Below are 57671 nucleotides of genomic sequence, written 5' to 3'. Positions count from 1 at the left end.
TTCCATTTCAGCATGCAAAACGACACTTTCATTAGCGGCTGGCAACACTTTTCCACGTACATTGAGCACTTTCCCCATTTCACGGACAGCACGTACAAAATCGCCAGTGATCGACGTCATCGCTGCTAAAATTAGATTGCCAAGCGAATGACCTGATAACCCGTTTCCATTTTCAAATCGATGTTGAAACAATTCGATAATAAGCGGTTCTACGTCAGAAAGAGCAGCAAGCACATTACGAATATCTCCAGGTGGGGGCATATCAAGTTCATCGCGCAACCTTCCCGAACTTCCACCGTCATCTGCAACAGTAACAATCGCTGTTAAATCGACGTCGTATTGTTTGAGCCCCCGGAGCAATACAGGAAGACCCGTCCCCCCACCGATAACAACAATTTTTTTCATCGATGTATATCCTTTCTTTTTGCAATATCTCGATGTGATACGTGTGTGGTATACTCGTCAGCAAAATGGCGTCCAATATACTCTGCTAACGTAACAGAACGATGCTGTCCACCTGTGCATCCAATGGCAATGACAACTTGGCTTTTTCCTTCCCGTTTATAATGTGGAAGCATAAACGAAAGCAAATCTGTTACTTTTTCAATAAATTTTTGCGTTTCCGTCCACTTCAAAACGTAAGATGATACTTCCTCATCTAGCCCCGTTTTCGGACGCATATGCTCGATATAATGTGGGTTTGGTAAAAAACGAACATCAAAAACGAGATCCGCATCAATTGGCAGACCGTATTTAAAACCAAATGAAACGACATTGACAGAAAAAGTTGTCGTTGCAGGTGTAGCGAATGTTTGCACAATTTTTTCACGCAGTTCACGTGGTTTTAAGTTGGACGTATCAATAATCATTTGCGCGCGCCCTTTTAATTCTTCAAGTAACTGGCGCTCAAGCTTTATCCCTTCAAGCGGCAATCCGCTAGGGGCAAGGGGATGTGAGCGACGCGTTTCTTTATAACGACTCACAAGCGTTGTATCACTTGCATCTAAAAATAAAATTTGTGGGGTTACCCATGACGTTTCTGCTAAATCATCAAGTGCAGCAAAAAGACGGTCAAAAAAGTCACGGCTCCGCAAATCCATGACAAGCGCAATTTTATTCATTTTATTGCCCGATTCCCGAATTAATTCAAGAAACTTCGGTAACAACGTCGGCGGTAAATTATCGACACAAAAATAGCCTAAATCTTCAAAACTTTGAATGGCAACCGTTTTTCCTGCCCCTGACATCCCTGTAATAATAACCATTTGAACATGTGCTGAACCTGTGCTCATCGCTGTTTCCCCCTTTCTTTAACTCGGATCAAGTCGGTAAGACAACAACTCAAATTCCTCCGTATACGTAAACGTGCCATACATGATTCCCGTTCCCTTAATGACATAATCAATAATATGATAATCGCCTGGCGCCATCGGCAATGTTGGAATTTGTTCAATTGGATGCCAAGCGAGCTCCCCTTCTTCACATTGTAATACGTTTTCACCATCAAAATGTTCCGCAAAAAACGTAAACATCATCCATTCGGAAACGACTTCTTCCCCTCGTTTCATTACAAACGTAAATACGCCTTTTAATTGAGGTTTTTTCAAATAAACGCCTGTTTCTTCGCGATATTCTCGCACACAAGCTTCACGTATCGATTCTCCTTGTTCCATTTTCCCACCGGGCGCTACCCACCAACCACGCCGAGGTTTTTTTAATAAAAGAACGTGTCCGTCTTTCACTAATACACAGTTCGTCACTCGTTGCAACGTCCGTTCACCTCAATAATGAATATGTTTTCTCCATTATACTATTTCTTACAAAAGGTCACAAAGTATAAATTTTGAAACGTTTTCATGGCCATAAGCAAAAAAGAAAGCACGGGACGAAAGCCCGTGCCAACAAGTGTATATAAAAAGGGGGTCAATTACTTACTTTTATCATACTCTTTTATTATTTCAAACGTGTTACAGTTCAATTAAAGCGACATTACGTTTTCATTACTGAATGTTAAGCTTTTCCTTCAATTCTTCCACGTAATGTTGGGCGCTTTGTGCCGCAATGCTACCGTCACCTGTTGCTGTAACAATTTGGCGAAGCGACTTTTCACGGACATCCCCCGCGGCAAAAATGCCAGGCACTTTTGTTTCCATTAGTTCATTCGTTTCAATGTAGCCATTTTCATTCGTAATGCCAAGTGAAGCAAATGGCTTTGTCAACGGTACCATTCCGATGTAAATGAACACGCCATCACACGGGAATTCACGCTCTTCCCCTGTTTGTGTATGAACGAGTGTCACACTGCCAACACGGCCATCTTTCTCGTTAATTTGCTTGACTGTATGATTCCAAATAAAATCAATTTTCTCGTTCGCAAACGCTCGTTGCTGTAAAATTTTTTGCGCACGCAACTGGTCGCGACGGTGAACAATCGTCACTTTACTTGCAAAACGAGTTAAATATACACCTTCTTCAACGGCTGAATCTCCTCCGCCGACAACGACAAGTTCTTTGCCTTTAAAAAACGCTCCATCGCACACCGCACAATATGAAACACCACGTCCCCCTAATTCTTTCTCACCAGGAACACCAAGCTTTTTATACTCCGCTCCTGTTGCAATAATAATCGCACGCGCTTTATATTGTTGATTGCTCGTTACAACTGTTTTATATTCGTCGCCATCAATCACTTCTTTTACATCGCCGTATGCATATTCAGCACCAAATTTTTTCGCATGTTCAAACATTTTTGTTGCTAATTCAGGCCCAAGAATATGGTCATAACCTGGATAGTTTTCTACTTCTTCTGTATTTGCCATTTGACCGCCGGGAACCCCGCGTTCAAGCATGAGTGTCGACAAATTCGCCCGAGAAGTATATACTGCCGCCGTCATTCCTGCAGGTCCTGCACCGATAATAATGACGTCATAAATTTTTTCTTGTGACACGTCTCTTTCACCCTTTCTTTACGCATAGCTTTCTATTTTATCGTTTCCATATTTCTATCGTAATACAACAAAAGAAAAGGCGTCCATTAACTTGCTCATTCGTGCCACTTCTGTTTAATCACTTTTACATACTTTCCGATTGTTGCGACGGACACCCCATAACGTTCCGCAAGCATTCGCTGCGTTACACGCTCACCACGATGTTTCCGAAACATATATTCAAACGCCGCCGCCCACGCTTGATGATTAGAAAATGAATCGATTCCCTTCATCGCCTCGACAAAAAAAGAAAACCAAGCAATGTATAACGGCTCATATTCAAACCCATTATGTTGAATAAGCAACGTCACGATGTGATGGGCATCGACAATATATGGCGGCACTTGTTGTTCATGACCATATACGTAGTCGCTCCATTGCTGGAGAAGTGGATGAGACCATGACTGTTTTGGAAACGGACAATCGCTCGTCATAAACGATTTGCTGATTACATATAAAGCATATAAGGAAGAAGCGACATCTTGCTTTGCAAATAACGATTGAATGTGTTCGATCGTCTGCTCCCGATAACGCCACGGTTCACTCCCCTTTTTATCTGGATGAAGCGCAATGAATTTGTTCCACATCGACTCCGCCAACATGCGATATCCCATATGATATGCCGCATATGCGTACCAATAATAAAATGGGGCATCCCCTTCGAAACCACGGCGTTGTAATTGCCGCAACCATTGGAACGCTAAATCGTAGCGCCCGACAATTGCAAACGTCACCCCGAGCTTATACCGATGTTCAAATGAAATCGGATATACGCGCTGTAACGACTGAGTAAGTGAAAATAACCGCTCTTGTTCTTGCAAATAGTACGAAAACACCGCATCGTTGCAAAGAGCATGCAAATTGCCTGGATTTTGTTTCAAAATGTATTCGATCGTTTGTCTCGCTTTCCCGACGTTCCCTTGATAAAAATAGGCTAGTGCTAAGTTGTTGTAAGCTGCCCAATGCTCTGGATGTTGTTCAATCATTTCTTCAAACAAAGTAATCGCTTCTTGAAACTCACCTTTTTCAAGCAACGCACGAGCTTGTTCTTGCTTCATTAACATATCATCGTAATTCAGCCACTCATCATCGTCTTGCTCAATCGTTAAAATGTCTAATAGATCGAGCGTATACTCGGCAAACTCCCCATCCGGCTCGCGCTCCATATACTGTTCCGCATATTTCGTCGCCTCGCCAAACAATCCTAAATGGGCATAATTGTTAGCCAAAAAATAAAAACATTCCGTTAAATCATCATTATGTTCAATAATGCGCAATAGCCATTCGTTCGATTGCGCATATTCCCCCAATTCTGACAATACAATCGCCAGTTGGCAAGCAAATGTACTTTGTTCTGGCTCGAGTTGCACCGCACGTTGCAAATATGCTTTCGCTTTACGCAAATCGCGGCGGCGATAACATGTGACACCTTTATTAAAAAAGTACGTACCGTCTTGAATAAACGGGATGACTTTTCCGACACGTTTTTGCAAATGTTTTTCCATCGAACCCTCCATGTTGATTTCTTTCACCGAAAGAAAGTATACCACATTTTCGCTTCAGAACAACATGGATGGGTAAAAAAGCGTTACCGATGACGCTCAGCTAATACGGAAAGAACATCATCAAGCGACACGCGCTGTTCACGCAACAAAACGAGCAAATGATACAATAAATCCGCCGCTTCCCATCTCAGTTCTTCTTTTGAGCGATTTTTAGCTGCAATAATGACTTCAGCCGCTTCTTCTCCAACTTTTTTAGCAATTTTATCAATTCCTTTGTCAAATAAATATGTCGTATACGATCCTTCAGGACGTTTTGCCTCACGCTCCGCAATAACCGATTCTAACACATTTAGCACCGCAAAACGATCTCGTTTGACGACAGGCTTTTCATCTTCCAACCGATGATGAAAACAAGAGTACTCTCCTGTGTGGCATGCCGGTCCTTTCGGCTCAACAAGAATAAGGAGTGTGTCCGCATCGCAGTCGTAGCGAATATCAACAACTTTTTGGACGTTTCCTGATGTTTCCCCTTTATGCCATAACATTTGACGGGAGCGACTATAAAACCACGTTTCTTTTGTTTCCAACGTTTTTTGTAGCGATTGCTCGTTCATATATGCTAACATCAGCACTTCTTTACTGTGCGCATCTTGGACAATCGCTGGAACAAGTCCTTGTTCATTAAATCGAACCGCTTTTACATTCATCGAACGTTTACCCCCTGTTTACGCACGTACTGTTTCACTTGTTGGACAGACGTTTCTTTGTAATGAAAAATAGAGGCCGCCAACGCCGCATCCGCTTGAGCGACTTGAAACACATCAACAAAATGTTGCGCGCATCCTGCCCCTCCTGATGCAATGACAGGAACAGACACTGCTTCACTCACTTGTTTCGTTAATGCCAAATCAAAACCGTCTTTTCCACCATCGCGATCCATACTCGTTAATAAAATTTCTCCTGCTCCGCGCTTGACAACCTCTTTCGCCCACGCGACAACTTCCCAATCTGTCGGACGGCGGCCACCGTGCGTATACACGCGCCACGACTGCATCGTTGAATCATACTTCGCATCAATTGCCACGACGATACATTGCGAACCAAAAAAATTCGCTCCTTCTGTAATCAACTCTGGACGCAACAGTGCCGCGGTATTGACCGATACCTTGTCCGCTCCAGCACGCAAAATCGTTTTCATATCTTCTAACGTACTAATGCCACCGCCGACAGTAAACGGAATGGCAAGCTGCGCAGCAACACGCTGAACGACATCCACCATCGTTTTTCGACCTTCGTGTGACGCAGAAATATCTAAAAAAACAAGTTCGTCAGCTCCTTGTTCATCGTACACACGAGCAAGCTCTACCGGATCACCCGCATCACGCAACGAAACAAATTGCACACCTTTGACAACGCGTCCATCTTTCACGTCTAAACAAGGAATAATTCGCTTTGTGATCATTGCTCCACCGCCTTTAACGCCTCAGCAACTGTAAACTTACCTGTATATAGCGCTTTACCGACAATCGCTCCAGCCACTCCTTCGTTTTCGAATTGCTTTAAGGCACGTAAATCATCGAGCGAACGAATCCCTCCTGAAGCGATAACACGTTTATTCGTCGCTTTGGCTAACCGAACGACTGCCTCGATATTTGGTCCTGATAACATCCCATCTGTCGCAATATCTGTAAAAATAAATGTTTCTGCTCCAGCGTCCGCGAGCTGTTTGCCAAGTTCAACAGCTTCGATCGTCGATGTATGCGTCCACCCTTCTGTCGCAACAAACCCGTTTTTTGCATCAATACCTATCACAATTCGCTCACCATACGTGCGAAGCATCGCTTTCACAAATGAAGGATTCGAAATCGCAGCACTCCCTAAAATGACGCGTGCCACACCTTGTTCTAAATAATACGCCACATCTTCTTCTGTACGAATGCCGCCGCCAATTTGAACGTTCACCGCAAGCGTTTGTGCCACTTCAACGACAAACGCGTCATTTACACGCCTTCCTTCTTTCGCTCCATCTAAATCGACCATATGAATCCATGTCGCTCCTTGTGAAACAAACGAGCGAGCCATCTCTACTGGCGAGTGTCCATATACTGTTTCTTGATTGTAATCTCCTTGCACGAGGCGAACACATTTTCCATCGCGCATGTCGATCGCTGGATAAATCGTAAACATTAGCCCCTCTCCCTTTCTACAACCCTCGCATAATTTTGCAATAGACGCATCCCGAGTTTTCCGCTTTTCTCTGGGTGAAATTGTGTACCAAATATCGTTCCGCGTCCAACGACAGCAGGAACTTCTACATCATATTGGGCACTTGCTAACACAACAGTTGGGTCATCCGCTTGCACATAATACGAGTGCACGAAATATACGTGTCCTCGCTCAACGTGATCAAAAAGCGGAGATGGCTGATGGAAAACAAGTTCGTTCCATCCCATATGTGGCACTTTATATCGCTTCCCTTCTTTTGTCATCCCTGCAAAGCGGACGACGCGACCTGGGAGTAACTGCAATCCAGATGTCAAACCATTTTCTTCGCTTCCTTCAAACAACAATTGCATGCCTAAACAAATACCAAGAAGCGGTTTTCCTATTGCGACTTGTTCGTGAATGAAAGAGTCCAGCTTCGTTTCCGTTAAAATATGCATCGCATCTTTAAATGAGCCAACGCCTGGTAAAATGAAGCCATCTGCTTGGCGCAATTTGTCTTGATCGCTTTCAACGATGTACGGTACATTTAGTCGCTCTAGTGCTTTGCTGACGCTATATAAATTGCCCATGCCATAATCAATAATGCCGATCATTTACAACATTCCTTTCGTGGACGGTACAGATTTGACGCGTGGATCAATCATCGTGGCTTCATCTAGCGCGCGTGCAAGTGCTTTAAATACCGCTTCAATCATATGATGTGTATTGCGCCCATAATGAACGATGACATGCACATTCATTCGTGCTTCTAATGCTAGTTTCCATAAAAATTCATGCACGAGCTCGACATCAAACGTCCCTACTTTTTGGCTTGGAAACTCTCCACGAAACTCAAGATGCGGGCGATTGCTCACATCGATGACAACTTGTGCAAGCGCATCGTCCATCGGAACGAACGCGTTTCCGTATCGTCTAATTCCTTTTTTATCACCGAGTGCTTGGCGAATCGCTTGCCCTAAACAAATGCCAATATCTTCTGTCGTATGATGGTCGTCAATATGTGTATCCCCTTTGGCTTTGACAAACAAGTCAAAATGTCCGTGCTTTGTAAATAAATCAAGCATATGTGTTAAAAACGGCACACCTGTGTCCAACTCCGCTTTCCCTTCTCCATCCACCGCAAACGTTAGCTCAATTTGTGTTTCATTTGTCGCTCGTTGAATGGTCGCTGTCCGCATTATTTGTCTCCCCTTTTCAATCGTTCCTCTACTGCTCGTGCATGTGCTTCAAGCCCTTCTAATCGTGCAAACGCCGCAATTTTTGACGCATGTTGCCGCCATGCTTGCTCGCTATAAAAAACGATGCTTGACTTTTTCATAAATGCCTCAACTGTTAGTCCTGACGAAAAACGAGCCGTCCCATTTGTCGGCAACACATGATTCGTCCCCGCAAAATAATCTCCTACAGGTTCAGAACTGTACGAACCTAAAAAGATCGCGCCCGCATGTCGAATGTCACTTAATATTTCAAACGGCTCAGCCGTCATCACTTCTAAATGTTCGGGTGCTAATTCATTTACGACATCAATCGCTTGTTTCATCGTATCGGTCACATAAATGACCCCGTATTCATTGATCGCTTTTTGAGCAATTTCTTTTCGCGGAAGGGTAGCAAGCTGTTTGTCCACCTCTTCCTCTACTTTTAAAGCAAGTTGTAAAGACGGTGTCACCAATATACTTACCGCCCGTTCATCATGTTCTGCCTGCGATAATAAATCCGCCGCAATTTCGTTCGGCTTTGCTGTTTCATCAGCGAGTACGACAATTTCACTCGGCCCTGCAATCATATCAATATCGACTTGACCGAACACTTCCCTTTTAGCAAGTGCGACGTAAATGTTTCCAGGTCCAAAAATTTTATCGACCGGCTCGATCGTCTCTGTACCGTATGCTAGTGCTGCAATCGCTTGGGCTCCCCCAACTTTATATATCTCTTGAACGCCAAGCTCACATGCCGCAACAAGAACAGCCGCAGGCAACGTTCCGCGCTCATTTGGCGGAGAAACGATGACAATACGTTTCACTCCAGCCACTTGTGCTGGAATGACATTCATAAGTACCGATGATGGATAAGCGGCTGTTCCACCCGGCACATATAACCCGACTGCATCAAGCGGTGTTACTTTTTGTCCGAGAATCGTTCCATCGTCACGCGTCATAAACCATGACGTCGCACGTTGACGTTCGTGATATTCGCGAATATTTTGCGCCGCTTCACGAATGATTTGTATCATGGCTTCATCAATGAGCCAATACGCCTCCTCAATTTCTTCTTGTGTAACAGCAAACGTATCAAAGGAAATGCCATCAAACATCTCCGTATATTTTTTTAATGCGCGATCTCCGTTGTTTCGCACATCATCAATAATTTGTTGTACTGCTCGTCTTTGCTCTTCTGTCCCGCTTTCGATCGTCCGTCGCAGCGAAACTGTTCCTTCCACACGCTCAATTTTCATTGCATTCCCCCGCTTTCTCGATCGCGTATGTTAAACGATCAACCATTTGTTCAATCGCCCGATCTTGCATGCGATAACTCACTGGATTGACAATAAAACGCGATGTTACATCAACAATTCGTTCTAGTTCAACAAGCCCATTTTCCTTTAACGTTCGCCCTGTCGAAACAATATCAACAATTCGTTCAGCTAAGCCAATGAGCGGAGCTAATTCAACAGACCCGTTTAATTTAATAATTTCTACTTGTTCCCCTTGCTCGCGAAAATAAGTCGATGCAATATTTGGATATTTTGTTGCGACTCTTGGCGCAATCGGGTGAACGCGCGTGTTCGGGAGCCCTGCCACCGCTAAATAACAAGGGCTAATGCGCAAATCTAACATTTCATACACATCTCGCTCTTCTTCAAGGAGCACATCTTTTCCAGCGATGCCGACATCCGCAACCCCATGTTCAACATATGTCACAACGTCCATTGGCTTCGCTAAAATAAAGCGGAGCTGTTCATTCGGGACGTCAATCATTAGTTTTCGAGAATGTTCTAAGTCATCAGGAATGTCATAACCCGCCTGCTTTAACAAAGAAAGTGCTTCTGAAAAAATACGTCCTTTTGGCATCGCAAACGTCAGCATTATCGTTCATCCTTTCCGCGTTTCCCTAATACGTACACTACATCGTCAAATGATGCAGTAAATTGATCCATATCCTGAATACCTGAAACTTGTTGCAATACAACTTTTTCTCCTTTTCGCCTCATTTCCGCTGCTTTCGCATACGCCTCCGCAAAACGTTCTTGACTAAAAATAATGCACGTCTTTTTTTCATCGTTTCGCCCTTCGCCAAGCGCCTCCATTAAGCGATCTAATCGGACGCTAAATCCTGTCGCAGGCGAGGGGCGGTGAAATTTTGCTAGCAATTCATCATATCGCCCGCCGTTCCCAAGTAAAAACCCAACGTTTTTCGCATATACTTCAAACAGGACGCCAGTATAGTAGCTCATATGACTCACTAAACTCATGTCTAATTTCACCATATCCGTAACGCCATATTGGTCAATATGCGCCCATAATAGTTCTAATTCATCAACTGCCCGTCGCTCCACTTCTGTTGTGGCAAATGCTTTTGCTTCTGCGACGACTTCCTCTCCCCCTCTTAATGTTAAGATACGTAAAAGGCGATCACGATCAATCGAGGAGAGTGGCAACGATTTGACGTGCTCTCGATAGCCGACATAATTTTTTTCATATAAAAAACGACGCAACGTTTCTACACGTTGTTCGTGACGCAAAATATCGAAAAACAATGCATCCACATAGCCGATATGACCGATCGTCACAGTGAAATCGCGCAACCCTGCCCGCTTTAAAGCAAAAATCATTAAACTGATTACTTCTGCATCAGCATACATCGTGCCGTCGCCAATGTATTCCACTCCCACTTGCTCAAACTCTGCCGGTCTTCCTCCTTCACGTTGCTGAGCCCGAAACACATTCGCCGCATACGCTAAACGGAGCGGACACCCTTCCTTATATAATTTCGATGCTGCTAGGCGAGCAATGGGAGATGTCATATCTGGACGCAACACGAGCGTATGCCCTTCCCGATCGAGCAACTTAAATAACTGCTGATCTAAAATCGCCGATGCGGCACCAACCGTTTCATCATATTCTAACGTCGGTGTTTCAATAAACGAATATCCCCACGTTTCGATTTCTGCCATCATTGCTTCCCGTAATGCACGTTTCGTTTTATATACATCTGGCAACGTATCTCGCATGCCGAGCGGCTTTTCAAACATAAATACTCTCATCTTTGTCCCGTCCTTCTTTTACTTTAGTTCGCTAATATATTAGCAAATTAAAGTTTGTTATTTGTAGTTTACTCCTCGTTCTTCGTTTCGTCAACTACAAACTCATTCGATTTTTTTCGACTTAATTCCTTTTTTATTCATAAAAAAACGCCTTAGCGTTCGCTAAGACGAATGATTTGCATCGGGTTGCCGCCAACGAATGCACCAGCTGGTACATCGCGATGCACGAGCGTACCTGCGGAAACAACAGCACGATCCCCGATCGTGACACCCGGCAAAATGGTTGTGTTAGCTCCAATCATGACATCGTTGCCGATAATGACGTCTCCGAGCCGATACTCATTTACTAAATATTCATGTGCTAAAATCGTCGTATTGTAGCCAATAATTGTGTTATGACCGATGTGAATTTTCTCTGGAAACAAAATATCTGGCATGACCATAAACGCTAACGCCGTATGTTCGCCAATGTCCATGCGCAAAAACGTGCGATATAACCAGTTTTTCAGTGGGAAAAACGGGGTATAGCGCCCGATCAAAATGACAATGACATTTTTTAATACTTTCCAAAACGAAACGGTTCGATATAGTTGCCATAAGGAGTTCGTTCCTTCGACAACATGACGTTCGGTTTTTCTCAATGCGGCGTCACCCCTAAAATACTTAACAAATCGCTCATTTTTTCAAGCATAAAATCAGGTTCGTATTTCGCTAAATGTTCTCGTCCTTTAATCGTCCAAGCGACTCCTGCCGTTTTTGTCCCCGCATGTTTCCCTGCTAAAATGTCATGATGGTTATCCCCAACCATTAATGTTTCTTCCGGCTTTGCTTGTAAACAAGCGAGCGCTTTTTCAATCGGTTCAGGGTGCGGTTTCGCATGTTCAACATCATCGAGCGTAATGATGCATTGGAAAAACGAATCTAACTTCGTTAACTTCAATCCCATATTGACCGTATGACGAATTTTCGTCGTTACGATGCCGAGTTTAAAACCTCGCTCGTGTAACGTTTGTACCGTATCATACACCGTTTCATATTCTTTCACTAACGCATCATGATGCGCATGATTAAATGCCCGATACGTTTCAATCATTTCATTAACTCGATTTGGATCAATCGCTTCAAACGTATCACGTAACGGTGGGCCAATAAAGGCGAGCACATCTTCGCGCGTATATTGATTTGGATAATAATGATTGAGCGTATGCAAAAATGATTCAATAATTAAATCGTTCGTATTAATAAGCGTACCGTCTAAGTCAAATAAAATCGTATTAATATTCATACGTCGCTTCCTTTCTTTTTCGATGTTCCATGCGATTCCAAATAAAGCTTAATGCAACAGTCAATAAAACAGCGGTGACAAGCCGTATAACAAGCAACGGCCATACCGGAATGCCGAGCGGGACGAACAATAACGTATCTTCCACTACCGCATGACACGCAACTAAAAATAAAAACGTCAATGTTAAATCTTTTTTAGACACCCCGTCTTCTTTCACCGCCTGAATCATGACGCCCGCACCGTAAGCAAGCCCGAACAATAAACCAGCTGCCATCGTGAGCGAGGCGTTTTCACGAATGCCAAGCAACCGTGCAAATGGCGATAGCCACTTCGAAAACGTGTCGAGCCACTTTAATTCTTTTAACACTTGAATCGCAATCATAAGCGGAATAATAATAAGCGCAAGCTGTCCAATGCCGTATATTGCTTTTTCGATTCCTGTCCAAACGATCTCCCCCCACGTATGAGGCACGGTTGAAGATTGTGGCATAAATCCGTACTGCGCCATTTGTTCTCCGCCATCCCACAAAACGTGAATAATCCATGCAGAAACGAATGCTAAACTGACGCGAACAGCAACCGTCCACCAAACACGAACACCTACTTGTGCAGCAACCGCAGACTCAACAAGCATATTGTGTGAAAACGACAACATCACCGCTAAAATAAACACTTCTTTCACCGTCAAGTCCATCGTCAGCATCGCACCAATACCGGCATATAAATTTAAAAAATTGCCGAGCACTAAAACGAGCGCGGCATCTCCCGGTAAACCGATCCACTGCATCATCGGCGTTAAAAGGTTTGTCACCCACGGTAAAACGGGGGAGTATTGTAAAAGTGTCACAATGACCGTAATCGGAAAAATCACTTTTCCGAGCGTCCATGTCGTTTTTAATCCAACAAACAAACCCCTTTGAAGCACGTTGCTTCCCCCCCTCTCGTTTAATCGTTGTACCGCTCATTCGCTAAACCGCGCACGCGACGTACAACGACCATCATGACCGCAAACACGATAAGCAAAAGCGAAATAAACTGAGCCATACGAATCGTCTCGGTTAACATTAAACTGTCTGTCCGCAGTCCTTCAATAAAAAAGCGCCCGATGGAATACCAAATGATGTACGTAAAAAATAATTCTCCTCGTCGTAAATTTCGTCTTCGGAGCGCAAGTAAAACGAGAAAGCCGAGCGTATTCCATAACGATTCATATAAAAACGTCGGATGATAATATTGTCCTTGTATGTACATTTGATTAATGATCCAATCCGGCAAATGCAAACTTTCTAAAAATGCTCGTGATACTGGTCCCCCGTGCGCTTCTTGATTCATAAAATTGCCCCAACGGCCGATCGCCTGACCTAAAATAATGCTCGGTGCTGCAATATCCGCTAGTTTCCAAAACGACAATCGTCGTTTTTTCGCAAAAACGACACCTGTCACAATAGCACCAATTAAACCACCGTGAATCGCCAAGCCACCGTGCCAAATTTGTGGAATTTCGCTTATGTGCTGTGAATAGTAGTCCCATTGAAAAATAACGTAATACGCGCGTGCACATACAATCGCAATTGGAACAGCAATTAATACAAGATCAACAAACGTTTCTTTTCTTATCCCTAGCCGTTCGCTTTCTCGCGTAGCGAGCCAAAGCCCAAGCAAGACGCCTGTCGCAATAATAACACCGTACCAATAAATTGTAATTGGTCCGAGTTGAAAAAAGACGCGATCAAGCGGTTCAATATGTAACAACATGAACACCCATCCTCTCATTCATAATCGTGCTCTGCATCGCCAATCGCATCAGCCAATCGGGCAGAAAATTCTTCCGCTGCATTCACACCCATGCGCTTCAAACGGAAATTCATCGCTGCCACTTCAATAATGACCGCTAAATTTCGTCCTGGACGAACAGGAATCGTCAGTTTTGTCACTTCGGTATCAATAATTTTTACTTTTTCCTCTTCAAGTCCGAGACGATCGTATTGTTTATTTGGATCCCATAATTCTAAATCGATGACAAGCGAAATGCGTTTATGCGGACGCACCGCTCCTGCCCCAAATAGCGTCATGACGTTAATAATGCCGAGTCCACGAATTTCAAGCAAATGTTCAATAAGCTCTGGTGCGCTACCGATAAGTAAATTTTCATCCTCTTGGCGAATTTCGACACAATCATCTGCCACGAGACGATGTCCGCGCTTCACAAGCTCAAGCGCTGTTTCACTTTTTCCAACACCACTTTTTCCTGTGATGAGCACACCGACACCGTACACATCAACGAGCACACCGTGTACAGCGGTCGTCGGCGCGAGTTTACTTTCTAAATAGTTCGTTAAACGGCTAGCCAGCCGCGTCGTTTTCATCGTTGAACGCATGACAGGTACTTCTTTTTTTTCCGATGCTTCAATCAATTCTTTTGGCACTTCTAATCCGCGTGAGACGATAATCGCAGGCGTAATATCCGTACATAACTTTTCCATGCGTAATCGTTTTTCTACAGGCGTTAGTCTTTCAAAAAAAGACAGCTCTGTCATCCCGAGCAATTGTACACGTTCCGCTGGATAATATGCAAAATAACCGGCCATTTCAATGCCCGGACGAGATAAGTCACTCGTTGTAATCGGGCGATGAATCCCCTCTGCCCCGCTTACAAGCTCAAATTGAAACTCATCAATTAAATCTTTTGTTCGTACTTTTGGCATACGTATCCCTCCTTCTTCCTTTTCTCATTGTAACACTTTCACGTCAAAATAAAAACGTTCACGCACGAAGCGGAACGTTTTACTTTTCTTTTCGTACTGACTCAATGAGTAAATGAAAAAGTGAGATCGCAAGCGATGCAAATAACGCATTGCTAAAGCCGCCAATGTCAAATGAACTACCCATGAGCGAAGCTGTCATTGCTAGTGTGATTGCGTTAATGACGAATAAAAATAATCCGAACGTCAATACAGTCACAGGAAGCGTCAATAAAATAAGTAACGGTCGAACGAACGTATTGAGAAAAGACAAAAGAATGCTTGCAACGAGCGCGGCTCCAATGCTTGATAAATAAATGGAGTCAAAATATCCAGCTAGCGCTAATAATAAAACGGCGTTAATCACTGTACGTACAAGCCATCTCATATGACGGTCTCCTCATTTGGAATAATGAATATGGCAAGCGCGTATAAAATCGCAAACGGCATAATGCCGGTAATTAATAATAGCGCGACAAACAGTAAACGTACAACAGTGGCGTCCATATTCATATAAGCTGCTAATCCGCTTAACACACCTGCAATCATGCGATCATGGCGAAGCCTTACAAGCTTTTTCATTCATACATTCCTCCCGACTGTTGTAATACTTGAATCCCTTTAATAATATTCCAAACAATAATAACGACATGCACGATGCCTCCGATCACCACCCCGATAAATGGAAGACCGATCCATCCGTCCACACCTGCGATAGCGAAAATCATAAACAGTCCACCCGTAGCAACCACAATCGCAATAGGGATGAGATGGGACAAAAATGATTTTTTCGCATGCTCTTTTACTCGTTCATGTTTTGTGACAAAATAAACGATGATTGGAAATAAAAACGGGGCAAAAAATACGCTGAAATAACATAACGCCGCAAGCAACTTATTTCCTTCCATCGAAATCAACTCCTTTTTCCTTTACTTATACATACGATTGTTGGAAAGGAAAGTTTCGTACAAAAAAACCGAGCGTGTTATACGCTCGGTATGCGCTGACGCATGCGTTCGCGATCGCGCGCTAAAATCGGTTGTAAATATCGTCCTGTATATGACCCCTCGATTTGAGCAACTTCCTCTGGCGTACCTGTCGCAACAATTTGTCCGCCCCCATCGCCACCTTCTGGTCCAAGATCAATAATATAGTCTGCCGTTTTAATGACATCTAAATTGTGCTCGATGACAAGCACCGTATCTCCTTGCTCCACAAGCCGTTGTAAAACATGTAATAAACGGGCAATATCATCCACATGCAAACCGGTTGTCGGTTCGTCTAAAATGTATAATGTTCTCCCTGTTGAGCGACGATGTAACTCAGATGCTAACTTTACGCGTTGCGCCTCGCCACCAGAAAGCGTCGTAGCTGGCTGCCCGAGTTGCATATAACCGAGCCCGACATCGTAAAGCGTTTGTAACTTTCGTTTAATTTTCGGGATATTTTCGAAAAACATGAGCGCTTCTTCCACTGTCATATCTAGCACTTCGGCGATATTTTTATCTTTATATTTCACTTCCAGCGTTTCGCGGTTGTACCGTTTCCCGTGACATACTTCACAAGGGACGTACACATCAGGCAAAAAGTGCATTTCAATTTTAATAATGCCATCGCCGCGACATGCTTCACAGCGACCACCTTTGACGTTAAAACTAAACCGCCCTTTTTGATACCCGCGCATTTTCGCTTCGTTCGTCGTCGCAAATAAATCGCGAATATCGTCAAAGACGCCCGTATATGTCGCAGGATTCGAGCGCGGGGTTCGACCGATTGGCGACTGGTCGATGTCAATGACTTTATCTAAATAATGAATGCCACGAATGTCCGTATGCTCTCCCGGCTTCACTTTCGCATGATGTAGTTTTTGCGCTAACGCCTTATGCAAAATTTCATTAATAAGCGTACTTTTTCCTGAACCCGACACGCCTGTCACCGCAACAAACAATCCAAGCGGAATGCGAACATCGACGTTTTTTAAGTTGTTCTCTCGCGCCCCGATCACTTCAAGCCAACGCCCGTCCGGCTTTCTTCGTTCAATCGGAAGCGGAATAAATTTTTTCCCTGATAAATATTGACCGGTTAACGAATGTGGATCGTTCATCACTTGTTCAGGTGTACCTGCAGCGACTACTTGTCCACCGTGCGCCCCTGCTCCCGGCCCGATGTCAATTAAATAATCTGCCGCAAGCATCGTATCTTCATCGTGCTCAACGACAATGAGCGTATTTCCTAAATCGCGCATGTTTTGCAACGTCGCAATTAACCGATCGTTATCGCGCTGATGAAGCCCGATCGACGGTTCATCTAACACGTATAATACACCCGTTAAGCGCGATCCGATTTGTGTCGCTAGTCGAATGCGCTGCGCCTCTCCACCGGAAAGCGTCCCTGCCGCGCGATTTAACGTTAAATAATCGAGTCCAACATTTTTTAAAAAGCCGAGTCGCTCGACAATTTCACGTAAAATGAGATGGGCGATTTTTTGTTCTTTTTCCGTCAGCTGAAGCATTTCAAAAAACGTAAGCGCCTCGTTGACCGACATCGCCGTCACTTCGCCAATATGTTTGCCGCCAACGAAAACCGCTAAACTTTCTTTTTTTAGTCGATTTCCATGACACGTCGGACACGGCTGTTCAGTCATATATTTTTCCATTTGCTCCCGTACGTAATCGGACGTCGTTTCACGATAACGACGTTCAACGTTGCGCACGACACCTTCAAATTCCACATACGTTTCACGCACATGCCCAAAGTCGTTTTCATAACGAAAATATATTTTTTCCCCGTTTGATCCGTACAATAAAAGGTCGAGCTGTTGTTTCGGCAACTGTTTGACAGGCACGTCCATATCAATGCCGTAATGGCGACATACCGTTTCTAACAATTGCGGATAATATTGCGAACTTTGCGGTTCCCATGGCGCGAGCGCATGCTCACGAAGCGTCAACTCTTTATTTGGAATAACTAAATCAAGATCGACTTCCAGTTTTGCTCCTAATCCGTCGCACGATGGACACGCGCCGTATGGGCTGTTAAATGAAAATAAACGCGGCTCTAATTCACCGATCGAAAAACTACAATGCGGACAAGCATGATGTTCACTAAACAACAATTCTTCTTGTCCAATCACATCGACGAGCACTTTGCCGTCACCGAGCTTTAACGCCGTTTCAAGCGAATCAGCAAGGCGCGATTGAATGCCTTCTTTCATGATGATGCGATCGATGACAACTTCAATGGAGTGTTTTTTATTTTTTTCAAGCACGATGTCTTCCGATACGTCACGCAATTCCCCGTCAACTCGGACACGCACGTACCCTTGTTTTTTAATCTCCTCTAACGTTTTGACATGCGTCCCTTTTCGTCCGGAGACGATAGGCGCTAAAATTTGCATTTTCGTCCGTTCTGGATATTGCATTAAGTGGTCAACCATCTGTTCAATCGTTTGCGACGTAATTTCAATCCCATGCGTCGGGCAAACAGGTCGACCGATGCGTGCAAATAGTAAGCGCAAATAATCGTAAATTTCTGTGACCGTTCCGACTGTTGATCGCGGGTTGCGGCTCGTCGTTTTTTGGTCAATCGAAATGGCGGGCGACAACCCTTCAATCGAATCGACATCGGGCTTATCCATTTGCCCTAAAAATTGACGGGCGTATGCCGACAGCGATTCGACATACCGCCGTTGTCCTTCTGCATAAATCGTGTCAAATGCAAGCGATGATTTTCCTGAGCCAGACAAACCGGTAAGCACAACGAGTTTGTTGCGCGGAATAACGACGTCAATATTTTTTAAATTGTGCGCTCGTGCGCCTTTGACGACAATATGATCCATCGATTACACCTCAGCTTTCAATTCTAAAATGAGATCGCGCAGTTCCGCAGCACGTTCAAAATGAAGCGCTTTTGCTGCTTCTTTCATTTCGTGTTCGAGTTTGGCAATGAGCGCAAGGCGTTCTTCTTTTGATAAATGACGAACATCTTTCGTTTCATACGTTTCTTTTTCTTCCGCAGCAAATGTGGCACGAATGACATCTGGAATGTCTTTTTGAATCGTTTTTGGCACGATGCCGTGCTCGCGGTTATACGCTTCTTGAATGGCGCGTCGCCGCTTCGTTTCATTGATCGCAATTTCCATTGATTTCGTGATCGTATCAGCATACATAATGACGTGACCGTTCGCATTGCGCGCTGCCCGCCCAATCGTTTGAATAAGCGAACGTTCAGAACGTAAAAACCCTTCTTTATCGGCATCTAAAATCGCGACAAGCGACACTTCTGGAATATCGAGCCCTTCCCGCAATAAGTTAATGCCGACGAGCACATCATATTTGCCTAATCGTAAGTCGCGAATAATTTCAATTCGTTCTAGCGTCTTAATTTCCGAATGCAAATACGCCACTTGAATACCGATATCTTTTAAATAATCGGTTAAATCTTCCGCCATTTTTTTCGTCAACGTCGTCACAAGGGTTCGTTCTTTGCGCTCTATGCGCTTTTGAATTTCATCAACTAAATCGTCAATTTGTCCCGCAATTGGTCGCACATCAATCGTCGGGTCTAACAATCCTGTCGGACGAATAATTTGTTCGACAACTTCTGGACAATGTTCCAGTTCATACGGACCCGGTGTCGCAGAAACGTAAATGACTTGATTCACTTTTTGTTCAAATTCTTCAAACGTCAATGGACGGTTATCGAGCGCCGACGGCAAACGAAAGCCGTGTTCAACAAGCACTTCTTTTCTCGCCTTGTCACCGTTATACATGCCACGAATTTGCGGCAATGTCACATGCGATTCGTCGATGACAATTAAAAAGTCGTCAGGAAAATAATCTAGCAACGTATAAGGCGTTGAACCCGATGGACGCAACGTTAAATGGCGCGAATAGTTTTCGATGCCTGAACAAAAGCCCATTTCTTTCATCATTTCAATATCGTAGCGCGTCCGCTGTTCTAAACGTTGCGCTTCAAGTAATTTTCCTTGCTCACGCAGCTCGCGAAGCCGTTCTTCTAATTCCTTTTCAATATTTTCAATGGCGATTCTCATTTTCTCTTCACGCGTGACGAAGTGAGAGGCTGGGAAAATCGCCACATGTTCTCGCTCTGCCATCACATGTCCTGTGAGTGCATCTACTTCGCGAATACGCTCAATTTCATCACCAAAAAACTCAATGCGAATACAATGTTCATCCCGTGAGGCAGGGAAGATTTCGACAACATCTCCGCGCACCCGAAACGTTCCGCGACGAAAATCAATATCGTTTCGTTCATATTGAATGTCGACAAGGCGACGAAGCAAATGATCGCGCTCGATTTCCATACCGACGCGAAGTGAAACGACAAGTTCGCGATATTCCTCAGGCGAACCTAAACCATAAATACACGAAACGCTGGCAATAATAATGACGTCGCGTCGTTCAAATAGCGCAGACGTTGCGGAATGTCGCAATTTATCAATTTCGTCGTTGATGCTTGCATCTTTTTCAATGTACGTATCCGTTTGCGGCACGTACGCTTCCGGCTGATAATAATCGTAATAACTAACAAAATATTCGACCGCGTTATTGGGAAAAAATTGTTTAAACTCGCTATATAGCTGCCCCGCTAAAGTTTTATTATGAGCGATGACTAACGTCGGTTTATTTACTTGTTGAATCACGTTTGAAATCGTAAATGTTTTTCCTGTTCCTGTTGCCCCAAGCAACGTTTGATGCTTTTTTCCTTGCTGAATGCCTTCGACAAGCTTCGCGATCGCTTTCGGCTGATCGCCCTGCGGCTTATAAGCGGATACTAATTGAAATGTGTCCACAATCGTCCCTCCACTTCATTTCTACCTCGTATTGTACCACATAACGAAAGCGAAAAGCGAAAAATACGAACAAATATTCTATGAAAAAACCTGCCCATTTGGACAGGTTATGATTGTTTTTGCTTCTCTACCATTTGCTTCGCATATAAAAATCCGACAATAAGCGACGCTAAATCGGCGACAATTTCATATAACTGGTCGGTATATCCTTTCACATATGATGCCACTAACAATGCGACAGTAAGCAACGTACCGACATAATGGTTATACGTCACTCTCGTAAATAAAATAACTAACAACGCTGGTACAATTAACGCTAATACAAACCACATACTATCCCTCATCTCTTACGAATAACAGCCCGAGTTCATGATGTTCCCCTTCAAATAAAGCCGTTTGCGCAAAGCGAACTTCCCCGTTCTCGTTCAATACTTCTAGTTTACAAAACGCACGATTTTGCTGCAACGCTGCATAAAATTCGTCTTCCGTCACAACAGGCGTGCCGTTTACCTTCGCAATCACTTCTCCAACTGAAAGCGCCATTTTATGTGCTGGCGTATTCGGTAACACTCCTAAAATAACAAGTCCATTCGTTCGCTTTGTAAAATATGGTGGACGTTTTTGTTCATATAGTTTAGCGGATAAAGCGATCCATTCTCTCCATACGATTGCCACAACAGCACTAACGATTGCAAGCGGCTTCAACCAATAGCTACCGATAGCCAATAAGCTAACAACCGATGCCAACCAACCGATGCGTTTCGCTGTCCATTTCGTTAAATGAACAGGCATTTCTGTTTGCACCCGTTGAGAAAAACCGAGGAAAAACGGCACAAGCACAAACGAATACGCATCACCACCTGGAATGATCGGCCACCATGACGCAAACGATTGCACGTCATCTCCTAGTACAGGGATCATCAATGGGACAAGCCAGAGCCGCTGAACGACTTGCTCACCGATCATAAGCCCTCGCTTACTTGTCACAAGGCGAGGGGAACTGAGCTCTGCTCCTTCACGGTAAACGAGCCACGTCTCTATAAATAAAAGCAAGCCCATAAGAAGCGCTAATGCCGTCACGTTCGTTTCTGTGATGTTCGGGAAAAAACGAGTAAAAAACGGCTTTGCCCATTCCATTTGCGCAAAAAAACTAACGGTAAATATAACGATACTACCTACATATGCAGGCGACAACAGCCGAAGCTGCATAAAAAAACTGCACACGATTGTAACCAAAGCCCAAAAGACGAGCGTGTCGTTCGGGAGCACAACCCCAGCCCCGACGGTTACGATCGAAAAGATGAGTGCGAACCAGCTGCGTGAACGAATGAGTGCACGCCATTCACGCGATGTTCGGTAGACGCGCGTATGAAAATCTCGTCTTTCACGTTGCACGCGCAGCCAGCCAATAAACCACGCAAATATGATTGCATAATATAACAAAGGTTGCATCCAAAACGTTCCGAGCGCTTTCAACCACGCAAATCCCCATTCCATTTCCATCAACTCCATTTTTTCCGATCGTCTATTTTGTATTGTAACAAATTTCAAACGTTTATGGTTGACGAAAATTCACTTTCTTTGCCGAATGAACACTAGTTTTGTCAACAAACAAGGAATTTCATGAAAAATGTCTAACTGTTTGTTCATATATCATTCGGAAGGAGCGTGGAACGATGGAGTTAAAGACGAGCGCAGTGGCAAAGAGGCTTGGGGTATCAACAAAAACGGTGCAACGTTGGGTGAAAAAATATAAAATTCCATGCACAAAAAACGAAGCAGGTCATTACGTATTTACGAACGAAGCGATCGAACAATTAGAAAAATATAAATTTCTTGGCATCGATGAAGAAGAAAAAGAGCATGCTGAGTGGGAAGAAGTAGAACAACGATTACACGAACTGGAACGGAAAATCGAACAAAAAGCAGATGATGTCGTCTCCTTTCAATTGCTGCAACATCGCCGCGAAATGGAAGAAATGCTCCACTATATGCAACAGCTCGAACAACGCATCACACAACTTGAAAAACAAAAACAAATCGAACCAGCTATCGAGCAACCAACAAAACAAAAACGACGTGGCATTATTAGCTTCTTTTTATAAAAACTCCCCCTCGCCTTCATCGGCAAGGGGGTTTGTTTACTTTCCAATGAGTTGTAACGCTTTTTTCAATTGCTCGTCATATCGTTCGTCGCGAACGGCTTCCATCACTTTTGTTTGCAATACGTCCGCCGTTTGTTTATCAATTTTTCCTGTCGGTTGTAAGCCGTTTGCTTTTTGAAACGATTGAACGGCTTGTTCCGTTTGCTTGCTGAAGTAGCCATCTTCGCGACCTGGATCAAAACCGAGACCTTTTAACATTTGTTGCGCGCTTTTCACTTGTTCGTTATTCATGTCATATACTAAAGGTTTGTCGATTTGAAGCGGATGCGCATAGAAAAAGTCTGGCTGTTTCACTTTAACATCCGGCTCAATTCCTTTTTTATGAATCCAATTCCCATTTGGAGTGAGCCATTTATATAACGTTAATTTAATATGGCTACCGTCATCCATCGGTAACGCTTGTTGAACTGTTCCTTTTCCGAACGTTTTTTCACCGATGAGCATATAACCGCCTGCTTCTTTTAACGCTGCCGCTAAAATTTCTGATGCTGAAGCACTTCCGTTGTCAATAAGCACGACAATTGGATAATCTTTTTTCTTCGTCATATTTGAAAAGAACTGTTGTTTATCCCCGTCGCGTTCTTCAATTTGCACGTACGGTTTATCTTTTGTCACAAGCTCTTTCAAAATGTCTTCAACACTTTGTAAATACCCGCCCGGATTGCCGCGCACGTCGATGATGAGCCCAGCCATTCCTTTTTTCTCAAATTCAGATAACTTCTTTTTAAAATCTTCAGCCGTTTTTTCTGCAAATGATGTAATTTCAATATAGCCGATTTGTTTGCCGTTTACTTCTTTCATTGACGCATATACCGTTTCAATCGGAATTTCATCGCGAACGACTTCAATCGTTAATACGCCGCTTACCCCCGGACGAATGACTTCCAAACGAGCGACCGTTCCTTTTTTTCCACGAATTTTTAATACCGCTTCATATAAATCAAGTCCTTCTAAACTTTCGCCATTGACTTTAATAATTTGATCATTCGGACGAAGCCCTGCTTTTTCCGCTGGCGACCCTTTAAATGGGGCAACGATCGTCACTTTGCCGTCAACCATGCTGACTTCCGCTCCGATGCCTTCAAATGAAGAATCGAGCGACTCGTTAAACCGCTCCGCTGTTTCTTTATCCATATAAACGGAATACGGGTCTTTTAGTGTTGCAATCATTCCTTGAATCGCTCCATCAATGAGTTGCTTTTCATCTACGTTTTGAACGTATTTTTGTTTAATCATGCTGTATGCTTGTTCAATTTTTTGAAGCTCTTCATTCGTTGGCTTTTCTGTTGTCGTTGGTATATCGATTGTGATCGTCGACGTATCGCCAGAAAGCGACTGCATTCCAACATACGTCACGCCTGACCCGAACAACATCGATAAAGCCATGAGTGCTGCGATTGTTTTTTTGTTCATATTGTGCCTCCTCACCCTTCGATACATGAAAGGCATCACACCGTGTGCGATGCCTGTTTGCTTTCATTATATGAATAGCTTGTACCGTTCATAACTTATAAAGATGTATTTATTTTACACCGATCGTACCATTTTCTCAACCAATACGTAAAAGCACAGCAGACAAGCTGTGCTTTAAAACGGAACGTATTGCATTGGATCTACCGCGTTTGATTTCGACGCATTCCACGGTCCACGATGCAACTCGAAATGTAAGTGCGCACCAAAGGAACGTCCTGTATTGCCCATATAGCCAATCATTTGTCCTTTGCTTACGTTTTGTCCTTCACCGACAAGGCGTGATTCTAGGTGAGCATATACCGTCGTATATACTTGTCCATTAACATAATGCATGATAAAAATGACGTTGCCATAGCTTGATGAGTAGTACGAACGATACACATAACCGTCAGCTGCTGCAACGACAGGAACGCTAGAGCCTCGTTTGCCGATGTCTACACCGTAATGGAATTCACCCCAACGTGGCCCAAATGTCGATGTGATTGGACCGTTTGCTGGACGCATAAACGCCCCATCTGACACAGGTGGCAAACTGCCCTCACTGCTTTCAGACGAACCGCGGCTTGACAATGCGCGTTTCCGTGCTTCTTCTTGTTCCTTCTGGCGACGAATCATTTCTTGTAATTGGTTTTTCATCGCCGCTTCTTGTTTTTCAAGCAACTCTTTTTCTTCTTCTAACGCGAGCTGTTTTTCTTCTTCATGTTTTTGTTCTTCTTTTAACTGTGCCATTAATTTTTCTTTCGCTGCAATTTGTTCGTTTAACGTTTGTTTTAGTTTTTGTAGCTCATTGAGCTGTTCTTGTAAGCTGACTAATTTGTCATTTAATTGCTTTTCTTTCGCTTCTTTTAACGTCTTATCCGCTTCTTGTTCTTTAATGATTTGACGGTCCGCCTCAAAAATAGTTGCCACCGCACTCATGCGATCAATAAAATCGCTAAAACTTTTCGCTCCGAGCAATACATCTAAATAACTCACGACACCGCCGCTTTCTTGTAGAGAACGCGCCCGCTCTTTCAACAATTCGTTACGCTGTTCAATGCGCGCTGTCACTTCCTCGATTTCTTTTCGAAGTGCAACAATTTGTTGTTTTGTTTCTTCAATATTTTGTTGTTTCGCACGAATGTTAGCGCTCGTTTCTTCCACAGCTAAATCAAGTTTTTTGATTTCTGCATTCACTTTTTCTTGTTCAGCTTTTAACCGAGCAATTTCTTGTTGTGACTGTTCTAGTTTGCTTTCAATTGATGACTGCTTTTGTTGCACATTTTGAATTTGTTGTTTCTTTTGTTGAATATCGCGTTTCGTTACCGCATACGCGGGCGCAGCAACAGTTGAAACAAGCAGCGTCAAAGCTACCACAATCGTTCCCCATCTTTTTCGCACCGTAAACCCCTCTCTCTTTCTATACTTTTAAAAATCGTCTGACGGACATCATGCTTCCCCACATGCCGATGCATGCACCTAATAAGACGAGCACAGCTGCCAATTGCCATGCGAACGGATAAAAAGGAAGTAACTGAAAAAATGTATCTTTCAACTTTGGATATAGTAAATCAAATACATAAGAGTAAGCAGAAAGAACGATCGTAATCGGAACAATCGCTCCGAAAACGCCAAGCCATAGCCCTTCGAGGAAAAACGGCCAACGAATGAACCCGTTTGTCGCACCTACTAATCTCATAATCTCAATTTCGCGACGACGAGCAAAAATCGTAATTTTAATCGTATTTGAGATGAGAAACATCGCTGTGAATAACAACCCAATAATAAGTGCTAATCCGACATTACGAATCGTTTTCGTAGCGGCAAATAGCTTTTCAATTTGCCCTTTTCCATATTTTACTTTACCGACAGATGGCAACGGTTCAATTTGTTTTGCGATTTTTTCTGTATCGAGCGGATTTTTTGCTTTTACAATAAATACGTCACTCAACGGATTGTCTTGTTCAAATAGACGAAACGATTGACCATCTTCTCCAAAGCTTTCAATCAATTTTTGTAGCTCTTCATCTTTAGATGAATACGTCACTTTTTCCACGCCAGAAAGAGCTTCAAGCTTGGCTCGAAGCGCGTCTTTGTCTGCGTCTGTCGCACTTAAGTCGACGTGTACACGAATTTCCACGTCACGCTCAATTTGTTTTGTGATGTGTTGGATATTGAGCATAATGACGAGAAACACGCCAACAAGCAAGAGCGTCACCGTCACCGCACTAATGGATGCAAACGTCATCCAACCATTTCGTCCGAGACTTTTGAAACTTTCACGAAAATGACGGCGAAGGGTGTTAAGCCTCATAACCGTACTCCCCCTTCACTTCATCGCGTACAATTTTCCCACGCTCAATCGCAATAACGCGCTTGCGAATCGTATTGACAATTTCGCGGTTATGCGTCGCCATAACAATCGTCGTTCCACGATCATTAATACGCTCGAAAATATCCATTATTTCCCACGATGTATCCGGATCTAAATTTCCTGTCGGCTCGTCCGCAATGACAATCGACGGATTGTTGACGATCGAACGCGCAATCGACACGCGTTGTTGCTCCCCACCAGACAATTCATCGGGATAAAAGCGCGCTTTATGTTTTAATCTGACTAAATCAAGCACTTCCATGACGCGCTTGCGAATGTTTTTTGGCGATTCTTCAATCACTTCCAAAGCAAACGCGACGTTTTCATATACCGTTAGCTTTGGAAGAAGCTTGAAGTCTTGAAAGACGATTCCGATGTTTCGGCGAAGCAACGGCACTTTGCTGTCTTTTATATTCGCTAAGTTCACGCCGTTAATCATAATTTTTCCGCTTGTCGGCTTTTCTTCGCGATACATCATTTTAATAAACGTCGATTTCCCAGCACCGCTCGGACCGACGACATACACAAATTCGCCTTGTTTAATACGAATAGAAATTCCATTTAACGCAATGACTCCGTTTGGGTATGTTTTATATACATCTTGCATTTCGATCATAAGCAACCACCTAATTATTCGATCTTTTTCTACATATTCCTGCAAAATTCTTACCTTGTTCATTATATCATCATTTCCGACAGAAAAGGGGCGAATTTTATTTACAGTTATATTTCAGGACTGTTACAAATGAAAAGAGGATGCGTCAATGTGCATCCTCTTACTTTTTCGTCGCTAGCCATTCAGCTACTTTATCAACATCGTCTCCTTGGAGTAAGCCACCTGGCATACCACCACGACCGTTTGCGATAATGTTTTTAATTTCTTCTTGTGAATATTTTCCACCCACTTTATCAAGCGCTGGACCAACGCCGCCTTCTAAGTTTTGTCCGTGACAGCTTGCGCACGTTTTTTTGTAAACGGCTTCTGCAGCTGAAGTTGTGTCCCCGCCGCCATTTGTTGTTTTTTCGCCCGCGCTATCCCCTCCGCCACAGGCAGCTAACACGATCGCTGTGCCAGCGAATAAGCTAAGTAGCTTTTTCTTCATACACAAGTCCCCCTTGTAAACATTTTCATACATTTCTATTATATCGCATCGTTTTTACGTTAGGCACGTTTAAATCCTTCTCCAAGCACTTCTGCCGCATCCATAACAACGACAAATGCAGACGGATCAATGGTTTTGACTAATTGTTTCAATTTTGTGAACTCACTTTGTGCTACAACACACATAAGAACAGGTCGCTCTTTTTCTGTATATCCGCCGTATGCATGTAGTTTTGTCACACCGCGGTCAATTTTATGCAAAATTGCTTCCCGCACTTGTTCTTCTTTTTCTGTAATAATCATCGCCATTTTTGAATTACCGAAACCAACTTGAACAAAATCAATCGTTTTGCTCGTCACAAATAACGCAATGAGTGCATATAACGCCCGTTCTAAGTCAAAGACGAGTGCAGCTGTTAAAACAATTAAGCCATCAATTAAAATGACGCACGTCCCTAACGATAACCCTGTATATTTATGAATAATTTGAGCAGCTAAGTCAGTTCCTCCTGTTGATGCACGACCGCGGAACACAATGCCTAATCCGATGCCGACGCCAATGCCGCCAAATAATGCCCCAAGCAATGGATCGTGCGTTGCTGGTGCAGCATCATGTGTCAAATAAACGACAAACGGCAGAAAGGCAGTGCCAACTAATGTTTTGACGCCAAACTGTTTACCCAGCAGCACCACGCCTGCAATGAATAGCGGGATATTAAGCGCCCATTGCACATAAGCAGGCTGCCATCCGAGCGTCGCATGTAAAATCGTACTAATGCCGCTCACCCCACCTGATGCGACACGATTCGGAAGCAAAAATAAATTGAATGCAACAGCCACAACGGCTGAACCGACAAGAATGTATACATATTCCAATATTTTTTCAACGACTGGATTTGTTATGTTGTTTCGTTTACGCATGCCTCTCACCTTCCCAAGAGAGTATAGCATGCCCCCATGTAGGAAGTAAATGACATCGAATTAACGCAATAATGATTTAATATAGTAAAGTTGACAAAGGAAGAAAAAGGGCGACCTAAAACATCTAGGTCACCCTTGTTTTAACTTCGAACGTAAATAGGCGTCAATAAAGACATCAATTTCTCCGTCCATCACCGCTTGTACGTTTCCAACTTCCGTGTTTGTTCGATGATCTTTTACGAGCGAGTATGGATGGAAGACGTACGAGCGAATTTGGCTTCCCCAGCCAATTTCTTTTTGTTCACCGCGAATTTCTGCGAGCTCCGCCTGTTGTTCTTCTAGTTTCTTTTGGTACAACTTCGCTTTCAACATGTTCATCGCTTTTTCGCGGTTTTTAATTTGCGAACGCTCCGATTGACACGTAACAACAATACCTGTCGGGATATGTGTAATACGTACAGCTGAGTCAGTCGTATTGACGTGCTGGCCACCGGCACCGCTTGAACGATACGTATCCACTTTTATTTCATCTGGACGCACGTCAATTTCAATGTTGTCATCAAATTCAGGTACCACTTCACACGAAACGAACGATGTATGACGGCGACCGGAAGCGTCAAATGGTGAGATGCGGACGAGACGATGCACGCCTTTTTCCGCTTTTAAATATCCGTATGCATTATGCCCTTTAATTAACAACGTGACGCTTTTAACCCCCGCTTCCTCACCAGGCAAATAATCGAGCGTTTCCACTTTATATCCTTTTTTCTCCGCCCAGCGCGTGTACATACGCAACAACATCGACGCCCAATCTTGCGACTCTGTTCCACCGGCGCCAGGATGAAGCTCTAAAATGGCGTTATTTTTATCGTACGGCTCATTTAATAGGAGCTGTAGTTCAAACTCACTAAAATCTTTCGATAGCTTTTTCGCTTCAGCTACGAGCTCTTTTTGTAAATCTTCGTCTGGTTCTTCTTTCACAAGCTCGTATGTTACTTCTAAATTTTCAAATCGCTCTTCAAGTGAACGAAACTCGCCGACTAAATCTTTGAGCGCATTAGCCTCACTAATCACCGCTTGAGCTGCTTTTTGATCGTCCCAAAAATGAGGCGCAGCCATTTGCGCTTCTAGTTGTTCAATGCGCGCTTCTTTCGTTTCGAGGTCAAAGAGACCCCCTAATATCCGCTAATCGCTTAGCCATTTTTTCAAGCTCTTGCTTAATTTCTACTAAATCAATCATGTCCTTCACCTCAACCATTATTGTATGCAAACGTCTCGACGGACGCAACATAACGAAAGCGAGGGAACATCCCTCACTTATCGTCCGCAACAATGTTTATATTTTTTTCCGCTTCCGCACGGGCACGGATCATTTCGGCCGACTTCCGCCGCTTTTTTCACCGGCTTGCGTTTTACTTCATCGCCTTCTTTCGGATGAACAGCTTCTCCTTTGGCTACTTCTTGTCGCTCAAGATTGCTTTCGATTTCCGCTTTCATGATATAGCGGGCGACTTCTTCTTCGATAGAAGCGATCATCGCTTCAAACATCGCATACCCTTCCATTTGATATTCACGCAATGGATCAATTTGACCGTACGCACGTAGATGAATGCCTTGACGAAGCTGTTCCATCGCATCGATATGTTCCATCCATTTCATATCGACCGCACGTAAAACGATGACGCGTTCAAACTCGCGCATTTGTTCCGCTGGAATGCGGTTTTCTTTTTCATCGTAACGTGTACGTACTTTATTCCAAATGAATTCAATCATCTCTTCTGGATCTTTGCCGCGCAAATCGTTGACAGTTACGTCTCCTTCAGGAAGAAGGTTCGCTTGCACATAATCAACGATCGCTTGCACGTTCCATTCTTCTGGCATTTCTTCATCTGGCGTATGCATACGAACAACGCGCTCAATGACCGATTGAATCATTTTTTCAACGATGTCGCGTAAGTTTTCAGAATCGAGCACTTGGAAACGTTGACGATAAATAATTTCACGTTGTTCGCGCAATACATCGTCGTACTGCAACAGTTGTTTACGCGCATCAAAGTTGTTTCCTTCGACACGTTTTTGTGCCGATTCAACCGCCTTTGATACGATTTTACTTTGAATTGGCTGTGAATCATCCATGCCTAAACGATCCATCATTGCCATCATATTTTCTGAACCGAAACGACGCATGAGCTCGTCTTCAAGCGACAAGTAAAATTGCGATACCCCTGGATCTCCTTGACGACCAGAACGTCCGCGCAGCTGGTTGTCGATGCGGCGGCTTTCGTGACGCTCTGTACCGATAACGGCTAAACCGCCAAGTTCGCGCACCCCTTCGCCGAGCTTAATATCCGTACCGCGTCCAGCCATATTTGTCGCAATCGTTACCGCACCTTTTTGACCAGCTTGTGCAATAATTTCTGCCTCTTTCGCATGGTTTTTCGCGTTTAACACGTTATGGCGAATGCCGCGCTTCGTTAACATGTTCGACAATAATTCGGACGTTTCGATGGATACCGTACCGACGAGGACAGGTTGTCCTTTTGCGTGACGTTCTGCGATGTCTTCGACAACAGCGCGAAACTTCCCTTCCATCGTACGATAAATTAAATCTGGACGGTCATCGCGAATAACTGGTTTATTTGTTGGAATGACAACGACTTGCATATTGTAAATGTTGCGAAACTCTTCTTCTTCTGTTTTCGCGGTTCCCGTCATCCCCGCAAGCTTTTCATACATACGGAAATAGTTTTGGAACGTAATTGTCGCAAGCGTCATCGATTCATTTTGAATTTCAAGCCCTTCTTTTGCTTCAATCGCCTGATGAAGCCCATCGCTATAGCGACGTCCGCGCATCAGACGACCTGTAAACGGGTCGACAATGACGACTTTTCCATCTTCGACAACGTAATCAACATCGCGCTGCATGACAACGTGCGCACGCAAAGCCTGGTTAATATGATGGTTTAACGTCACATGTTTTAAATCAAATAAGTTATCAATGCCAAATGCGCGCTCCGCTTTGTTCATTCCTTCTTCAGTAAGCTGAACGCTTTTCGTTTTTTCATCATACGTATAATCGACATCACGTTTTAATGTACGCACAAACGCGTTCGCTTGAATGTACAATTTCGTAGATTTTTGTGCTGTACCTGAAATAATGAGTGGCGTACGCGCTTCGTCAATTAAAATCGAGTCGACTTCGTCAATGATTGCATAATGAAGCGGACGTTGCACCATATGTTCTTTATATAGCACCATGTTGTCGCGCAAATAGTCGAAGCCAAATTCGTTATTCGTTCCGTATGTAATATCTGCATTATAAGCCGCTTGCTTTTCTTCACGCGACATATTCGTTAAATTCAATCCGACAGATAATCCCAAAAATTGATATAACTTACCCATTTCTGTCGCGTCCCGGCTCGCTAAATATTCGTTTACCGTGACGACATGAACACCTTTTCCAGTTAACGCATTTAAATATACCGGCATCGTTGCGGTTAATGTTTTTCCTTCCCCCGTCTTCATTTCAGCAATATTGCCTTCATGAAGTGCGATGCCCCCCATTAATTGCACTTTATACGGATACATGCCAAGCACACGCTTCGCTGCTTCGCGAACGACCGCAAAGGCTTCCACAAGCAAATCATCAAGTGTTTCACCTTTTTCGAGACGCGCCTTAAACTCTTCCGTTTTTTGACGCAACTCGTCGTCAGAAAGCTGTGCCATTTGTGGACCGAGCGCATCAATGTCATTCGCTATTTTCTCCAATCGTGCAATTTGCCGTTTATTCGGATCAAACACTTTTTTGAACATTCCAAGCATACAAAAACGCTCCTTGCTTATATAGTCGCTAATTACCATCATATCACTTACAAGAAAAGGTGACAACTCATACGAAAGACAAAGAAGAACGACGGAAAAAAGAAAAAGCCAGCGCAGGAGACGCTGGGGAGATGTTATCGTTGAGGCGATTGGAGTTGTTCGATCGTTGCTTCGACGTGGTGGAGTCGTTTGTTTAGAGCATAAATTTCGAATCCTTTTTCATCAATCTTTTTATAAATATGCTGCAGTAATGTTTGTACATCGTTGGCTAGTTGAATTTCCAAACGGTGCACTGTTTCTTTTACATCGCTCAGTTGTATTTCGACATGTTCAAGACGGTTCTTTACATCGCACATTTCTTTCTCGAGACGACTGATACGCGTGTTTGCCTCTTTCATCTCTTGTTCAAGCGCGGTTAAACGAGCTTCCATGTTAGCAAATCGCGCTTCGATTTGTTCGAACCGTTCGTCAATTTGGGCAAAGCGCTCGTCAATCTGTGCAAAGCGCTCGTCAATCTGTGCAAAGCGCTCGTCAATTTGTGCGAACCGTTCATCAATTTGTGCAAAACGCTCGTCAATTTGTGCGAACCGTTCATCAATTTGTGCAAAACGCTCGTCAATGCGGGCAAATTGATTGCGCACTTCTTGTTGAAACTGTAGAAAATTACTTTCGATATTCGTCAGCTTCGCTAAAATTTCACGTAAAATCGCTTCCATCCTTTTTCACCTCCTTTCACAGTATACCACCCTCTGTCTTCATTCGACAGAGGGTGAATAGGTTAGTTTGCTTCAATTAAGCCGTATTTGCCATCTTTTCGTTTGTAAACGACGTTTGTACGGTTTGTTTCTGCGTTAATAAAGACGTAAAAGTTATGACCAAGCATATTCATTTGTAAAATTGCTTCTTCGCTATCCATCGGTTTTAAGCTAAATCGTTTCGTACGAACAACTTCGAATTCCTCTTCCTCATGCTCTTCTGTTGCCACAGGAGCAGTTGCTGTTAATGTTACGCCGTTTGCTTCTTTTTCACGCATTTTTCGATTCATTTTCGTTTTATGCTTACGAATTTGGCGTTCGAGTTTATCGACGACCAAATCGATGGCCGCATACATATCGTCATGACGTTCTTCCGCACGCAACACAATTTGAGGCATTGGGATTGTCACTTCAATTTTTGACTGTTTATCGTTATATACTTTTAAGTTAACGTGAACCGTTACTCCTTCCGTCGATTCAAAATAGCGTTCTAATTTTCCGATTTTTTTCTCGACATACTCTCGAATGGCTTGTGTAACCTCGATGTTTTCTCCGCGGATGTTGTATTTCATACGCTGTTCCTCCTTTTATGAAAGGTTGGTTACTTATTTCTACAATTCCCTACAAAACTCCTTCTCAATCGTCACATTTTTTGTGAAAAAATGATGAACAAAACAATGGATAATTATGCTATAATTTATAGATGATGAAAAGTGTTCGTATTTTTCTACTGAGGTGTGATCGCATGCGCAAAGTGCACATATTTGAAGCAAAAAGTGGCGATGTGCTCGCCGTTGATATTTATGGACCGAACGGTGCAGTTTTGCTCGCTAAGGGAGTTAAACTGACCGACTCATACATTCGTGGATTGCGTGAAAATGGCATTCGTCATATTTATATTCACGACATTTTTACATTTGATATTGAAGAAAAGCCAATGATTAGTCCAGTTGTGCGACAACAAGCAGTAAAAAAAGTGTACGAAACGATGACAGAGCTGATTGAAGAACAAAAAGCTGTCCAACGCGTGTCTTCGCTTGACCTCGGACAAGAATATCAAAAAATATTCAAAGAGATTTTAGACTATTTATTAAGTCGAGAAAACTTGCTCATTAACTTATCTGACCTTGTTATTTCAAAAGGGTATTTCTTTCACCACTCGGTTAACGTGGCAACGATCGCAGGCGTTATCGGATTAGCGAAAGGATATTCATCGCAACAATTGCTTGATTTAGGCGTTGGGGCACTCCTATTTGACATCGGCATGACACAAATTCCAAGTGCACTTTGGGGGAAAAAGGGGCCGCTTAGCCCTGAAGAACGTCGAATCGTTTCCCACCATACTGAATTTGGGTTTGAATTATTGAAAAAACAAAACAACGTCTCACCGTCATCCGCTTACTGTGCACTCCAACATCACGAACGGTTTGATGGGAGCGGCTATCCACATCAAGCAGCCGGTAAATACATTCATGAATTCGCGCGTATTATCGCCATCGCAGACGTGTTCGATGCGCTCACTTCTCCGCGTGACCATCGGAAACAACACTCACCGCACGAAGCAGCTGAATATTTATGCGCATCAGGGAATACGTTGTTTGACTACGAACTCATTAAAACGTTTTTAAAATATGTCGCCATTTATCCGCTTGGCACAAATGTCGTGTTAAACACAGGATACCGAGGCGTTGTCTCAAACATTTTCCCTGAATATCCGCTTCGCCCTGTCGTTCGTATTTTACAAAATCCAAATGGCGAAATGCTCAAATCACCGTTTGAAATCGACTTGCGTAAAGAAGTAAACGTCACGATTGTCGAAGCGTTTTAAAAAACAAAAGGTGCGATCCACTCGCACCTTTTTATTATTGCTCAACATACGGACGAAGATGTTGCATCACACTTACTTTCCACGCCTCAAACGCTGGCGCTACATGTTTTTCGACAATTTGTTGCTTCGCGTTTGGATCATGCAGCTTTCCATCTAATTTCCACGCCTCTTCGACGACCGAAGAAAAACGTTGAAGCTCGTTCAATAGCGCGATATCATCGGCAAAAAAATGCGCAAGCGAGCGCTCATTTGTCGTATCAATTTGACCGAACGCTGTAAAAATATCAGCGAGCACGACATCCCCTTGCGTGCGCTCGTAATTCGCAAAGCTTTCAATGACGTATTGAAAACCTTCTTCAATCGTGTCTAACAACGCTGCATATTGACGAACGACTGTTAATTGTTCTGGAGTTAAATGTACCATATGTTCTACCTACCTTCGTTTATCATAAAACATACCGTCAATCGATAACGAATCGTATAAGTCATCATACCGTTCGACAGCTACTTTCGTTTGCTTCGTTTGTTTTAAATCTTGCACAATTTGTTGTCTCATTTGCTGAAGAAGGGCGTTCGCCTCCCGATCAAGCATAAGCAGCTCTTTTCCCATTTGTCTTTCTTCATCAGTTAACGTCGGCGAAAGCGACTGAAGAAGTTGCTCACGCTTCTCCAGCAGTTGTTCGATTTGTTCGATGACAGCTTCACGCTTCTCTCTTTCGATCGGCTCACGAAGCAACGTCACAATCGCCGCCGTCGCCTCAAAAAGCTCTGCAACGACGCTCATTATGCGTGACCGCCTTGCGCGTATTGACGCTGACGATTGATTTGAATGACTTGCTTCCACGTATCGCGAAATTCTTTTACATATCCTTCGACTTCTTCTAAGATGGACATATCGCTTTTAATATTTGCTTCAACAAGACGACGATATATATAGTCATACATTGTCATCATCGATTTTGCCACTTCATATTCCATATTGAGCGTCACCATGAGCTCCTGAATGATTTTTTGTGCTTTTAATAAGTTCGTGTTGCGTGCTTCAATATCTTTCTCCTCAATCGCTTTTTTCGCTTGTGCAATAAACTTTAAACAACCGTTGTAAAGCATAAGCGTTAATTCTCCTGGCGACGCCGTTTGTACCGCGTTCGTTTGGTATGATTGATATGGGTTGTTCATCGCCATATTTTCGTCCCTCCTAAATTATTGTGCTCCACCGCCAAAGGCGTTCATTAAATATGCACTTTGCGAGTTCGCACGTTGTACCGCCTTTTCCATCGCTGAAAACTGCTTCCAATAGCGGTCTTCCACTCGTTTTAATCGGTCTTCCGCTGCGCTAATACGTGTGTCAAGATCAAGTAAGCTTTTTCCAATGATATATTGATTCGTAGCTTTTAACGTATTTCCTGCTTTGTCTTCAATGCTTTTCACTGTCTTTTTTATTTCATCGCGAAGTTGCAGCACAATCCCTTTTGCATTTCCCGTGCCGTTGTTACTGAACAAGCGATAAATCGCATCAGGATTTTCTTCAATTTTTTTTCGTAATTTTGCTTCATCAATCAATAACTTTCCGCCTTCTAAATAGTTCGGTGTCGTCGTAATACCAATTTGCGCAAGTTGTTGAAACCCTTCAGGTGCTGCGTCGACTTTGCGATAAAGTGCTTGTCGCATGTTAGAAAGAGCGTTAGATAAAATCGAATCGCCGCGCAAAATGCCGCTTTTCGCTTTCTCTTCCCACTTCTCCGCCTGCTTTTCCGTCAGCTTTTCACGCTGTTCATCCGTCAACGGCTGATAATCACGATAGCGCGTTTCTTTTAGCTTTTTATTAATCTCATCAATTGTTTCATTATATTTATCGATAAACGATTTGATGGAGTTAAAAATCGCATCGGTGTTTGTCGTTGATGTAATCGTCACCGTTCCTGCATGCGTGTTTTTCAATGTGTATGTCATACCGCTAATTGTAAATGTGTTTGATGTTCGTTCTGTTTCAAGACCGTTGATTGTGAATTTAGCGTTTTGACCATTTGTTTTCCCTGTTAGTTCTAGATTATTGAGGGCAGTTGTAAAACCAAACGCTTGAAACAGTTCTTGTCCTTCAACGATTTGAATAGATGCACCTGCACCCGTTTGCTTTTTATTGATGACTACTTTTTTTGTGACATCATCGTAAAACGCATTTACTCCTAAATCCGACTGTTGATTCATTTTATTGATCACTGATTGAAGCGTATCATTGTTTGGATCTACATTAATTTCAACGTTTTTTGTGCTTCCATTTGGATCTGTTACAGCTAATTTAATCGTTAGCGGGCTGGTCAAATCTAACGGAGTAACTCCTCCGACAATAAACGTAACGTCTTTTAATTTTGCATTTGGGTCAAACGTACCTAATGTTTGAATTGCGCTTTCTGACGTCCATCTTGCTGCTGTTGCTAATTGGGTAATATTACTAATTTCTACTGTTTGATTTGCATTTGATGATACCGCTGTAGCTGTGACAATATTTTCATTCGAGCTCGTCACTTTTTTTTGTAAAAACGTGCTTTGGCGCATGACGCCGTCGAAAATCATGCGGTCTAAATCGTTTAACAAACGATTCATATCGCGATATGCATCACGTTGCCACTCAAGCAATTGCTTTTTTTGTTTTAATTTATCGATCGGCGCACGTTCGACTTTCATTAAATCGCCGACGATTTTATCAATATCCATTCCGCTCGCCAAGCCGCCGATACGCATATTATTCATCACTTACCACCTCCTAAATTTTTCGATCAACAATTAATCCAACAAACTTCATCATCGCCGCATACATATCTAACAGTTTTTTCGGCGGAATTTCACGCACAACTTCTTTCGTCCGTTCATCAATGAGTTGGACGTAATACTCTTTCAAATCTTCATGTACGTTAAACTTTAACGACGTATGGCTCGGCTGTAAGAACTCGTTCATACCTTTCACGATTTCTTCAAGCTTTTCTTTTGAAATGCGCTCTTCTTCTTGTTTTGCCATCATTTGTTGTGAAGTCGGTTGCTCTTGCTTTTGTTGTTCTGCTAGACGCTCTGTCGTTTTTTCATACATATACGTGGAAGAAAGAGAAGAAGAAATACGTTCAATCATCACCGTTCGCTCCTTTGCATATACGTTCCTACTGTTTATATCGGATGGAGGGAGGAAAATTTGAAGGGGGAGGGAAAAACTATGTTGATCATAATAAAATAAAGGATATAACAAAAACATACGTTCTGAAAAAAATACACTTTTGGAGAGAAATAAACAAGAGACCTTAGAAAACCTAAGGCCTCTTGTTGCTTCATTAACGGAGTAATTGCAATACTCCTTGTGGTTGTTGGTTGGCTTGCCATGCCGCAACGTCTTTCGAGCGTTGTGTAGACTATATCTTCACCTTTCTAGCCATTAGCTAGTGAAGGGCTGGGCACTTCGGGGATTTCCCCTACGGACTTCATCACCATAGCTTTCGCCTTAGGTGGTATGTCCTAGTCGTTGAACCTTCTCCAGAGTTTCCTCACAGGAGCTTGGCTGCTGATTGCCCATTGTAGCATCTTTCCTTTTTTCAGGCCGTCACGCCTGCCGTTTCCAGCTTCGTTGTGGCAAGGAAAGCTTTAGGGCTTCCCAGCAATTCACCCAGTCATTCTCTTAGCCGTTTCCAGCTAAGACGCCCTTCCAATCAAATTACCGAAGTAATTGCAATACTCCTTGTGGCATTTGATTGGACTGAGCCAACATCGCTTGTGCTGCTTGTGTAAGAATGTTGTTTTTCGTAAACTCCATCATTTCCTTCGCCATATCTACGTCGCGAATACGCGATTCTGCAGCTGTTAAGTTTTCTGCTGATGTGTTCAAGTTATTGATAGAATACTCTAGACGATTTTGGTACGCACCGAGTTTTGAGCGTTCAGCAGAAACTGTTTTTATTGCATCATTGATAGTTGTAATAGCTCCCGTAGCAGTTGCAGAGTCGCTGCTAATGTCAATCGCATCTGCATTTTCATCGTCCCCTGTTGCAACGCCGAGACCTGTCCCTGCTGTCATATCAGCAATGGTTAAAGTAATTGTTTGGTTCTCATTTGCACCAACTTGGAATGCAAAAGAACCATCTCCGTTAGGTCCACCTGTACCTGTTAACAGTTTTTGTGTATTGAACTCTGTGTTGTTTGCAATACGGTTTAAGTCTTTAGCTAATTGATTTGCTTCATCTTGAATAGCTTGGCGATCTTCAGCCGTGTTTGTATCATTTGCCGCTTGTACAGCTAATTCACGCATACGTTGAAGAATCGCATGTGTCTCATTTAATGCCCCTTCAGCTGTTTGAATTAACGAAATGCCATCTTGCGCGTTGCGAGAAGCTTGCTCTAATCCTCGAATTTGCCCGCGCATTTTTTCAGAGATGGAAAGACCTGCTGCATCGTCGCCAGCACGGTTAATGCGAAGACCAGAAGATAATTTCTCCATAGATTTAGCAGCATTAGCATTTCCTGTTGTCAATTGACGATACGTATTTAACGCCGCAATGTTGTGGTTAATTCTCATTGTTTTTTCCTCCTTGAATTTGTTTTTCCCACGTCCTTGTGGTTTTTGGTTGGCAAGATGGAAGTCGGCCGCCCTTCTTTCTTGCCCTCACATTTATTATCGGTTTGTTTTTTCAAAGTTTAATAGGTTGAGAAAAAAATTTTATACTTTAATGTCAAGAAATTGTGAAAACGGCGATGGTTGTTGAATTTCTTTGACGATGCGAGCTGGATCGTCTTTATGTTTGTTAACAATTTCGTTTAATGCTTGTTCGGCGATCGCTTTATTGTCTTGAACGATGCGAGCGATGACGCCAGGGATTTGAACACCGCCGATGCTAACGCTCATTGTTTCTTCCCCCCTTTCTTTAATTGATCAGATAACTGTTGAAGCGAATTGACGGAGGCGAGTGATGCTGCGTTGTTTTCTTGTTGAATGGCGAGATATATTTCTTTTCGATGCACATCAACGTGCTTTGGTGCGCGAATGCCAAGTTTTACTTGATCGCCATCGATGGCGAGAACGACGACTTCGATGTCATCGCCGATTTGAATCGCTTCTTTTAATTTGCGCGTTAATACAAGCATGTTCTCGCCTCCTTATTTCGCCTCAACCGTTTCTGGAAAAAGTCGATGTTTCGTTTTATACGATGTATTTGTTAAAATGACTTGCTTGCCGATTCGTTCGTGAACGTTAATGACGACAGGCGCTTGTAAGTTCGCTGTCGTATTTGAAAACGGTTCTGCGATCGTTAAAATGACGTATAGCGCTACATCGTTTTCTTTTTGTATTTTCAACTGCTCACACGTCGTATCGTCCAATTCAATTTCGTACGTCGGGAAATACGAAAACGGCTCAATCATCACAAACGCTACGTCTTTATTTTGCACCGATTGTAAAATCGTAAATGGTGAATCGTGAATCGGCAACAATGCAAATTGTTTTTCATGTTCAAAGCCCGGTAACCCACTTTCAAACGAAACGATTGCCATGTCGGAAAGTTGAACCGTTCCGTGATATTTCGTTTCAATGTTCATATTCATCCCTCATTTATACGGTCACGTCAATGCGCAAGTTGTTGTGACGCGCTAAGTCAATATGCACAACGTTTGGTTTATAATCGATTTGCACAGGACGTGGCTCGATATGAATACGAGCGCCTGACGTTTGCCAATTCATATCGATGCGTCCCGGTTCAAAGCCAATTTTCACGCTAAATGGGCGCGGAATAAGCCCCACATTATAGTCAAAAGGTGGACGCTCGCTACTTGCTTGCGCTTGCATCGCAAGTACATCACCACCTTGTTCAATCCGCATCAATTCATCGCCTTGTATCGCTGTTGTTTCTAAATACGATAGCCAGCTCGCATACCCTTCTTGCGCTGCTTCTTCAATGCGACGAAAAATATGTTTTAAATCGACATCCGCACGCGCTTCCGTTTGATCGATGGTTAAGCGCGGCGGAGTTGTTTTCATCTCAAGCTGCGGTTTCGGTTGTTCAATCGACAGCTCGGCTTGTTGTTGACGCATATACATATATCCGCGTTCCACCGTAATGGATAATTGCGGAAACGTCGCTTGCATCGTCAATTGTGGGATTTTCATTCTAACTCATCCCCTTAACGTAAAAAGTCAACGAGCGTCGGCTGAATGATGCGTGCTCCGACAGAGAGCGCTGCGCGATGTACACTTTCTTGCGATTTCAGCTCGGTAATAATTTTTTCAATGTCCGCATCTTCGTTATCAGAAATCATTCGTTTCGCGATGAGTTGTTGCTCGGATAAACGTTGTTCCACGAGCTCCAAACGATTGACGCGCGCACCGAGTTCCGCACGTTCTGCGAGTACATCGTTTATATGTGTGTCTAATTGGGAAAGTAAGTTATCTAAATTGTTTGTTGGGTTCGTTAATTCGTTTTCAATTTGCTGTAACGTATCGAACAATCCTTGATTAAATACATTATTCGGCGTAACGTTAATTTTTAGTTTAACTCCTTTGGCTACCTCGACCATAAAATCATCGTTGTTATTGCTGACAGTTGGCGGTGTTCCGTCTGTCACAGGCGCTTGTTCAATGTTTGTTCCGTTGAAAATGTATTTGCCTGCGACTTTCGTGTTAGCGACTTGTACTAAATCTTTTTTCAACTGTTCAATTTCGCGCGCAATCGCTTGACGGTCTTCTTGACCGAGCGTACCGTTTTTCGCCTGCACGACAAGTTCACGGGCGCGCTGCAACACGTTTGTCGTATGGTTAAGCGCCGATTCCGAATTTTCCATCCACGTATACGCCTCCGACAAATTGCGCTGGAATTGTTCGATTTCCGTTAAACTCGTACGGTAATGCATCCCTTTCATCGCCACAACCGGATCTTCCGATGGACGATGAATTTTTTTCCCCGTCGCTAGCTGTTGTTGATACGTACCAAGTTTATCATAGCTTTTACTTACGTTGCGAAGCGTATTGTTCGCAAGCATCATTTGTGTCACGCGCATTCGTTACTCACCTACCTTCCGACGATGCCCATATTATTAATAATTTTATCTAACATTTGATCAATCATTGTAATCATACGCGCAGAGGCGTTATACGCATGCTGGAATTTCATCATGTTCATCATTTCTTCATCAAGCGATACGGAGCTGACCGACTGGCGACGCTCATCAACGGATTGACGAAGCACTTCGCTATTTTCCGACAATCGCTTCGCTTCTTGTGCGTTGACTGCCATTTGTCCAATTAAACTTTCATAAAAGTTTTGAATGGTTGTTGTGTTTCCTGCAATATTCATCGTTCCGTTTTTCACTTCAGCAAGCGCTTGCGCGTTGCTTCCGTCACCAATTTGACCTGTTGCTGACGCGGCAATGTTGTCAAGCGAATCTTTAATGATTTGTGCGACATCTAACGTTCCAGCCGGATCACTTGGATCGTAAGTGAAAAACGGTTTCGCGCTTGGTGCAGTAGCATTATTTTTTATCTCCGTTACACTCCATCCATTAGAATGAACTTCATTAAACTTATCCGCAAATGCTTTTGCCATGGCGTTTAAATTGTTTAACATTTCGGGATATAACCCTTTCGTTGTTGTACCTCCATCGTCGCTATATCCATACGAATAAAGAAGCGATCCTACTTTTCCGTTTTCTTTCAAACGTTCAAATGTTGAAAACGATGTATTCCCGAGTGAAAAACCAACAATTGGTCCTGTTTTTGTCGTATTGTCTTGATAGCTCAGTTGGAGCTCATTTACTTGTCCTAATCGTCCATCAACAAGCGTGCCAATCACCGTGCTTCCTGTTCGATCCACTAGTTCTACCGTAAAACGTCCTTCCGCAATTTTCAAGGAGCTTCCACCACTTGACACAGGCGTAACTTTCACATTTACATATTGCGACAGTTCGTCTAAAAGCCGATTGCGTTCATCATATAAATCGTTCGGCAAATATCCGTGCACTTCTACTTCGCTAATTTGTTTATTTATATCATTCAGCTGACGAGCTAAAGAGTTTACTGCTTTCACCGTGACATCCAACTCATTTTTTAAATCATCACGAATCGATTTGAGTGAACTAGATAAATAATGAAACGTCTCTGCGACCGCCATGCCACGCTGACGAACGACCGAACGAGCACCAGAGTTTGAAGGGTTTACTGCTAAATCTTGAAGAGATTGCCAGAAATGATCAAGCGTTTTTGCCAGCCCTTCATCCGATGGCTCGTTCATAATTTCTTCCATTTTATACAATGCTTCCGCACGCGTATTCCAATACCCGTATTTCATGTTCTCTCCGCGATATTGGACATCTAAAAACTCTTCGCGCATGCGTTGTACCGTGCCGCCTTCCACGCCTGTTCCCATTTGCCCTGGTATAACAGGACGGTTTTTCGACGCAAACGGATACGGCGGCGTTTGTTCAAAATTGACGCGCTGGCGAGAATAGCCTGGCGTGTTGGCGTTCGCGATATTATGGCCGGTGACGTATAATGCTTGTTGCTGGGCAGTCATCCCGCGCCGCACTGTTTCTAATCCGTGAAATGTCGAAAGCACAAAAAAGCCCCTCCTTACGTTTTCGCTTCAAATGACGACCTTGGCGGCAATTCATCCGTTCGCTTCGGGTCATACGTCACATCTTGTTCGTTCGGTATCATCAAATCTAATGTAAAATGAATAAATTGGAGCGATTGTTGCAGTAGCTGCATATTCAGTTCATTTTGCACTTTTAGCCGCGCGATCGTGTCGCTTAGTTCATTGGCTAGTTGAAGAAGCTTTATTCGTTCTTTTTCTTCCACCTGCTCGGCATATCGACTAACCGTTCGTTCTTCTTCAGGCATATGTGAAAGAAGGCTCATTCGTTCGCTTTCTAGCTGTCGAATGGCCATCACATATTTCTGTTCTTTTACCATCATTTGTTGTAACGTACCGACATCGCTTTTTTTAATCGCTTCTGTTTTTTGTTCTGCTAGCTGCAATAAGCCACGATGAAACGTCAACAACTTTTCCATCACATCGATCATGTTTGCTCGCTCCATTACCGTTTATAATAGCGCAATACGCTTTCCGCAATCGCTCGTGCATCGATCGTGTACGTGCCTGCTTCAACTTCTGATTTTAGCCGTTCCACTTTTTCTAACCGTTCCGAGGAAAATTTCGCAGCTTCTTGCAGTTCTTTCGCTGCGCTAGAAATTTCAACTTGATCCATCTTTTTCGTTGCTTTTGTCGGCTTTTCGACACGTGACGTCCGCTCATACGGATTGACGTTCATCGGTTGAATGCGGTTAATTTTCATGTTCCCACCTCACTTTTTCCGTTCTTCTTCTCCTATGCTTATTATCGGCTAAAAGAAAAAAATGTTTAGCCATCTTTTCGGCGTTCTGTAAAGTATGTCGTCTGGCGTTTCGCTTGTCTTTGTCGCTCCTCTTCTTGTTGAATTTTTGTCATCTCTTTTTGGATGCCACCGATACACTTAGCACATAACCTGCCTTCACGAATCGTTGCCCCACACTTTTCGCACGGATAACCGAGGTTTGGAAAATGAACAAGCTGTAGTCGCCCTTTTTTAATCCATTTAATAATTAGCGCTTCCTCTACTCCTGTCGCATCAACGACTTGAGGCATTGTCGCCGTGCGATTTTCTCGTTTTCGAATAAATGCATACACTTTTTCAAACAATTTTTCCTCTTCTTTATAACATGCGTCACATACGTCGCGAAATTGCGTCCGTACAAACAAACTTCCGCATTTTGGGCAGTTATCTAACATGTTGCTCCCCCTTACGTGTAAATATTAATAATTAACCCTTGAATTTCACCAACAAGCCCGAGCAAATCAAGCCCTTTTTTCTCTTTTTCTAATACAGCGTTTGTGAGCTCCACTAACTTTTGATCGACTTCTTTTACAAGCTTATAAATTTTCGACCGTCCCCCCCGGCTAAATCCGCGCTGTTCTTCAAGCTGCAAACTATTTTTCACCGCATCGTCTAAAAATTGCTTTACCAACCTTTTATATTTTTTTAAATCTTCAACCGTTTGCGACTCCGCTAACTTTTTTCCTTGCGCTTCAATTTCTTGCGCCATCGTTTGAAAACGTTCAAATAACACATCGTTTTTTTTCTTATGCATCACTTCCGTAAACGACACCGATTCCATCGGTGCATCATCTTTTTTCTCAACACGATTCAACGACGCTCGCGACACTTTTTGCACTTCCATCAACGTTCACACCTTTTTCTTTTTATTATGCCACAGTTACAAAAAAAGGGCGAGGTCGCTTTGACCTACCCTTTTTACCCATTAGCTTTTTAACAGTTGTAAAATTCCTTGCGGCAACTGGTTCGATTGCGCCAACATCGCCTGTGCCGCTTGGTTTAAAATGTTGTTTTTCGTAAAGTTCGTCATCTCCATCGCCATATCTGTATCGCGAATACGTGACTCCGCAGACGTTAAGTTCTCATGCGCTGTTTTTAAGTTGTTAATTGTATGTTCGAGGCGGTTTTGGTAGGCGCCGAGCTTGCCGCGTTCTTCGGATACTTTGCGGATGGCTTCGTCAATCGTTGAAATCGCAGACTGTGCAGAAGCATGATCTGTTACGGTTACACCATCGATTCCTAAACCAGTTGTAGTCATATCACTTATGCTTAGTCCAACTACTTGTCCCTCATTCGCTCCGATTTGGAAGTTACTTTCTGTTCCAGTAATTTCAACATCGCCAGCTAAACTATTCAACGTATAAGCGCCGTTTGTAGTAACCGTAATCAATGAAACCCCTGTGTATTTGCTGTTCGTGCTGTCCCAGCCTTTGAAAGTAATGGAACCTGCACCGTCCGCAGCCAAATCGCTCGCTTTTCCAATCACCGTACTGCTACTATCTGTTAACTCATAAACGTTATCAGTAATGTTCCAGGTGATCGTGTAAGTACCTGCTTTCAATCCACCACCAGTTGTGATATTTGCCACCCCTGTTACCGATAAAGCAGTTGTTTTCAACGGATCTTGATCGACTTTCGTTCCAAACGTTCCATCAAGCAATGCCGTTTTGTTAAAATCAGTAGACGTCGCTACACGTGTAATTTCAGTTTTTAACTGTTGAATTTCTTGATCTAATGCCGCACGGTCTTCTGCTGTATTTGTATCGTTAGACGCCTGCACCGCTAGCTCACGCATCCGCTGAAGCATGCTATGAACAGAGCTTAGCGCCCCCTCCGCTGTTTGAATTAGCGAAATGGCATCTAACGCATTGCGTTCTGCAACTTCTAAACCGCGAATTTGCGAGCGCATTTTTTCGGAGATCGCTAGACCTGCGGCGTCGTCTGCCGCGCGGTTAATACGTAAACCGGAAGAAAGTTTTTCTAAGTTTTTCGCTGTGTTTGATTGGTTTACTGCCAAGTTACGATAAGCGTTTAATGCTTGAATATTGTGATTAATTCTCATGTTTTTCTCTCCTTTACTCCGTCATAATAAATTGTTCGTATGCCGCTGCTTTTTTCGCTGCGACATTCGTTGTCGGTTGTTTTTTCAACGCCTCATTCCATGCAGTTGCAATTTCTTTTGTGATCGTGAGCACTTCTTGCATCATCTCTACGTCTTTTTTCATATTTGCATCGATAAGACGCTCCGCCATATAGTTGTATAGCGCATCTAATTGATGGGCGATAATGCCAGCGTCGTACTTCAAGCCAACGCCAAGACGGCGTAAAATATCATTTGCTTTTTGTAGTCTTTTGTTGGCATGAATATAGTCGCCCTTTTTTGTGCTTACGATCGCTTCTTCTACACTTTCGATTAATCCTTCGTAAAGTAGCGCTGTTAATTGTTGCGGCGTTTTTTTGTACACCACTTCTTCCGTTAAAAACTCCACGCGCTCACTCTCCCTTTCATCGTTCACCTACTTTATTTATCGTCACGATTTTTTATTGTTTAATAGTTTCGTTCCATTTTTTCAATTAAAATTAAAATTTCTGCGATAACTGCATACAACTGCGGCGGAATCGTATCACTAAGGTCAAGGTCAAGCAAATGTTGGACGAGCGCGGCATCTTGTTCGATCGGTACTCCGTTTTGTTTCGCAAGATCAATAATTTTTTCAGCGACGTAACCGCGCCCGTGGGCGACGACGGTCGGCGCTTTATCCCCTTCTTCGTAACGAATGACCGCCGCCGATGGACCGTTTATTTCTCGCTTTCGTTTTTGGTTAAAGTACATCATATTGTAAAATCATATCCTTTCTCTGTCCATGTCGCTCGTTTTGTCTCGTTCGTTTTTTCTTCCGTTTTCTCAAATGTTGTAAATTGTATATTTCCGACGCGATAGCCGATTTCTTCAAGACGCTCTGTGGCAGTCTCAATAAGCGGACGCATACGTTCAGCGAAATCTTCGCGATCGTTGCGAAACGTCACGGAAATCGTTCGTTCGTTTGCGCTTAATAATACACCGACATCGCCCAGCTTTTTCGTTTCGAATAAAAAGTATAAGCTGCAGTTTTCCCAGTCAACTCGTTTTCCATCGTTTCGCGCATTGACATATACTTTTACATCTTTCACTTCCTTTTGCAGCAGCAATGGAATCGTGAAAAAAAGCGTTTGCATCGCGCTTCCTTGATCGTTTTTATTTAGCAGCTGTTGCCCTGTCATATTCGTCAATGCTTGTTCAGCTTGTTTCGCTGCTTCGCCACCCGTTTGTGCTAATTTCATGAGTAGTCCTTTCATCGTTTCTTCAGCCTGTTCACTTTCGCCGTTAAACACGAGCGCATTGGCAACATCCGTTTCATGCATGAAACCGAGGCGGCGAATTGTTTGCAGCATGTGGCGCGCGGACGGCTCGGGCTGAACGATTTCGTTCCATTGCGTCAGTAACGCTCGCTCTGGCGCTTGCTGTTTGAGCGACTGCGCTTCAACGAAATGTTTCACTTTCACATCTGACGGTTTAAATTGCATTTGTTCAAGCGTACTTTTTACTTGCTTCACGATTTTTTGTGCTTCTGCCATTTGTCCTTTATCTAGCAGCTTTTTCGCTTCCGCCAATTGCGAACTGGCTTGCAGCAATTTTTTCTCCATCGTCATATCCGCAAACAACATCGCATCGCTTTTTAAAATCGTTTGGTCAAGCTGTTTAATCGTCGTTTCTAACAGCTGCTTTGCTTGCGGTCGCGCCGCTTGCTTGCATTGAGTAATCAGATGATCGATCGCATCTAAATTGCGCATCATATCACGCTTTGTTTGTTGAAACTGCTGCGCCGCTTCTGCCATTCGTTTCGTCACCGTTTGGACGATCATATCTTTCGACTGTAAACCGAGCGTAGCCAAAGATTCATATGCCACATCAACTGATGATGGAGCATCGTTTGTTGGCAACGTTTGTTCAAGTTGTTGAAGCGCTTGGACGACCGTCTGTCTTGCGGCAATTTCTCGACCTTCATCTGCCATCTGCTCCGCGCGAGCAAACGCTTCATGAAGGGACGGTTCCATATGTTGAGCAAGTTGCATCCGCGCCATTTGCAGCGCCTCTTTGACGTTTGGCTCCTTTTGCATCGTTTTCATCGCTTGAGCGATGGTCGCACGAACATCATTTGTTGCACGTTGTTCACTTTCTGTTGTCGTAAGGGCAGTTAACAACTGTTGTCGTTGTTTGTCTAACATTTGTGTGGCTTGCTGAAGCATTTGAGCCATATTTGGTTGTTTCGCAAGTGTAGCATCAGCTTGCAACTGACGAACTGCTTCTGTCAACGTCATTGTTTGCCGCTCGAGGTAATTAGCAATCATATTTGCGCGATTGACATGTTCAGGCGCAAGCTGTTGTTCAATTGAACGTAACGTTTGCACGAGTTGCTGTCGGGCTTCCTCACCACGTCCAACCGTTTCAAACAACTTCGCTTGGTTTAATGTACGCATGACTTTTTCTGCTTGCTCTGTTGGTAATGCACGAGCGACCTCTCTCACTTGTGGCTCTACTGCCTTCACATTCGGAGCACTTTCTGCTTGCTTCCGCACCTCTGCCACTTGTTTCAGCTGGGCTTCTTTTGTTTCTACCTTGGGGGCTGGGGTATTTGCTCGTACAGCTTCTTTCGCCTCTTGTAACACTTCAGATGTGACTGCCTCTTCCACTGCACGTAATGCTTGCACGAGCTGTTGTCGAGCCTCCACATTGCGTCCCATTGTCTCCAGCTGTTTCGACTGTTCTAGCGCACGGGCGACCTTCTCCCCTTGCTCCGCTGGTAACGTACGAGCCACCTCTCTCACTTGCGCCTCTACTGCCTTCACCGTCGAGGCACTTTCTGCTTGCTTCCGCACCTCTACTACTTGTTTCAGTTGTGCTTCTTTTGTTTCTATCTTTGTCGCTGGAGTATTTGCTCGTACAGCTTCTTTTGCTGTTCGTACGACGTCCGCAACCACTTCTTCCTCCACCGCACGTAGCGCTTGCACGAGCTGTTGTCGAGCCTCCACACTGCGTCCCATTGTCTCCAGCTGTTTCGACTGTTCTAGCGCACGAGCCACTTTCTCTGTGCGCCCCATTGCCTCTTGCTGTTTCGACTGCTCAAGTGCACGCACCACTTTCTCTGCTTGCTCCGCTGGTAATGTCCGAGCCACCTCTCTCACTTGTAGCTCTACTGCTTTCACCGTTGGAGCATGTTCCACTTGCTTTCGCACCTCTGCCACTTGTTTCAGTTGTGCTTCTTTTGTTTCTACCTTTGTCGCTGGAGTATTTGCTCGTACAGCTTCTTTCGCTGTGCGCACGACGTCCGCAACCACTTCTTCCTCCACCGCACGTAGCGCTTGCACGAGCTGTTGTCGAGCCTCCACACTGCGTCCCATTGTCTCCAGCTGTTTCGACTGTTCTAGCGCACGGGCGACCTTCTCCCCTTGCTCCGCTGGTAACGTACGAGCCACCTCTCTCACTTGCGCCTCTACTGCCTTCACATTCGGAGCACTTTCTGCTTGCTTCCGCACCTCTGCCACTTGTTTCAGCTGGGCTTCTTTTGTTTCTACCTTTGTCGCTGGAGTATTCGCTCGTATAGCTTCTTTCGCCTCTTGTAACACTTCAGATGTGACTGCCTCTTCCACTGCACGTAATGCCTGCACGAGCTGTTGTCGAGCCTCCACATTGCGTCCCATTGTCTCCAGCTGTTTCGACTGTTCTAGCGCACGGGCGACCTTCTCCCCTTGCTCAGCTGGTAACGTACGAGCCACCTCTCTCACTTGCGCCTCTACTGCCTTCACCGTCGAGGCACTTTCTGCTTGCTTCCGCACCTCTACTACTTGTTTCAGCTGGGCTTCTTTTGTTTCTACCTTTGTCGCTGGAGTATTCGCTCGTATAGCTCCTTTCGCCTCTTGTAACACTTCAGATGTGACTGCCTCTTCCACTGCACGTAATGCCTGCACGAGCTGTTGTCGAGCCTCCACATTGCGTCCCATTGTCTCCAGCTGTTTCGACTGTTCTAGCGCACGGGCGACCTTCTCCCCTTGCTCAGCTGGTAACGTACGAGCCACCTCTCTCACTTGCGCCTCTACTGCTTTCACCGTCGAGGCACTTTCTGCTTGCTTTCGCACCTCTGCCACTTGTTTCAGTTGTGCTTCTTTTGTTTCTACCTTTGTCGCTGGAGTATTTGCTCGTACAGCTTCTTTTGCTGTGCGCACGACGTCCGCAACCACTTCTTCCTCCACCGCACGTAGCGCTTGCACGAGCTGTTGTCGAGCCTCCACACTGCGTCCCATTGTCTCCAGCTGTTTCGACTGTTCTAGCGCACGGGCGACCTTCTCCCCTTGCTCCGCTGGCAACGTACGAGTCACCTCTCTCACTTGCGCCTCTACTGCTTTCACATTCGGAGCACTTTCTGCTTGCTTTCGCACCTCTGCCACTTGTTTCAGTTGTGCTTCTTTTGTTTCTATCTTTGTCGCTGGAGTATTCGCTCGTATAGCTTCTTTTGCTGTGCGCACCACGTCCGCTGTCGCTTCTTCCTCTACCGTACGCAACGCTTGAATCAACTGTTGACGAGCCTCCACACTGCGTCCCATTGTCTCCAGCTGTTTCGACTGTTCTAGCGCACGGGCGACCTTCTCCCCTTGCTCAGCTGGCAACGTACGAGTCACCTCTCTCACTTGTGGCTCTACTGCTTTCACATTTGGAGCGTTTTCGACTTGCTTCCGCACCTCTGCCACTTGTTTCAGTTGTGCTTCTTTTGTTTCTATCTTTGTCGCTGGAGTATTTGCTCGTACAGCTTCTTTTGCTGTTCGTACGACGTCCGAAACCACTTCTTCCTCCACTGCACGTAATGCTTGCACGAGCTGTTGCCGAGCCTCCACACTGCGTCCCATTGTCTCCAGCTGTTTTGACTGTTCTAGCGCACGAGCCACTTTCTCTGCTTGCTCTGCTGGTAAGGTACGAACAAGATCCCTCACTTGAGACTCTACCGTTTTTGCATTCGGGGCACTCTCTGCTTGCTTCCGTACCTCAACGACTTGTTTCAACTGGGCTTCTTTTGTTTCTGCCGTTGTTCGTATATCCGTTTTTTGTTCTACTGCCCGCAATGCTTGAATAAGATCGGTTTTCGCCTTTTCTCCTAGTTGTTCTACACGTTCAATCACTTCATGTAATTCGTTCGATTCGATGCGTGGCAATACCGTTTCCTTCAACTGACGAACAGCGTCTTCTATATTGCGAGCGTTGCGAACAATTCGCTTTGCTTCATCAATCATTTGTTTTTGTGTAGCTGTAGACAGCTGTACCGACGCATCTTCTGTTTTCTCAACAGAAGCAAACGCTTCAAGCAATCGCTGTTTAGCGCTAAGTGGTTGACCTGAGCGATACAACTGCTCTGCTTCTTGTAACGCTGGACCTAGCGTTTGACGAACGACTTCGCTTCCTTTTGCGATAGTAAGTGCTTTTGCGACAATCGGCTCACGTTCAACTTGTTGACGTACCATTTGCAATTGCTTCTCTTGCGTTGTTGCTCGTTCAGTTTGTACATGATCTATTTTTTCATTCTCCTCTGCCAAAGCGACAGCTTGCATGATGCGGCTACGAGCAAACGTCTCGTGTCCGCGCTCTTTTAACAAGGTCGCCTCACGAACGGCTTTTGCGATTTCATCATGTCCGTTTTCCTCTGCAAACTGCTTTGCCAGTTCCAGCACACGATCGATGTTTCGCTCTTGTTGCAGTTGTGCACGTAGCTCACTAACCGTTTGCGACCGTTGTTTTGAGATTGGAGCGAATGAAAAATGTTCATCAATCGCCCGAACGATATCATGTAACGACTCACTGAACGGCTTGCCGTGGAGCGCTTCATGAACAGCTTGTAGCTGCTTCATCGTCATATCAAGCTTTTTGCTTGCTGCGATTTGAATTGTTTCTAACTTTTGTTCAACCGTCCCTCTTCCTTCTGCTAAAAACGTACGTAACGACTCCACCGTTTCACGAGTGAGCGGCAGTTGCCTTTGTGCCACAATCGTCACCGCTTGGCGAAGTTCAGGCGTTTCAAACGTTTCAGATGATGATGTAGAAGGCAGTGTCACAATCTTCCCTTCAACAACATCCCCATCGCTACCGGTGACTTGTACTTTCACTCGCCCAGACGACGGTACATCACCTTCAAAACGAAACCGAATGTCGACACCTCTTAATTGTACGATCGCTTCTTTTTCGCCTACTTGTTCTTTCACAACTGCTTCATACACATCTCCTGCTTTTAACGTCACAGTCGTTGAAGATGACGATGTCGAGCGATAATGTCCGTATCCACGAATTTCCATAACGACCCATCTCCGTTCTCCAATATTCCTATTTTTTATATCGACCATCGTTACGATGTTTTCAATGGGAGTTTGTTCCCAACTATGAGCGGATGAGAGTAAAAGAAGAAATGTCACGTGCCCCTGCTACATAAAGAACGTTTGCCGCTTCATGCACCGTTGCCCCCGTCGTATAAATATCATCAACGATAACGATGCGCTTTCCGGCTACATCTTCTTCTGTCAAACAAAACTTACGCCCGACAAAACGTTCACGTCTCGTTTTCTTCGATTGTTTTTCATCATCAATACGTCGCAAGGCAAAAATGATTGGCAATGATAGAAGTGAAGCGATTGCTTCCGCTTGATTAAACCCTCTTTCAGCTAATCGAGAAGGACTAAGCGGAATCGGTACGAGGAACACATCAGAAGAAAAATACTTAGAAAAAACCGCGCGAACATCGGAACGAAACGCTTCAATAAGCGCATAATCGCCACGAAATTTAAAACGATTGATTACTTCTTTCATCCAGTCGTTATATATATAAACAGAATAGTTTTGTCTCAAGGCACTTTGACGCTGTTGCCACTTTATACAATCGGCACATATCGGTACGTCACTTAAACGGCTACATCGTTCACACCGATTCCCTTCAAGGCGAATAAAGCGAGCGCGACAACGCGGACAACAAACATCCGCTTGACGAAGCGTCAAAAGCATAGCAAACGACATCGCCGACATCCATTCATCATGACAAATGACACATTTCATTCGTCAATCAACCCTCGCTTTCGTGCTTCATCGTTCATCCGTATAATATGACGCTTTGCTGCCACCATCGCTTTCGTTTTTCCAAAATGAAAAAAGCGAACATCACCTGTCGGATATTGAGCGCTTCGACCAACACGTCCTGCAATTTGCACGAGCGCACTCTCTGTAAAAATCGGTTGCTCTGTACCTAACACGGCAACATCAATGTTTGGGACCGTTACCCCTCGCTCTAAAATGGTCGTTGTGACAAGAATAGGAATTTGTCCACGCCGAAAAGCAAGCACTTTTTCCTTTCGTTTCGGATCTTCAGCATGTACTCCTTCAATGCGAGGATGAAGTTGTTGTAAGGACGGAACAACTTGTTGTAAAAAGTCAATGTGAGGAACAAATAAAAAGGCTTGTTTGTTTTTTTCGAGATGCTCGTCTACCCATCGAACAACACATGAAGGCAGTTGCTTGTGACGCCACTTTTTTTGCCAATTGCCACACCATTCAAATGTAGGGACAGGGAGCGGGTGACGGTGATAGCGCGCAGGAATGGTTACCGCTTTTCGCTTTCCACTTTTTACTTCACGTTGCCATTGTTCGTTTGGGGTTGCGGTTAAATAAATGAGTGAGGAGTTCGTTTTTCGGGCGCGTTCTACCGCATAGGAAAGCATCGAATCGACACTATACGGAAACGCATCGACTTCATCGACAATCATCACATCAAAAGCACGATAATACCGGAGCAATTGATGAGTCGTTGATACCGTCAGCGAAGCGAGCTTACCGCGGTCTTGGCTACCGCCGTATAACGTTGCGATATCGACAGACGGAAAAACGTTCGCGAGGCGTGGGGCTAACTCCAATATGACATCGGTGCGCGGAGCAGCAAGACAGATGCGCTTTCCTTGCGACAGCGCCATATTCATTCCTGCAAATAGCACTTCTGTTTTTCCGGCTCCACATACCGCCCAAACAAGCAACGAATCATTGCGTTCAATCGCCTGACACACTTCATCAGAAGCAAGTTGTTGGGCTGTGGATAGTTTACCGCTCCATTTTAGCGGTGAAGAAAAAGAGGTGGAGGGAATTGGTCCTGTCCATATGACGAGCGGATTGCATTCACTACATCGCCCCATCATAATACATTTGCGACAATACATACATATGCGTCCACAACGAGCGCACGGAAAAGAAGCGAAAAGCTGTTGATCATCGTTATTGCAGCGGACGCAAACGTAACCTCTCTTCGTTTTCACGATGCTCTCAATGATTTGTACATGTTTTTCATCGTAAGGAAAGGAAATCTCAGACTTTAACAACTGTTTCCCAACGAGAGACAAACAAATCACCCCCAACAAAAAAAGAAGTGGATCATTCGCCCACTTCTTCTATTCGTACCCATTAAAAAAATTCCTGCTTATTTTTTATACCAACCGAATCCCATTGCTCCTTCACCTAAATGCGTGCCGATGACAGGTCCGAAATAGCTTAAGAAAAATTCCACATGTGGATATTGTTGCTCGAGCTTTTCTTTCCATGCGCGTGCTTCTTCTTCACGGTTCGCATGGATAATGACCGCACGCATAGGAACGCCAAGGTTCGCATCTTCAGCAAATAGTTCTTCTATGCGATGTAACGCTTTTTTACGTGTACGAATTTTTTCAAACGGCACGATGACTTTATCAACGAAATGTAAAATCGGTTTCACTTGCAGAAGGCTGCCGATAAACGCCTGTGCACCGCTTAACCGCCCGCCACGTTGCAGATGCGATAAATCGTCGACCATAAAATACGCACGTACCGATTGTTTCATTTCGTTTAACCGAGCTATAATCGCTTCCGGATGCGCACCTGCTTGCGCCATTTCTGCCGCTTCCATCGCATAAAATCCTTGCACCATGCAGCTAATTTCTGAATCATATGCATACACCCGGATGCCTTCGACCATTTGACCAGCCGCAACCGCTCCTTGATACGTTCCGCTAATGCCGCTTGATAAATGAATCGAAATGACCGCATCGTATTGTTTCGACAGCTGTTCAAACGTCTCAACGAATAAACCAATCGGTGGTTGAGACGTTGTCGGCAGTTGTTCACTTGTTTTCACTTTATCAAAAAAATCAGCTGCGCTCATGTCGATCTCTTCCCGATACGTCTCTGTGCCAAAGACGACACTCAAAGGAATGATATGTATATTCAACTGTTCGCGAATATGCTTGGGGATATACGCTGTACTATCCGTTAAAATCGCCGTCTTCATCGCTCTTACCGTTACAGAAAACTTACAAAACTTTATAAATCATCTATTCATTATTTATAAAGTTTTCGTTTCCTTCCTTGTTCATCGCGCCCGATTTCGCAAAAAGCTACTCTCGTTTGCTTGGCGCTCCGAAGGCTTTACTTCCCCACTAACGTATGGGTACATCGTTATGTCACATCATGGATTCGGCATATTGTTTCAAGTTGATGCTCGCGTTGAGATCGCGATCCATTTGTAACCCACACACTTCGCAACGGTACGTCCGTTCCGATAAAGAAAGGCGGTCTTTCACATGACTGCAACGGCTACACTTTTTGCTTGACGGATAAAAGCGATCTACGACGATCAACTCGATACCTTGCCATGCACATTTATACGTCATTTGCCGCTTAAACTCGTGGAATGTTTGTTGTTGAATCGCTTTCGATAGCTTGCGATTTTTTAACATGCCACTTATATTCAAATCTTCCATCACGACATACGCTGGCTTGGCTTTCACCAACGTCGTTGTGATGTGATGGGTATAGTTAAGTTGTATATTTTTTAGCCTTCGGCGTTTTTTCAAAACAAGGAATTCAATTTTCTTGATGTTTTCCGTTTTTCTGTAACGGAATTCACCTCCTTCTGTTTTTGTTTTATTCTTTTCATACTTTCGTGATATTTGTCTTTGCATGCGCCTAATTGATTTTTCCAGCTTTTTTACTTTCGGTGTTTGGTTGATGTTTGGAAACATCATGCCATTGCTGACGGCAGCGAACGACTTTACCCCTAAATCAATGCCGATGCCTTCGCTGTACGTTTCATGTTTCACTTCTGCTTCCTCTACACCGACCGTTAAAAACCAATGTATTCCGTCAAACACGATGCGTGGATTAACGTATGTTACATGTTTTCCGTGCGGAATACGTCCTCGCTCCGCCAAACGAACCCAATTGAGCTTCTGTCTATTTTTCTTTTTGGAAGGCGTCAGTTTCTCTAGTTTCACATGCGTGTCGGTGATTTTGATTTTTGCGGTATCTTGATAAAAGCTTGGTCGCGTTCGCTTTTTTGTTTTAAACTTTGGACATTTCGCTCTTCCTGCAAAAAAGTTTTTGTAGGCTTGACACGCATCTTTTATTGCTTGTTTTGTGATGTTGTTTGAATAATGGTTGAGCCAACTATATTCTTTCGTTTGTTTGAGTTGCGTTAACTTTTTTCTTAATTCACCATCACTTAAAAATTTGCCACCGTTCTTATAGTTTTCTTGTTGTTGCGCTAAGGCAAAGTTATACGCCCATCTGGCAACACCCGCACACTCAAATAATTTTGTTTTTTGTTTGTTATTCGGAAGTAGCATAACCTTATATGTTTTAATCATTTTCAGTTAGCTCCTTAACCATTCTCTTGGCTTTGTTGGCTCTTTTGCCTTGTAATTTTTTGTAAATTGTATATAGAGTTTTGTTGATTTTTACAAAAATATTTTAACAGTTACTACCCTTCCTTGTCCAAAATTTTTCCTATTTGCATTGTACTACATTATAACTACGATTGCATTGAAAAAGGTTGTCGAATCGATTTCGACAACCTCAGACTGTTGACAAAATGGTTGAAAGACAGTTGTCTTTCAACCATTTTATTCCATTCTGATATTTGTTTCCCTTGATGAACCGACGAAAATAACG

The 57671-nt window shown here is 43.8% G+C and carries 61 protein-coding genes (1 of these 61 running past the window's edge); 2 read left to right on the top strand and 59 right to left on the bottom strand.

The genetic code is table 11. The features are described 5' to 3' along the window. The 25 genes from HNR43_RS10855 to HNR43_RS10735 form a co-directional block, all read right to left on the bottom strand. On the bottom strand, nt 1-405 hold the 5' portion of the coding sequence (locus HNR43_RS10855) for a gluconeogenesis factor YvcK family protein (protein ID WP_183243820.1). The gene continues 561 nt to the left of window position 1, outside the view; the window shows 405 of its 966 coding nt (coding positions 1-405); it begins with the start codon at nt 403-405; the stop codon falls past the left edge of the window. After that, nucleotides 402-1292: an RNase adapter RapZ gene (rapZ, locus tag HNR43_RS10850; protein WP_183243818.1), complete on the bottom strand. Its 891-nt coding sequence runs from the start codon at nt 1290-1292 to the stop codon at nt 402-404. Before rapZ ends, HNR43_RS10855 begins: the two co-directional genes overlap by 4 nt. Before the next feature lie 18 nt (nt 1293-1310). Next, nucleotides 1311-1769 (bottom strand): NUDIX hydrolase, encoded by a 459-nt coding sequence (locus HNR43_RS10845; protein ID WP_032101178.1) that lies wholly within the window; start codon nt 1767-1769, stop codon nt 1311-1313. Nucleotides 1770-2000: 231 nt separating this feature from the next. Then, nucleotides 2001-2948: a thioredoxin-disulfide reductase gene (gene trxB, locus HNR43_RS10840; protein ID WP_183243816.1), complete on the bottom strand. Its 948-nt coding sequence runs from the start codon at nt 2946-2948 to the stop codon at nt 2001-2003. Between the two features lie 95 nt (nt 2949-3043). Then, nucleotides 3044-4492, bottom strand: coding sequence for a tetratricopeptide repeat protein (locus HNR43_RS10835; protein WP_183243814.1), 1449 nt, complete (start codon nt 4490-4492; stop codon nt 3044-3046). A gap of 83 nt (nt 4493-4575) precedes the next feature. Then, a complete protein-coding gene (gene hisIE / locus HNR43_RS10830; RefSeq protein ID WP_183243812.1) occupies nt 4576-5199 on the bottom strand; it encodes a bifunctional phosphoribosyl-AMP cyclohydrolase/phosphoribosyl-ATP diphosphatase HisIE in 624 nt (207 codons plus the stop codon). Next, nucleotides 5196-5954, bottom strand: coding sequence for an imidazole glycerol phosphate synthase subunit HisF (gene hisF / locus HNR43_RS10825; RefSeq protein WP_183243810.1), 759 nt, complete (start codon nt 5952-5954; stop codon nt 5196-5198). The genes hisIE and hisF overlap by 4 nt, the downstream gene beginning before the upstream one ends. Beyond that, nucleotides 5951-6679, bottom strand: a complete 729-nt coding sequence (gene hisA / locus HNR43_RS10820) for a 1-(5-phosphoribosyl)-5-[(5-phosphoribosylamino)methylideneamino]imidazole-4-carboxamide isomerase (RefSeq protein WP_055441744.1) — start codon at nt 6677-6679, stop codon at nt 5951-5953. Before hisA ends, hisF begins: the two co-directional genes overlap by 4 nt. Beyond that, nucleotides 6679-7311, bottom strand: coding sequence for an imidazole glycerol phosphate synthase subunit HisH (gene hisH, locus HNR43_RS10815; RefSeq protein WP_183243808.1), 633 nt, complete (start codon nt 7309-7311; stop codon nt 6679-6681). Before hisH ends, hisA begins: the two co-directional genes overlap by 1 nt. Continuing rightward, nucleotides 7312-7899 (bottom strand): imidazoleglycerol-phosphate dehydratase HisB, encoded by a 588-nt coding sequence (gene hisB, locus HNR43_RS10810; RefSeq protein ID WP_183243847.1) that lies wholly within the window; start codon nt 7897-7899, stop codon nt 7312-7314. It abuts the gene before it with no gap. Further along, nucleotides 7896-9173 carry a histidinol dehydrogenase gene (gene hisD, locus HNR43_RS10805; RefSeq protein ID WP_183243806.1) on the bottom strand — a complete coding sequence of 426 codons (1278 nt, stop codon included), beginning with the start codon at nt 9171-9173 and terminating at the stop codon, nt 7896-7898. The genes hisB and hisD overlap by 4 nt, the downstream gene beginning before the upstream one ends. Further along, entirely contained in the window at nt 9163-9804 is a 642-nt protein-coding gene (hisG, locus tag HNR43_RS10800) for an ATP phosphoribosyltransferase (RefSeq protein ID WP_183243803.1), read from the bottom strand. Before hisG ends, hisD begins: the two co-directional genes overlap by 11 nt. Next, nucleotides 9804-10982 (bottom strand): ATP phosphoribosyltransferase regulatory subunit, encoded by a 1179-nt coding sequence (locus HNR43_RS10795; RefSeq protein ID WP_183243801.1) that lies wholly within the window; start codon nt 10980-10982, stop codon nt 9804-9806. The genes hisG and HNR43_RS10795 overlap by 1 nt, the downstream gene beginning before the upstream one ends. Before the next feature lie 152 nt (nt 10983-11134). Then, complete coding sequence (locus HNR43_RS10790) at nt 11135-11623, bottom strand: acyltransferase (RefSeq protein ID WP_055441750.1); 489 nt, start codon at nt 11621-11623, stop codon at nt 11135-11137. Then, nucleotides 11620-12267 (bottom strand): pyrophosphatase PpaX, encoded by a 648-nt coding sequence (ppaX, locus tag HNR43_RS10785; protein ID WP_183243799.1) that lies wholly within the window; start codon nt 12265-12267, stop codon nt 11620-11622. The genes HNR43_RS10790 and ppaX overlap by 4 nt, the downstream gene beginning before the upstream one ends. Further along, nucleotides 12257-13192 (bottom strand): nucleoside recognition domain-containing protein, encoded by a 936-nt coding sequence (locus HNR43_RS10780; RefSeq protein WP_183243797.1) that lies wholly within the window; start codon nt 13190-13192, stop codon nt 12257-12259. The genes ppaX and HNR43_RS10780 overlap by 11 nt, the downstream gene beginning before the upstream one ends. A 20-nt stretch (nt 13193-13212) precedes the next feature. Beyond that, nucleotides 13213-14022: a prolipoprotein diacylglyceryl transferase gene (gene lgt, locus HNR43_RS10775; RefSeq protein ID WP_183243795.1), complete on the bottom strand. Its 810-nt coding sequence runs from the start codon at nt 14020-14022 to the stop codon at nt 13213-13215. A gap of 14 nt (nt 14023-14036) precedes the next feature. After that, nucleotides 14037-14972, bottom strand: a complete 936-nt coding sequence (hprK, locus tag HNR43_RS10770) for an HPr(Ser) kinase/phosphatase (RefSeq protein WP_009362312.1) — start codon at nt 14970-14972, stop codon at nt 14037-14039. Between the two features lie 79 nt (nt 14973-15051). Then, complete coding sequence (locus HNR43_RS10765) at nt 15052-15396, bottom strand: phage holin family protein (RefSeq protein WP_183243793.1); 345 nt, start codon at nt 15394-15396, stop codon at nt 15052-15054. Beyond that, the gene (locus tag HNR43_RS10760; protein ID WP_183243791.1) at nt 15393-15590 is read right to left on the bottom strand and encodes a PspC domain-containing protein; all 198 of its coding nucleotides are present in this window, start codon (nt 15588-15590) and stop codon (nt 15393-15395) included. Before HNR43_RS10760 ends, HNR43_RS10765 begins: the two co-directional genes overlap by 4 nt. Further along, on the bottom strand, nt 15587-15916 hold the full coding sequence (locus tag HNR43_RS10755; protein ID WP_183243789.1) for a magnetosome magnetite crystal formation protein family: 330 nt from the start codon (nt 15914-15916) through the stop codon (nt 15587-15589). The genes HNR43_RS10760 and HNR43_RS10755 overlap by 4 nt, the downstream gene beginning before the upstream one ends. Before the next feature lie 77 nt (nt 15917-15993). Beyond that, nucleotides 15994-18846 carry an excinuclease ABC subunit UvrA gene (gene uvrA, locus HNR43_RS10750; protein WP_183243787.1) on the bottom strand — a complete coding sequence of 951 codons (2853 nt, stop codon included), beginning with the start codon at nt 18844-18846 and terminating at the stop codon, nt 15994-15996. Nucleotides 18847-18849: 3 nt separating this feature from the next. Next, nucleotides 18850-20823, bottom strand: a complete 1974-nt coding sequence (gene uvrB, locus HNR43_RS10745) for an excinuclease ABC subunit UvrB (protein WP_425486538.1) — start codon at nt 20821-20823, stop codon at nt 18850-18852. A gap of 107 nt (nt 20824-20930) precedes the next feature. Further along, on the bottom strand, nt 20931-21155 hold the full coding sequence (locus HNR43_RS10740; RefSeq protein WP_021093720.1) for a CsbA family protein: 225 nt from the start codon (nt 21153-21155) through the stop codon (nt 20931-20933). A 1-nt stretch (nt 21156) separates the two neighbouring features. Continuing rightward, on the bottom strand, nt 21157-22320 hold the full coding sequence (locus tag HNR43_RS10735) for a PDZ domain-containing protein (protein ID WP_425486537.1): 1164 nt from the start codon (nt 22318-22320) through the stop codon (nt 21157-21159). A gap of 179 nt (nt 22321-22499) precedes the next feature. Between HNR43_RS10735 and HNR43_RS10730 the strand changes: the two genes are divergently transcribed. Then, nucleotides 22500-22928: a MerR family transcriptional regulator gene (locus HNR43_RS10730; RefSeq protein WP_183243783.1), complete on the top strand. Its 429-nt coding sequence runs from the start codon at nt 22500-22502 to the stop codon at nt 22926-22928. A gap of 36 nt (nt 22929-22964) precedes the next feature. On the opposite strand, the gene HNR43_RS10725 is transcribed toward HNR43_RS10730, so the two are convergent. From HNR43_RS10725 to hpf, 10 genes are all read right to left on the bottom strand, one after another. Then, nucleotides 22965-24401, bottom strand: a complete 1437-nt coding sequence (locus HNR43_RS10725) for a S41 family peptidase (protein ID WP_183243781.1) — start codon at nt 24399-24401, stop codon at nt 22965-22967. Nucleotides 24402-24575: 174 nt separating this feature from the next. Beyond that, nucleotides 24576-25841: a PcsB-like coiled-coil domain-containing protein gene (locus tag HNR43_RS10720; RefSeq protein WP_183243779.1), complete on the bottom strand. Its 1266-nt coding sequence runs from the start codon at nt 25839-25841 to the stop codon at nt 24576-24578. Nucleotides 25842-25860: 19 nt separating this feature from the next. Next, nucleotides 25861-26754, bottom strand: coding sequence for a permease-like cell division protein FtsX (gene ftsX / locus HNR43_RS10715; RefSeq protein WP_183243777.1), 894 nt, complete (start codon nt 26752-26754; stop codon nt 25861-25863). Further along, entirely contained in the window at nt 26744-27430 is a 687-nt protein-coding gene (ftsE, locus tag HNR43_RS10710; protein WP_183243775.1) for a cell division ATP-binding protein FtsE, read from the bottom strand. Before ftsE ends, ftsX begins: the two co-directional genes overlap by 11 nt. Nucleotides 27431-27590: 160 nt before the next feature. Then, on the bottom strand, nt 27591-27917 hold the full coding sequence (gene cccB, locus HNR43_RS10705) for a cytochrome c551 (protein ID WP_183243773.1): 327 nt from the start codon (nt 27915-27917) through the stop codon (nt 27591-27593). 59 nt (nt 27918-27976) lie between these two features. After that, nucleotides 27977-28837, bottom strand: coding sequence for a YitT family protein (locus HNR43_RS10700; RefSeq protein ID WP_183243771.1), 861 nt, complete (start codon nt 28835-28837; stop codon nt 27977-27979). A 129-nt stretch (nt 28838-28966) separates the two neighbouring features. Next, nucleotides 28967-30074 (bottom strand): peptide chain release factor 2 gene (gene prfB, locus HNR43_RS10695; RefSeq protein WP_183243843.1). Its coding sequence is split into 2 segments (ribosomal slippage): nt 28967-30001 and nt 30003-30074, totalling 1107 coding nucleotides; the frame shifts between segments, so codons are not numbered across the junction. Nucleotides 30075-30154: 80 nt separating this feature from the next. Next, a complete protein-coding gene (gene secA, locus HNR43_RS10690) occupies nt 30155-32659 on the bottom strand; it encodes a preprotein translocase subunit SecA (protein WP_183243769.1) in 2505 nt (834 codons plus the stop codon). A gap of 134 nt (nt 32660-32793) precedes the next feature. Further along, a complete protein-coding gene (locus HNR43_RS10685) occupies nt 32794-33375 on the bottom strand; it encodes a hypothetical protein (RefSeq protein ID WP_183243767.1) in 582 nt (193 codons plus the stop codon). Nucleotides 33376-33437: 62 nt separating this feature from the next. Further along, complete coding sequence (gene hpf / locus HNR43_RS10680; protein ID WP_183243765.1) at nt 33438-33986, bottom strand: ribosome hibernation-promoting factor, HPF/YfiA family; 549 nt, start codon at nt 33984-33986, stop codon at nt 33438-33440. A 173-nt stretch (nt 33987-34159) separates the two neighbouring features. On the opposite strand from hpf, the gene HNR43_RS10675 reads away from it, so the two are divergent. Further along, entirely contained in the window at nt 34160-35242 is a 1083-nt protein-coding gene (locus HNR43_RS10675; protein WP_183243764.1) for an HD-GYP domain-containing protein, read from the top strand. Nucleotides 35243-35276: 34 nt separating this feature from the next. On the opposite strand, the gene HNR43_RS10670 is transcribed toward HNR43_RS10675, so the two are convergent. From HNR43_RS10670 to HNR43_RS10555, 24 genes are all read right to left on the bottom strand, one after another. Then, nucleotides 35277-35666, bottom strand: coding sequence for a DUF8042 domain-containing protein (locus HNR43_RS10670; protein WP_183243763.1), 390 nt, complete (start codon nt 35664-35666; stop codon nt 35277-35279). Nucleotides 35667-35675: 9 nt separating this feature from the next. After that, a complete protein-coding gene (gene fliT / locus HNR43_RS10665) occupies nt 35676-36026 on the bottom strand; it encodes a flagellar protein FliT (protein ID WP_183243761.1) in 351 nt (116 codons plus the stop codon). Continuing rightward, nucleotides 36026-36427 carry a flagellar export chaperone FliS gene (fliS, locus tag HNR43_RS10660; protein WP_183243759.1) on the bottom strand — a complete coding sequence of 134 codons (402 nt, stop codon included), beginning with the start codon at nt 36425-36427 and terminating at the stop codon, nt 36026-36028. The genes fliT and fliS (HNR43_RS10660) overlap by 1 nt, the downstream gene beginning before the upstream one ends. Before the next feature lie 18 nt (nt 36428-36445). Further along, the gene (locus HNR43_RS10655; RefSeq protein WP_183243757.1) at nt 36446-37993 is read right to left on the bottom strand and encodes a flagellar hook-associated protein 2; all 1548 of its coding nucleotides are present in this window, start codon (nt 37991-37993) and stop codon (nt 36446-36448) included. A 13-nt stretch (nt 37994-38006) separates the two neighbouring features. Next, a complete protein-coding gene (flaG, locus tag HNR43_RS10650) occupies nt 38007-38366 on the bottom strand; it encodes a flagellar protein FlaG (RefSeq protein WP_183243755.1) in 360 nt (119 codons plus the stop codon). Between the two features lie 573 nt (nt 38367-38939). Beyond that, a complete protein-coding gene (hag, locus tag HNR43_RS10645; RefSeq protein WP_183243753.1) occupies nt 38940-39797 on the bottom strand; it encodes a flagellin Hag in 858 nt (285 codons plus the stop codon). Nucleotides 39798-39938: 141 nt separating this feature from the next. Further along, nucleotides 39939-40124, bottom strand: a complete 186-nt coding sequence (locus tag HNR43_RS10640; protein ID WP_035047206.1) for a hypothetical protein — start codon at nt 40122-40124, stop codon at nt 39939-39941. Beyond that, a complete protein-coding gene (csrA, locus tag HNR43_RS10635; protein ID WP_183243751.1) occupies nt 40121-40363 on the bottom strand; it encodes a carbon storage regulator CsrA in 243 nt (80 codons plus the stop codon). Before csrA ends, HNR43_RS10640 begins: the two co-directional genes overlap by 4 nt. Before the next feature lie 12 nt (nt 40364-40375). Beyond that, a complete protein-coding gene (gene fliW / locus HNR43_RS10630) occupies nt 40376-40813 on the bottom strand; it encodes a flagellar assembly protein FliW (RefSeq protein WP_183243749.1) in 438 nt (145 codons plus the stop codon). 13 nt (nt 40814-40826) lie between these two features. Further along, the gene (locus HNR43_RS10625) at nt 40827-41381 is read right to left on the bottom strand and encodes a DUF6470 family protein (RefSeq protein WP_183243747.1); all 555 of its coding nucleotides are present in this window, start codon (nt 41379-41381) and stop codon (nt 40827-40829) included. A gap of 14 nt (nt 41382-41395) precedes the next feature. Then, on the bottom strand, nt 41396-42268 hold the full coding sequence (flgL, locus tag HNR43_RS10620; protein ID WP_183243745.1) for a flagellar hook-associated protein FlgL: 873 nt from the start codon (nt 42266-42268) through the stop codon (nt 41396-41398). Between the two features lie 11 nt (nt 42269-42279). Continuing rightward, on the bottom strand, nt 42280-43821 hold the full coding sequence (gene flgK, locus HNR43_RS10615) for a flagellar hook-associated protein FlgK (protein ID WP_183243743.1): 1542 nt from the start codon (nt 43819-43821) through the stop codon (nt 42280-42282). Between the two features lie 14 nt (nt 43822-43835). Beyond that, nucleotides 43836-44303: a flagellar protein FlgN gene (locus HNR43_RS10610; protein WP_281380399.1), complete on the bottom strand. Its 468-nt coding sequence runs from the start codon at nt 44301-44303 to the stop codon at nt 43836-43838. Continuing rightward, nucleotides 44303-44560: a flagellar biosynthesis anti-sigma factor FlgM gene (flgM, locus tag HNR43_RS10605; RefSeq protein WP_094240435.1), complete on the bottom strand. Its 258-nt coding sequence runs from the start codon at nt 44558-44560 to the stop codon at nt 44303-44305. Before flgM ends, HNR43_RS10610 begins: the two co-directional genes overlap by 1 nt. A gap of 65 nt (nt 44561-44625) precedes the next feature. Further along, the gene (locus HNR43_RS10600) at nt 44626-45033 is read right to left on the bottom strand and encodes a TIGR03826 family flagellar region protein (protein ID WP_183243739.1); all 408 of its coding nucleotides are present in this window, start codon (nt 45031-45033) and stop codon (nt 44626-44628) included. Between the two features lie 11 nt (nt 45034-45044). Further along, nucleotides 45045-45482, bottom strand: coding sequence for a YaaR family protein (locus HNR43_RS10595; protein WP_183243737.1), 438 nt, complete (start codon nt 45480-45482; stop codon nt 45045-45047). An 81-nt stretch (nt 45483-45563) separates the two neighbouring features. Beyond that, entirely contained in the window at nt 45564-46700 is a 1137-nt protein-coding gene (locus HNR43_RS10590) for a flagellin N-terminal helical domain-containing protein (protein WP_183243735.1), read from the bottom strand. Nucleotides 46701-46713: 13 nt separating this feature from the next. Then, a complete protein-coding gene (gene fliS, locus HNR43_RS10585; RefSeq protein WP_183243733.1) occupies nt 46714-47127 on the bottom strand; it encodes a flagellar export chaperone FliS in 414 nt (137 codons plus the stop codon). Nucleotides 47128-47186: 59 nt separating this feature from the next. Further along, on the bottom strand, nt 47187-47474 hold the full coding sequence (locus HNR43_RS10580) for an EscU/YscU/HrcU family type III secretion system export apparatus switch protein (protein ID WP_183243731.1): 288 nt from the start codon (nt 47472-47474) through the stop codon (nt 47187-47189). Then, complete coding sequence (locus tag HNR43_RS10575; protein WP_183243729.1) at nt 47471-53011, bottom strand: metal-dependent peptidase; 5541 nt, start codon at nt 53009-53011, stop codon at nt 47471-47473. Before HNR43_RS10575 ends, HNR43_RS10580 begins: the two co-directional genes overlap by 4 nt. An 82-nt stretch (nt 53012-53093) precedes the next feature. Further along, complete coding sequence (locus HNR43_RS10570; protein WP_183243727.1) at nt 53094-53762, bottom strand: ComF family protein; 669 nt, start codon at nt 53760-53762, stop codon at nt 53094-53096. Then, the gene (locus HNR43_RS10565) at nt 53759-55099 is read right to left on the bottom strand and encodes a helicase-related protein (protein WP_183243725.1); all 1341 of its coding nucleotides are present in this window, start codon (nt 55097-55099) and stop codon (nt 53759-53761) included. The genes HNR43_RS10570 and HNR43_RS10565 overlap by 4 nt, the downstream gene beginning before the upstream one ends. A 68-nt stretch (nt 55100-55167) precedes the next feature. Continuing rightward, nucleotides 55168-56010, bottom strand: a complete 843-nt coding sequence (locus HNR43_RS10560; RefSeq protein ID WP_183243723.1) for a DegV family protein — start codon at nt 56008-56010, stop codon at nt 55168-55170. A 172-nt stretch (nt 56011-56182) separates the two neighbouring features. Then, nucleotides 56183-57367 (bottom strand): RNA-guided endonuclease InsQ/TnpB family protein, encoded by a 1185-nt coding sequence (locus HNR43_RS10555; protein WP_183243721.1) that lies wholly within the window; start codon nt 57365-57367, stop codon nt 56183-56185. Between the last annotated feature and the right edge of the window lie 304 nt (nt 57368-57671).

Source organism: Anoxybacillus mongoliensis (assembly GCF_014201515.1).
Classification (GTDB): Bacteria; Bacillota; Bacilli; order Bacillales; family Anoxybacillaceae; genus Anoxybacillus; species Anoxybacillus mongoliensis.
Note: the sequence above shows the minus strand (reverse complement) of the source record. Positions and strands in the feature narration are given on the sequence as shown.

Excerpts from the sequence above, each read along its gene's own strand:
- HNR43_RS10590 (WP_183243735.1), bottom strand. The coding sequence starts at position 46,700 with ATGAGAATTAATCACAATATTCAAGCATTAAACGCTTATCGTAACTTG.
- HNR43_RS10685 (WP_183243767.1), bottom strand. The coding sequence starts at position 33,375 with ATGGAAGCGATTTTACGTGAAATTTTAGCGAAGCTGACGAATATCGAA.
- ftsX (WP_183243777.1), bottom strand. The coding sequence starts at position 26,754 with ATGAGGCTTAACACCCTTCGCCGTCATTTTCGTGAAAGTTTCAAAAGT.
- flaG (WP_183243755.1), bottom strand. The coding sequence starts at position 38,366 with ATGATTGAACGTATTTCTTCTTCTCTTTCTTCCACGTATATGTATGAA.
- ppaX (WP_183243799.1), bottom strand. The coding sequence starts at position 12,267 with ATGAATATTAATACGATTTTATTTGACTTAGACGGTACGCTTATTAAT.
- HNR43_RS10835 (WP_183243814.1), bottom strand. The coding sequence starts at position 4,492 with ATGGAAAAACATTTGCAAAAACGTGTCGGAAAAGTCATCCCGTTTATT.
- HNR43_RS10700 (WP_183243771.1), bottom strand. The coding sequence starts at position 28,837 with ATGCGTAAACGAAACAACATAACAAATCCAGTCGTTGAAAAAATATTG.
- cccB (WP_183243773.1), bottom strand. The coding sequence starts at position 27,917 with ATGAAGAAAAAGCTACTTAGCTTATTCGCTGGCACAGCGATCGTGTTA.
- HNR43_RS10725 (WP_183243781.1), bottom strand. The coding sequence starts at position 24,401 with ATGAACAAAAAAACAATCGCAGCACTCATGGCTTTATCGATGTTGTTC.
- fliT (WP_183243761.1), bottom strand. The coding sequence starts at position 36,026 with ATGAGCGTCGTTGCAGAGCTTTTTGAGGCGACGGCGGCGATTGTGACG.
- hisG (WP_183243803.1), bottom strand. The coding sequence starts at position 9,804 with ATGCTGACGTTTGCGATGCCAAAAGGACGTATTTTTTCAGAAGCACTT.
- HNR43_RS10575 (WP_183243729.1), bottom strand. The coding sequence starts at position 53,011 with ATGGAAATTCGTGGATACGGACATTATCGCTCGACATCGTCATCTTCA.
- uvrA (WP_183243787.1), bottom strand. The coding sequence starts at position 18,846 with ATGGATCATATTGTCGTCAAAGGCGCACGAGCGCACAATTTAAAAAAT.
- HNR43_RS10625 (WP_183243747.1), bottom strand. The coding sequence starts at position 41,381 with ATGAAAATCCCACAATTGACGATGCAAGCGACGTTTCCGCAATTATCC.
- HNR43_RS10765 (WP_183243793.1), bottom strand. The coding sequence starts at position 15,396 with ATGAGATGGCTTGTACGTACAGTGATTAACGCCGTTTTATTATTAGCG.
- rapZ (WP_183243818.1), bottom strand. The coding sequence starts at position 1,292 with ATGAGCACAGGTTCAGCACATGTTCAAATGGTTATTATTACAGGGATG.
- ftsE (WP_183243775.1), bottom strand. The coding sequence starts at position 27,430 with ATGATCGAAATGCAAGATGTATATAAAACATACCCAAACGGAGTCATT.
- hisD (WP_183243806.1), bottom strand. The coding sequence starts at position 9,173 with ATGAAAATTGAGCGTGTGGAAGGAACAGTTTCGCTGCGACGGACGATC.
- lgt (WP_183243795.1), bottom strand. The coding sequence starts at position 14,022 with ATGTTGTTACATATTGAACCGCTTGATCGCGTCTTTTTTCAACTCGGA.
- secA (WP_183243769.1), bottom strand. The coding sequence starts at position 32,659 with ATGCTTGGAATGTTCAAAAAAGTGTTTGATCCGAATAAACGGCAAATT.
- HNR43_RS10595 (WP_183243737.1), bottom strand. The coding sequence starts at position 45,482 with ATGGAAGTGCAAAAAGTGTCGCGAGCGTCGTTGAATCGTGTTGAGAAA.
- HNR43_RS10640 (WP_035047206.1), bottom strand. The coding sequence starts at position 40,124 with ATGAGCGTTAGCATCGGCGGTGTTCAAATCCCTGGCGTCATCGCTCGC.
- HNR43_RS10555 (WP_183243721.1), bottom strand. The coding sequence starts at position 57,367 with ATGATTAAAACATATAAGGTTATGCTACTTCCGAATAACAAACAAAAA.
- HNR43_RS10560 (WP_183243723.1), bottom strand. The coding sequence starts at position 56,010 with ATGAAGACGGCGATTTTAACGGATAGTACAGCGTATATCCCCAAGCAT.
- HNR43_RS10760 (WP_183243791.1), bottom strand. The coding sequence starts at position 15,590 with ATGAAAAAGCTTGTAAGGCTTCGCCATGATCGCATGATTGCAGGTGTG.
- hisF (WP_183243810.1), bottom strand. The coding sequence starts at position 5,954 with ATGATCACAAAGCGAATTATTCCTTGTTTAGACGTGAAAGATGGACGC.
- HNR43_RS10755 (WP_183243789.1), bottom strand. The coding sequence starts at position 15,916 with ATGGAAGGAAATAAGTTGCTTGCGGCGTTATGTTATTTCAGCGTATTT.
- hag (WP_183243753.1), bottom strand. The coding sequence starts at position 39,797 with ATGAGAATTAACCACAACATTGCGGCGTTAAATACGTATCGTCAATTG.
- HNR43_RS10730 (WP_183243783.1), top strand. The coding sequence starts at position 22,500 with ATGGAGTTAAAGACGAGCGCAGTGGCAAAGAGGCTTGGGGTATCAACA.
- hisA (WP_055441744.1), bottom strand. The coding sequence starts at position 6,679 with ATGTTTACGATTTATCCAGCGATCGACATGCGCGATGGAAAATGTGTT.
- HNR43_RS10580 (WP_183243731.1), bottom strand. The coding sequence starts at position 47,474 with ATGATGTACTTTAACCAAAAACGAAAGCGAGAAATAAACGGTCCATCG.
- HNR43_RS10600 (WP_183243739.1), bottom strand. The coding sequence starts at position 45,033 with ATGTTAGATAACTGCCCAAAATGCGGAAGTTTGTTTGTACGGACGCAA.
- fliS (WP_183243759.1), bottom strand. The coding sequence starts at position 36,427 with ATGGCGATGAACAACCCATATCAATCATACCAAACGAACGCGGTACAA.
- HNR43_RS10795 (WP_183243801.1), bottom strand. The coding sequence starts at position 10,982 with ATGAGAGTATTTATGTTTGAAAAGCCGCTCGGCATGCGAGATACGTTG.
- hisH (WP_183243808.1), bottom strand. The coding sequence starts at position 7,311 with ATGATCGGCATTATTGATTATGGCATGGGCAATTTATATAGCGTCAGC.
- HNR43_RS10570 (WP_183243727.1), bottom strand. The coding sequence starts at position 53,762 with ATGAAATGTGTCATTTGTCATGATGAATGGATGTCGGCGATGTCGTTT.
- HNR43_RS10655 (WP_183243757.1), bottom strand. The coding sequence starts at position 37,993 with ATGAATAATATGCGTATCGGCGGCTTGGCGAGCGGAATGGATATTGAT.
- flgL (WP_183243745.1), bottom strand. The coding sequence starts at position 42,268 with ATGCGCGTGACACAAATGATGCTTGCGAACAATACGCTTCGCAACGTA.
- hisIE (WP_183243812.1), bottom strand. The coding sequence starts at position 5,199 with ATGAATGTAAAAGCGGTTCGATTTAATGAACAAGGACTTGTTCCAGCG.
- fliW (WP_183243749.1), bottom strand. The coding sequence starts at position 40,813 with ATGAACATTGAAACGAAATATCACGGAACGGTTCAACTTTCCGACATG.
- HNR43_RS10675 (WP_183243764.1), top strand. The coding sequence starts at position 34,160 with ATGCGCAAAGTGCACATATTTGAAGCAAAAAGTGGCGATGTGCTCGCC.
- csrA (WP_183243751.1), bottom strand. The coding sequence starts at position 40,363 with ATGCTTGTATTAACGCGCAAATTAAAAGAAGCGATTCAAATCGGCGAT.
- hprK (WP_009362312.1), bottom strand. The coding sequence starts at position 14,972 with ATGCCAAAAGTACGAACAAAAGATTTAATTGATGAGTTTCAATTTGAG.
- HNR43_RS10740 (WP_021093720.1), bottom strand. The coding sequence starts at position 21,155 with ATGTGGTTTGTATTAGCGTTAATTGTACCAGCGTTGTTAGTTATTTTA.
- HNR43_RS10735 (WP_425486537.1), bottom strand. The coding sequence starts at position 22,320 with ATGGAATGGGGATTTGCGTGGTTGAAAGCGCTCGGAACGTTTTGGATG.
- HNR43_RS10610 (WP_281380399.1), bottom strand. The coding sequence starts at position 44,303 with ATGGAGCGAGCAAACATGATCGATGTGATGGAAAAGTTGTTGACGTTT.
- flgM (WP_094240435.1), bottom strand. The coding sequence starts at position 44,560 with ATGAAAATTAACCGCATTCAACCGATGAACGTCAATCCGTATGAGCGG.
- hpf (WP_183243765.1), bottom strand. The coding sequence starts at position 33,986 with ATGAAATACAACATCCGCGGAGAAAACATCGAGGTTACACAAGCCATT.
- HNR43_RS10670 (WP_183243763.1), bottom strand. The coding sequence starts at position 35,666 with ATGGTACATTTAACTCCAGAACAATTAACAGTCGTTCGTCAATATGCA.